The 57291-nt window shown below is 68.1% G+C and carries 51 protein-coding genes, 2 tRNA genes and 1 pseudogene (1 of these 54 only partly in view); 21 read left to right on the top strand and 33 right to left on the bottom strand.

All coding sequences use genetic code 11. The annotated features are described in order from the left end of the window. The first annotated feature begins 5 nt into the window (after positions 1-5). Positions 6-152, top strand: a complete 147-nt coding sequence (locus BIU99_RS19865) for a hypothetical protein (protein WP_175484334.1) — start codon at positions 6-8, stop codon at positions 150-152. A 123-nt stretch (positions 153-275) separates the two neighbouring features. On the opposite strand, the gene BIU99_RS19640 is transcribed toward BIU99_RS19865, so the two are convergent. The 4 genes from BIU99_RS19640 to BIU99_RS19625 all read right to left on the bottom strand — a co-directional run bounded on the left by BIU99_RS19640 (position 276) and on the right by BIU99_RS19625 (position 4885). Then, on the bottom strand, positions 276-1223 hold the full coding sequence (locus BIU99_RS19640; protein ID WP_139205309.1) for a hypothetical protein: 948 nt from the start codon (positions 1221-1223) through the stop codon (positions 276-278). A gap of 212 nt (positions 1224-1435) precedes the next feature. Beyond that, positions 1436-3022 (bottom strand): helix-turn-helix domain-containing protein, encoded by a 1587-nt coding sequence (locus tag BIU99_RS19635; RefSeq protein WP_139205308.1) that lies wholly within the window; start codon positions 3020-3022, stop codon positions 1436-1438. A 114-nt stretch (positions 3023-3136) separates the two neighbouring features. Next, positions 3137-3856: a hypothetical protein gene (locus BIU99_RS19630; RefSeq protein ID WP_139205307.1), complete on the bottom strand. Its 720-nt coding sequence runs from the start codon at positions 3854-3856 to the stop codon at positions 3137-3139. Positions 3857-3862: 6 nt separating this feature from the next. Beyond that, positions 3863-4885, bottom strand: coding sequence for a ComEC/Rec2 family competence protein (locus tag BIU99_RS19625; RefSeq protein ID WP_175484333.1), 1023 nt, complete (start codon positions 4883-4885; stop codon positions 3863-3865). 429 nt (positions 4886-5314) lie between these two features. Here BIU99_RS19625 and BIU99_RS02300 point away from each other — a divergent pair, with 429 nt between their 5' ends. From BIU99_RS02300 to BIU99_RS19275, 7 genes and pseudogenes are all read left to right on the top strand, one after another. Next, positions 5315-6118: an ATP-grasp domain-containing protein gene (locus BIU99_RS02300; protein WP_071259058.1), complete on the top strand. Its 804-nt coding sequence runs from the start codon at positions 5315-5317 to the stop codon at positions 6116-6118. Between the two features lie 505 nt (positions 6119-6623). Next, positions 6624-7022 carry a hypothetical protein gene (locus tag BIU99_RS02295; protein ID WP_139205305.1) on the top strand — a complete coding sequence of 133 codons (399 nt, stop codon included), beginning with the start codon at positions 6624-6626 and terminating at the stop codon, positions 7020-7022. Positions 7023-7433: 411 nt separating this feature from the next. Continuing rightward, a complete protein-coding gene (locus BIU99_RS02290) occupies positions 7434-8393 on the top strand; it encodes an ABC transporter substrate-binding protein (protein WP_071259354.1) in 960 nt (319 codons plus the stop codon). A gap of 7 nt (positions 8394-8400) precedes the next feature. After that, positions 8401-9480, top strand: coding sequence for an iron chelate uptake ABC transporter family permease subunit (locus tag BIU99_RS02285; RefSeq protein WP_083397146.1), 1080 nt, complete (start codon positions 8401-8403; stop codon positions 9478-9480). 4 nt (positions 9481-9484) lie between these two features. Next, complete coding sequence (locus BIU99_RS02280) at positions 9485-10537, top strand: iron chelate uptake ABC transporter family permease subunit (protein ID WP_071259051.1); 1053 nt, start codon at positions 9485-9487, stop codon at positions 10535-10537. Beyond that, positions 10534-11322, top strand: a complete 789-nt coding sequence (locus BIU99_RS02275) for an ABC transporter ATP-binding protein (RefSeq protein ID WP_071259048.1) — start codon at positions 10534-10536, stop codon at positions 11320-11322. The genes BIU99_RS02280 and BIU99_RS02275 overlap by 4 nt, the downstream gene beginning before the upstream one ends. A 233-nt stretch (positions 11323-11555) precedes the next feature. Continuing rightward, positions 11556-11867: pseudogene (locus BIU99_RS19275) on the top strand (tyrosine-type recombinase/integrase); the annotation flags it as partial. Between the two features lie 91 nt (positions 11868-11958). On the opposite strand, the gene BIU99_RS02270 reads toward BIU99_RS19275, so the two are convergent. The 6 genes from BIU99_RS02270 to topA form a co-directional block, all read right to left on the bottom strand. Further along, a tRNA-Thr gene (locus tag BIU99_RS02270) sits at positions 11959-12034 on the bottom strand. Between the two features lie 35 nt (positions 12035-12069). Next, positions 12070-12705, bottom strand: coding sequence for a TetR/AcrR family transcriptional regulator (locus BIU99_RS02265; protein WP_175117477.1), 636 nt, complete (start codon positions 12703-12705; stop codon positions 12070-12072). 19 nt (positions 12706-12724) lie between these two features. Then, entirely contained in the window at positions 12725-14350 is a 1626-nt protein-coding gene (locus BIU99_RS02260; RefSeq protein ID WP_083397144.1) for an alpha/beta hydrolase, read from the bottom strand. Positions 14351-14359: 9 nt separating this feature from the next. Further along, on the bottom strand, positions 14360-15493 hold the full coding sequence (locus BIU99_RS02255) for a DNA polymerase III subunit delta' (protein ID WP_064294662.1): 1134 nt from the start codon (positions 15491-15493) through the stop codon (positions 14360-14362). Between the two features lie 253 nt (positions 15494-15746). Continuing rightward, the gene (gene tmk / locus BIU99_RS02250; RefSeq protein ID WP_071259045.1) at positions 15747-16382 is read right to left on the bottom strand and encodes a dTMP kinase; all 636 of its coding nucleotides are present in this window, start codon (positions 16380-16382) and stop codon (positions 15747-15749) included. After that, positions 16379-19276 (bottom strand): type I DNA topoisomerase, encoded by a 2898-nt coding sequence (gene topA / locus BIU99_RS02245; RefSeq protein WP_256374736.1) that lies wholly within the window; start codon positions 19274-19276, stop codon positions 16379-16381. Before topA ends, tmk begins: the two co-directional genes overlap by 4 nt. A gap of 119 nt (positions 19277-19395) precedes the next feature. Here topA and BIU99_RS02240 point away from each other — a divergent pair, with 119 nt between their 5' ends. Then, the gene (locus BIU99_RS02240; protein ID WP_071259042.1) at positions 19396-19641 is read left to right on the top strand and encodes a hypothetical protein; all 246 of its coding nucleotides are present in this window, start codon (positions 19396-19398) and stop codon (positions 19639-19641) included. A gap of 19 nt (positions 19642-19660) precedes the next feature. Here the strand turns inward: BIU99_RS02240 and BIU99_RS19620 are convergent, their stop codons facing one another. From BIU99_RS19620 to BIU99_RS02225, 3 genes are read right to left on the bottom strand one after another with little or no spacing between them, the layout of a single operon-like run. Next, entirely contained in the window at positions 19661-20083 is a 423-nt protein-coding gene (locus BIU99_RS19620) for an Rv3654c family TadE-like protein (protein ID WP_071259040.1), read from the bottom strand. Next, positions 20080-20391, bottom strand: coding sequence for a TadE family type IV pilus minor pilin (locus BIU99_RS19615; protein ID WP_175484332.1), 312 nt, complete (start codon positions 20389-20391; stop codon positions 20080-20082). The genes BIU99_RS19620 and BIU99_RS19615 overlap by 4 nt, the downstream gene beginning before the upstream one ends. Positions 20392-20436: 45 nt before the next feature. Beyond that, a complete protein-coding gene (locus tag BIU99_RS02225; protein WP_083397141.1) occupies positions 20437-20649 on the bottom strand; it encodes a DUF4244 domain-containing protein in 213 nt (70 codons plus the stop codon). A gap of 175 nt (positions 20650-20824) precedes the next feature. Between BIU99_RS02225 and BIU99_RS02220 the strand changes: the two genes are divergently transcribed. Both BIU99_RS02220 and BIU99_RS02215 read left to right on the top strand, forming a co-directional pair. Continuing rightward, a complete protein-coding gene (locus BIU99_RS02220; RefSeq protein WP_071259035.1) occupies positions 20825-21175 on the top strand; it encodes a PadR family transcriptional regulator in 351 nt (116 codons plus the stop codon). Continuing rightward, positions 21172-21735 (top strand): hypothetical protein, encoded by a 564-nt coding sequence (locus BIU99_RS02215; protein ID WP_254773549.1) that lies wholly within the window; start codon positions 21172-21174, stop codon positions 21733-21735. Before BIU99_RS02220 ends, BIU99_RS02215 begins: the two co-directional genes overlap by 4 nt. A 46-nt stretch (positions 21736-21781) precedes the next feature. On the opposite strand, the gene BIU99_RS02210 is transcribed toward BIU99_RS02215, so the two are convergent. From BIU99_RS02210 to BIU99_RS02200, 3 genes are all read right to left on the bottom strand, one after another. Then, positions 21782-22846 carry a type II secretion system F family protein gene (locus BIU99_RS02210; RefSeq protein ID WP_139205303.1) on the bottom strand — a complete coding sequence of 355 codons (1065 nt, stop codon included), beginning with the start codon at positions 22844-22846 and terminating at the stop codon, positions 21782-21784. After that, a complete protein-coding gene (locus BIU99_RS02205) occupies positions 22843-23877 on the bottom strand; it encodes a TadA family conjugal transfer-associated ATPase (protein WP_083397140.1) in 1035 nt (344 codons plus the stop codon). The genes BIU99_RS02210 and BIU99_RS02205 overlap by 4 nt, the downstream gene beginning before the upstream one ends. A gap of 111 nt (positions 23878-23988) precedes the next feature. Continuing rightward, the gene (locus tag BIU99_RS02200) at positions 23989-25068 is read right to left on the bottom strand and encodes a LacI family DNA-binding transcriptional regulator (RefSeq protein WP_371263738.1); all 1080 of its coding nucleotides are present in this window, start codon (positions 25066-25068) and stop codon (positions 23989-23991) included. Positions 25069-25218: 150 nt separating this feature from the next. On the opposite strand from BIU99_RS02200, the gene BIU99_RS02195 reads away from it, so the two are divergent. The 3 genes from BIU99_RS02195 to BIU99_RS02185 are packed head-to-tail and all read left to right on the top strand — an operon-like array spanning position 25219 to position 28533. Continuing rightward, positions 25219-26166: a nucleoside hydrolase gene (locus BIU99_RS02195; RefSeq protein WP_064294656.1), complete on the top strand. Its 948-nt coding sequence runs from the start codon at positions 25219-25221 to the stop codon at positions 26164-26166. Further along, entirely contained in the window at positions 26163-27599 is a 1437-nt protein-coding gene (locus tag BIU99_RS02190; RefSeq protein WP_071259031.1) for an MFS transporter, read from the top strand. Before BIU99_RS02195 ends, BIU99_RS02190 begins: the two co-directional genes overlap by 4 nt. 10 nt (positions 27600-27609) lie before the next feature. Beyond that, positions 27610-28533: a ribokinase gene (locus BIU99_RS02185; RefSeq protein ID WP_071259029.1), complete on the top strand. Its 924-nt coding sequence runs from the start codon at positions 27610-27612 to the stop codon at positions 28531-28533. 43 nt (positions 28534-28576) lie between these two features. Here the strand turns inward: BIU99_RS02185 and BIU99_RS02180 are convergent, their stop codons facing one another. Together BIU99_RS02180 and BIU99_RS02175 are read right to left on the bottom strand one after the other, a co-directional pair. Then, positions 28577-29374, bottom strand: a complete 798-nt coding sequence (locus tag BIU99_RS02180; protein WP_071259027.1) for a hypothetical protein — start codon at positions 29372-29374, stop codon at positions 28577-28579. Continuing rightward, entirely contained in the window at positions 29371-30015 is a 645-nt protein-coding gene (locus tag BIU99_RS02175; protein ID WP_071259025.1) for a SatD family protein, read from the bottom strand. Before BIU99_RS02175 ends, BIU99_RS02180 begins: the two co-directional genes overlap by 4 nt. Positions 30016-30426: 411 nt before the next feature. On the opposite strand from BIU99_RS02175, the gene acs reads away from it, so the two are divergent. Both acs and BIU99_RS02165 read left to right on the top strand, forming a co-directional pair. Then, positions 30427-32418 (top strand): acetate--CoA ligase, encoded by a 1992-nt coding sequence (acs, locus tag BIU99_RS02170; RefSeq protein ID WP_071259023.1) that lies wholly within the window; start codon positions 30427-30429, stop codon positions 32416-32418. Positions 32419-32780: 362 nt separating this feature from the next. Then, complete coding sequence (locus tag BIU99_RS02165; protein ID WP_217634962.1) at positions 32781-33419, top strand: endonuclease domain-containing protein; 639 nt, start codon at positions 32781-32783, stop codon at positions 33417-33419. Between the two features lie 83 nt (positions 33420-33502). Here the strand turns inward: BIU99_RS02165 and BIU99_RS02160 are convergent, their stop codons facing one another. Both BIU99_RS02160 and BIU99_RS19860 read right to left on the bottom strand, forming a co-directional pair. Next, positions 33503-33973 (bottom strand): RidA family protein, encoded by a 471-nt coding sequence (locus BIU99_RS02160; protein WP_071259018.1) that lies wholly within the window; start codon positions 33971-33973, stop codon positions 33503-33505. 23 nt (positions 33974-33996) lie between these two features. Beyond that, complete coding sequence (locus tag BIU99_RS19860; protein WP_162852301.1) at positions 33997-34152, bottom strand: hypothetical protein; 156 nt, start codon at positions 34150-34152, stop codon at positions 33997-33999. 108 nt (positions 34153-34260) lie between these two features. On the opposite strand from BIU99_RS19860, the gene BIU99_RS02155 reads away from it, so the two are divergent. The 3 genes from BIU99_RS02155 to BIU99_RS02145 all read left to right on the top strand — a co-directional run bounded on the left by BIU99_RS02155 (position 34261) and on the right by BIU99_RS02145 (position 40398). Continuing rightward, positions 34261-36600, top strand: a complete 2340-nt coding sequence (locus BIU99_RS02155; RefSeq protein ID WP_071259016.1) for a transglycosylase domain-containing protein — start codon at positions 34261-34263, stop codon at positions 36598-36600. 121 nt (positions 36601-36721) lie between these two features. Then, positions 36722-39274 (top strand): transglycosylase domain-containing protein, encoded by a 2553-nt coding sequence (locus BIU99_RS02150; protein WP_121293944.1) that lies wholly within the window; start codon positions 36722-36724, stop codon positions 39272-39274. A gap of 149 nt (positions 39275-39423) precedes the next feature. After that, the gene (locus tag BIU99_RS02145; RefSeq protein WP_254773548.1) at positions 39424-40398 is read left to right on the top strand and encodes a metallophosphoesterase; all 975 of its coding nucleotides are present in this window, start codon (positions 39424-39426) and stop codon (positions 40396-40398) included. 239 nt (positions 40399-40637) lie between these two features. On the opposite strand, the gene BIU99_RS02140 is transcribed toward BIU99_RS02145, so the two are convergent. The 4 genes from BIU99_RS02140 to BIU99_RS02125 form a co-directional block, all read right to left on the bottom strand. Then, positions 40638-40711 (bottom strand) — tRNA-Pro (locus tag BIU99_RS02140). 123 nt (positions 40712-40834) lie between these two features. Next, a complete protein-coding gene (locus BIU99_RS02135; protein ID WP_071259010.1) occupies positions 40835-41374 on the bottom strand; it encodes a hypothetical protein in 540 nt (179 codons plus the stop codon). A 308-nt stretch (positions 41375-41682) separates the two neighbouring features. Further along, positions 41683-42228, bottom strand: a complete 546-nt coding sequence (locus BIU99_RS02130) for a hypothetical protein (RefSeq protein WP_064296099.1) — start codon at positions 42226-42228, stop codon at positions 41683-41685. Positions 42229-42351: 123 nt separating this feature from the next. Then, positions 42352-44151 (bottom strand): DUF4012 domain-containing protein, encoded by a 1800-nt coding sequence (locus BIU99_RS02125; RefSeq protein ID WP_071259008.1) that lies wholly within the window; start codon positions 44149-44151, stop codon positions 42352-42354. A gap of 179 nt (positions 44152-44330) precedes the next feature. Between BIU99_RS02125 and BIU99_RS02120 the strand changes: the two genes are divergently transcribed. Then, positions 44331-44768: a VanZ family protein gene (locus BIU99_RS02120; RefSeq protein ID WP_064296097.1), complete on the top strand. Its 438-nt coding sequence runs from the start codon at positions 44331-44333 to the stop codon at positions 44766-44768. Here BIU99_RS02120 and BIU99_RS02115 read toward each other — a convergent pair. From BIU99_RS02115 to BIU99_RS02090, 6 genes are all read right to left on the bottom strand, one after another. Then, a complete protein-coding gene (locus tag BIU99_RS02115) occupies positions 44744-46054 on the bottom strand; it encodes a UDP-glucose/GDP-mannose dehydrogenase family protein (RefSeq protein WP_064296096.1) in 1311 nt (436 codons plus the stop codon). The genes BIU99_RS02120 and BIU99_RS02115 overlap by 25 nt on opposite strands. Further along, complete coding sequence (locus tag BIU99_RS02110) at positions 46051-46698, bottom strand: thymidine kinase (protein ID WP_071259006.1); 648 nt, start codon at positions 46696-46698, stop codon at positions 46051-46053. The genes BIU99_RS02115 and BIU99_RS02110 overlap by 4 nt, the downstream gene beginning before the upstream one ends. 72 nt (positions 46699-46770) lie before the next feature. Further along, complete coding sequence (locus BIU99_RS02105; RefSeq protein WP_071259004.1) at positions 46771-48237, bottom strand: malate:quinone oxidoreductase; 1467 nt, start codon at positions 48235-48237, stop codon at positions 46771-46773. 115 nt (positions 48238-48352) lie between these two features. Further along, positions 48353-49084, bottom strand: a complete 732-nt coding sequence (locus BIU99_RS02100) for an SGNH/GDSL hydrolase family protein (RefSeq protein WP_082916156.1) — start codon at positions 49082-49084, stop codon at positions 48353-48355. A gap of 34 nt (positions 49085-49118) precedes the next feature. Then, positions 49119-50186 (bottom strand): aspartate-semialdehyde dehydrogenase, encoded by a 1068-nt coding sequence (locus tag BIU99_RS02095; protein WP_071259000.1) that lies wholly within the window; start codon positions 50184-50186, stop codon positions 49119-49121. Between the two features lie 113 nt (positions 50187-50299). Then, positions 50300-51586 carry an aspartate kinase gene (locus tag BIU99_RS02090; RefSeq protein WP_064296092.1) on the bottom strand — a complete coding sequence of 429 codons (1287 nt, stop codon included), beginning with the start codon at positions 51584-51586 and terminating at the stop codon, positions 50300-50302. 212 nt (positions 51587-51798) lie between these two features. Here BIU99_RS02090 and BIU99_RS02085 point away from each other — a divergent pair, with 212 nt between their 5' ends. After that, positions 51799-52551 carry a GNAT family N-acetyltransferase gene (locus BIU99_RS02085; RefSeq protein WP_064296091.1) on the top strand — a complete coding sequence of 251 codons (753 nt, stop codon included), beginning with the start codon at positions 51799-51801 and terminating at the stop codon, positions 52549-52551. 132 nt (positions 52552-52683) lie between these two features. Here BIU99_RS02085 and recR read toward each other — a convergent pair whose 3' ends face one another. The 3 genes from recR to BIU99_RS02070 form a co-directional block, all read right to left on the bottom strand. Next, positions 52684-53283 carry a recombination mediator RecR gene (gene recR / locus BIU99_RS02080; RefSeq protein ID WP_056014479.1) on the bottom strand — a complete coding sequence of 200 codons (600 nt, stop codon included), beginning with the start codon at positions 53281-53283 and terminating at the stop codon, positions 52684-52686. Positions 53284-53286: 3 nt separating this feature from the next. Continuing rightward, positions 53287-55875, bottom strand: a complete 2589-nt coding sequence (locus BIU99_RS02075; RefSeq protein WP_071258997.1) for a DNA polymerase III subunit gamma and tau — start codon at positions 55873-55875, stop codon at positions 53287-53289. A 260-nt stretch (positions 55876-56135) separates the two neighbouring features. Further along, positions 56136-57291, bottom strand: the 3' portion of a protein-coding gene (locus BIU99_RS02070; protein ID WP_064296053.1) for a glycoside hydrolase family 35 protein. It continues 602 nt past the right edge of the window; only the last 1156 of its 1758 coding nucleotides appear in the window; its start codon lies beyond the right edge, outside the window — the gene reads right to left on this strand; the stop codon is at positions 56136-56138.

Genomic DNA, 57291 nt, shown 5'->3' with positions numbered 1-57291 from the left:
AGTGCGTGATCGCCGACAATGGCCGCGTACCCGCGACGGCGATCTACGATGCCCAGCTGGGCTTCAAGTTCACGCATCTCAGCTATCAGTGCTCCAGGAAGCCCTTCGGCACCTGGCACGGCGTCCACCTGCTCTTCTGCGGCCATGAATGAGCTGACCACGACGAAGAATCGAATGACTGGTCTGAGCGGGAGTTTGAAGCTAGTCGTGTGGTCGCGCCTGACAAAGGGGAACCCTCCGCTGATGATCCACCGACAGTGCCTTGATTGGGGCTGTCAGCGGTAAGGCGTCGAGCTCCGTAAGATCTTCACCCCACCGTATCCGTACGCGTCTAGCAAGGCGCGGAGAGTTACCTCTGCATCGTCTTCGCCTCGAGTTGGGCCAATTCGAATAGAGCGAATCGGTAGCAACCCTGTTTCGTCTCGCGCGATGCCACGCCAGTGTTGGCGGTCCGGGTTCCCTCTACTCGCTGCGACCTCCACATAAGGAGTGATCCCAAATCGCCCAACGCGGTGAAGTACAAATCGCCACCATGGATCCACTCGCCAGGTTGAACGCACTTCAACCTCATCGCTGAACCCGGGCTGTTTGAAGAAGACCGTGGGATCGAGTCCTCCCTGATAGTCCGAAAACATGATGTAAAAAGATCCCTCCGCGGACTTCTTGAGACCGCCGATGATCTCCTCGAGTTCAACTTCAACAACACGGCTGGTGTCTCGCAGATACTCCACCTTCCCCCAGCCGCTTACGAGTACTGACGCCGCGTCGGGATCGTACATCTGGGCGAAGTGCCCGGGTTCGACTTCTTCTTGAGCGTTCTCGTAGTAGCCGGGTGGTGGTTCGGGGTGTTGTTCGGCGTCGTTCTGAATCACTGGCCACAAAGAGACGCTCGGGTCGAGGTCGATGGCGTATTCAGCTTCGGCGCCGGCTCCGTAGCTTCTCCACAGTGTGAGCGAGTCACCGTCGAGGGCAGCGGAGAGCAGGAAGACGGAGATCGGCGTCGGGTCCCTGTCGATCCCCATTTTGGCAAGCAGCTTTAGCTGCCATTCTTCGAGTTGCGGCCTTCGTCGGTCCAGGGCGCGACGTATGGCATCCCGCCCCTCTCGAATCTCGTTTCGATCGTTCATGTACGCCGCGGAAGTCGCCCAGATGCGATGGCGCCTGACGATTTCTAGGAGCCCATGTGCGGTTGTGTAGTGCCATGCATGCTCAGGAGTTTCCACGACGACAGCCTATGTTGCGAGCCTCGATCGACCGGGATGCCGGTGGAAACATCGTCGGCACCTACGGCGCGAGCCTTGGGAACCCAACCGACTAGCTCTAGATCAGCGCGGCCTGATGTAGTTGAGCCGGGACGTCACCAGACCCTCGCGCTGTTTCGACGTCGAAGGCACAGGCGCCGGAGTTGCGATCACAAGCGACATGGCTCGAAGTCTCAACGGCTAGGCGCAACGCGCTCCGCCCACAGCTGGAACACGCCGGGGAGCTCGCCCCAGAAGCCGTTGAAGTTCCAGGACTGCTGTTCCGCTCGTTCATAGACGAAGGTCACAAGCTCTACGATTTGAGAATCGCTCAAGTTCGGAAAGAGTATGTGTCGCGCAGTCTCATTGGTTGCGATCAGTTCAAACGCAGGATCGGCTCGATATTGGTTGAGTTCGGAGCTGCTGGGGTAGAAGTCCATTGTGCCGGGACGCGTCGTAGCAGATTGCGCAATGATGCACCACAAAATATCGAACTGACAAAGGCTGTCGAGCACGATATCACTTACCTCCATGCCATCAGGTAAATCGGGGCGGAGCTGTGGAACGTCGAGTGCGACTAGCCGTGCGCGCGAGATGACTGCCGCTCCCGCAAGGTCTTCTGCGCGTTCGTCATCCGGCGGTGTGAGCACGTCAGCCCGCGCGGCTTGTGTGATTGCATGACGCAGCCAGGAAGCATACCCATAGCTTGCCGTCACTTGGTAGCGATGAAGCACAAGCGCGCGAAGCTGGGACCACTTCTCGCGGCGGACGGCGAGGCTCCCGAGAGTATATAGACGAACTAGAACATCAAGCCAGGCTGTTGCGCGCCTTATTTCGGATGGATTGGTGGCGTCTGCAATTCGAGGTATCCCGCTGTAATACCGGGCTAGCGCATCCATCACATGGTTGAACTGAGCTTCCGTGCCGTAGAGCATGGCTGCTGCAGCGAGAACGAAAACGCGATCGAGAACAAGACGAGCATCTTCATATTCGGATCCCGACACTCGAACCTGCAGATCCCCGAGAGTCGGTATCAGGAATTGATCCATTCGTGCAATGCTGCCTGACTCGATGAGTATCGTCGCCGCTGCTACGAATGTCGTCAGCTCCATTCCTGCATCGATGGGAGCGGTAGGTTCTCCGCCGCGTTCTGCCTGTTCCAGCAGGCCCACAACTCGTCCCATGAGTGCGTCGGCCCCTCGACGAGCGTCAGCCTCAATTTTGGCTCGGTAGCGCCCCAGGATTCGCTCCCAATAAAGTGCGCCAAGGACGTCGGTTGTCGTCCCGTTGCGTATGACTACCTGACCAATGCGGAGGACTGATTTAGGGCGTGATGCGCCCGCGGGGGTGTACTCGCCGTGCTTCGTGACGACCAGCGGGAACAGTCCCGGCGGTGGTCCGGCGTAGATGAGCGCCACCTTACGGGTACTGCCAGTTGCCACGGGGAAATCGTGGACAGCACTTCGTATATCTACCCGGCCGTCAACGTACGCTGAGACTTTCTGCGTCAGTGCTGCTGAATCGAAGTGCTTCGGAGTGATTTCGGGCTGGTCAGCGGCCACTGCACCATCGTCATTGACACCGACGATGACGTACCCGCCATTTTCGAGCGACATCATTGCTATCAGGTCCTTGACATGCTCGACCTGATGCTTAGGATTCGAGAAGTCGATGGTCGCCTTGAAGTCCAGAGCTTCCTGCTCGGCACCAAGCTCAAGAAGCTCACGAAGCTTCTCCATGTCGACTCGGCCGTCGACGAACGCATCCCCTGAAATTGGCATAAGCGAACGATATCGATCCTGAGACCTGGCGTCGACCGGTCTGGCTGCTGAGAGACCTGGCAGCTGTAATGGCATCACGCCTGCCTGCGACGCCAGCTAGCGTGGCAGCAGCAGCTAGGGAACAGGCCCAGGCGCGTTTGGGACGGACAGCAGCGCATCGCTGTACCGTCTAGAGGCAGTCAAGACGTACTCACGGTTGATCACAGTCACCCATCCGCCAGCGATGCCCAGAGCTGCGATGCCTGCTGCTGTAGGCAGCCACCAGTTGATCTCCCACACGCCGTAAACCCCGGCCAGAGCCACCAGCACGCTTGCAGTGAAGGTAGCGCCGGCTACAGCGATGCCCGCGGGCTTGGCGCCGTAGAGATTTCGGGCTGTGCCATATTGAACTAACTCCGAATAGACGCGGGGATACCGAACGTGGTCCCGTGTCATCTCCCGGAGTCGCGCCGCCGCGTCCTTGTAGATCTCATCCGCCGCATGTGGATCCTGCTGCTCTTCAGATCGCGTGGGGAGCTGAAGGCCGCACATCGACTGAATTCTGCGGTGCAAGCGCTCCACGGAGGGGTCAGATTGTCCCTCCCATCGCAGACCTTGAATGGTGGTGCTACCACCCCAGGACGACCACAAGGAGGCTTGGATCTTGTTGCCACGATCGCGAACGAGTCGCATCGCGACGACATGAAAACCGGCAGCAGCCGCGATGGTGATCACCGAGCGAACGAGGTCACCGATGTCCTGGGCTTGGAAGGTGAGCAGAGCGAAGATGGTCAGCGGTGCCAGAACGGCACCCGAGGGGCCAAGTTGTGTTGCCCGCTCGTACGAATGATCCACAGAGCTCTACTGATCCGGATCGAGCCAGGTCAACGGGGTGAGTGGTGTCCAACTGGGTCGCGGGTTCGCGTTTCGTTGCCACCTGATGACCTGGCCTCTAGTGGCACATACGGAGTAACCGCGTCGGGTGAAGGCGTTCGCGACTTCGGGGCGCGGAAAATCGTCTGCTTCCTTGCCGACGCTCACGAACACAGTTCGCTGACCTGTAGCACCAACCACCGGACCGGCAATCCGGTTCATGATTTCGGTTGTGAGGTTGTGGCGAGAACCGTGATGCGGAACGTCGATGAACGCCGGAACCCCGATAGCGCTCCGTCCGGACGCCTCCAGGAAATTCGCTGCACGCTCCAGCGCCGGCGCTCCAGCGTCTCCGGTCAGGAGCACTCGATAACCCTCAACTTGAATGTCGAGGACGACACTTGAGTTGTTGCGCGCTGTTGTTCCGCCGTTGTCGGTAAGGGTTCCTTCACCCGGATCGTTGCCCACGGACGCGAGAGCGCCTCGCAGAGCCGCAGCAGACGCTTTCAGGACCGACCAAGCTTTCCTTGCTAGAGAGTCCTCGGTGACCTGGTCTCCTAGAAGAGACTTGTAGTAGTCCTGCGTTGGTCCTGCGACTCTGATGGCATCCGAGAAGAACGCCGCGCCCGCGAACGCGCTGGTCGTGATGCTCGTCCCCTTGCTCTGAGCGAGCTTGATGAGATCGTTGACCTTCGCGGATTTAACATCGTCGGAAGTGTATCCGTGGGCCGAGGGCTGGTGGATAAGCAGCTCTCCGACCGTGAGCTCGTCCAGCACTCCGAACAAACCGTTGATGTGGTCATCATCGGGGTGGGTGCACACCATGAGATCGATGTGCGATTTGCCGTAGTACTTTCGGACATGCGCAGCGATCTGTGTCGCCGTTTCGTTAAATCCGCCGTCGACCAGAACTACCCGATCGATCATAGTACCCGGTTCGGTAAAATGACACAAGATTGCATCTCCCGTGTTTGTTTTGTCCCCAATCGGGATGAATTCAACTTCGATCACTATCCAGCTCCATCCGTTAGTTTGTTTTTTCAAGGCTAGACCGCGCCGATGACGAGACGGTCTCTTAATGGAGGCAGGATCGAAATACTGCGAGATGCAAACCGGGTGCGAATACTGAGTCGTTCCCGCAGGCGCGGCTCGGTGGCGTGATGCATGGCCCTTCAGTGTCTCCGGACGAGTCAGCAGATCTTCAAGGCTCGGTGTGTAGGAGATTCGCGCGAAAGCGCGCCAGCTGATCGAGGTATTGGGCCGGTGACGCCGCGCCGCTTTGGATTTGCTCAGCCCACTCTGCGAGCTGCGACGCCCAGCGGTTGTAACGCGCGATGAGTTCGCCCCGCGATACCGCGTTGAAAGCAATTCCTTTGCCAGTGGGCGCCCCGGCGCTCCGAGCATCCGGGGGAGGGTTCGATCGTGATTCATACTGGTGCGATGACGGCAGGTACAGCTCCGACGTGGGCCTTGGAGCGCGGGGTCTTCAGCAGCGGCAACGAAACGCTTCGAGCAGCGATCATCCGAGCGGGCGGGACGATCCTCGACTGGAGCGACGCCTGGCTCGCGGACGGTCGACTTCCGGACGTTCCGGGACCAGTGGTGTTCCACGGGTCCCTGGCGAACGCGGACTGGATCGCCCGCGAGGCGCAGTGGCTACCTGGCGCGTTCTGCGCGACCGACCGGTTCGCATGTTCGAGCTGGCACCCGGCGGTGAGAGACCTGCTCCTGACACCGACATCGGTGTTCACGACCGTCTCGGAACTCGTTGCAACCGGCGCACCCGAAGCATTCGGCGACCGCGTCTTCGTTCGCCCCGACAGCCCATTGAAGCCGTTCAGTGGTCGCGTACTCGAGCGTGCATCCATCACGTTGGAGTCTCTCGACTACGGCTTCTACTACGACGACGCAGATCTGCCCGTCATCGTTTCTCCAGTGGTCGACGTGTACGCAGAATGGCGCCTGGTGGTCGTCGGCGGCACCGTCGTCGCCGGCAGCGGATACGCCGCCGACGGGCGCACCGCCGGCGCGTCAATCGAGGCGGACCACCCTGCGCGCCGGTGCGGAGCGAGTGTCCTCGATTCCCTGCCTCTCCCTGAGTCGGCGTTCATCATGGACGTCGGGGACGGGCCGGACGGGCTCCGTCTGATCGAACTCAACCCCTTCAGCGGTGCCGACTTCTACGGGTGCGACTCGGACACCATCGTCGACGCCGTCCACCGCCTCCGGAGCGCAGCCGAGTGAGCCGGAACCAGCGGATCTGAGAAGTGTCACAGCGAAGTCGAAGTCGACCCTGGTGACGGAGATCCCACCTTTCGGAGGCTGATCTTCGTCAGTGAGGTCATCGCCCGTCCCCGCCGCCGCGCTTCGCGCCTACCGCGAAGATCGCCTCACGGGAGATCTGGTTGCGTCGGCTCCACTTGCAGAAGAGATGGGTGCTGCGCAGTGGCACCGGCCGATCGAGGGTGTAGCCCTCACGGCGAAGATCGTCAGCGATTCGTGCGCCGAACCTCGCCTGCCCCACAGGCCACATCCGAATGACACGATCGCGAAAAGACCCAGGAGAATTGCGCCGGGGATCTGCCCGTCCGAGCCTTCGGTCTCTAGCCGTCCCAGCAGCTCCTGAGGACGCAGAAACGGTCCGATGACCTCATACTCTGAGAATCGCACGACTATCGCGCATTGCGGATAGAACGGCTCCACGACAGGGATTCGGCGGTAGGTTTGAGCTCCGGAATTGAGAGGCGCGATGTATCAGAAGATCTTCCAGTCGGGCGGTAGTGCGTTGCCACCAATTCCGATGTTGATCATCGTCGAGCGGGTGCAGTCGGACATCGTCGTCGGACTCCGCGGCCTTGGCTGGTCTCGCTTCGGCGAGGTCGTCAGCAACGCGCCTGGTGCCGTCGACGTCACGCCTACCGAGCTGCGGGTCACGGTCAACGGTGTCTGCCTGCTCAAGCAACGCGATAGCCTGGCGCCGACACCGACTGGCTGGTACGAAGCGGTCGCCTCATTGTCGCAGCGATGCTTGGTCGTCGTCGTTCGATCTGGACAGCTCGGCGCCGCCGATTGCGAGGCAGAACTCGCCCGCCTCATCGGTACCGATCAGGCAGCGTGTGCCCTGATCCCGTTCAGCGCGCACGACTGAACAGTCCCGTCACTCGATTCGACCGGCCGCAGGGGTACCGCCCTGGTGGATGACGCTTTGGGTGATTCAGCAGTCTGAACGCCCTCAACGTCGAGGACGGTGCCATGCATCCCATACGCGTTCAGAACGCGTTCCTCGTCGAGCTTGCGCGCGTCGAGGTGCCTTACATACTCCGCGTGGACGTTCGTGGCCTGAAACGCCGGGTCCGCGTCGATGCCATCCCCACGCGGCGAGGCAACTGCTACGTCTGTGCTCTTTCCGACGCATGAGGCGGTGCCTGATTCGGACTTCAGGTCATCGTCTAGCAGCACGCCCAGGGTTTCAGGGCCGGCCACTAGCTAGTTAGGATTACCTACCCTAACTTTGCTACAGTCGAGACGATCCCCTTCCGCCGAAAGATTGGTCTTCGCTGTGCTCCGCCGGTCCTCCCTCGCTGTCCTCGTCGCCACGTCCGCCCTGCTGCTCGCCTCCTGTGCTTCGACGGGAGCCGCCCCCGAACAGTCCGCCGGCAGCGGCGGCGGCGTCACCCTCGAGCACCCCTCGATTAACGGCTTTGCGATCGACTTCGACACGCAACCGAAGAACATCGTCATGGACTGCTACGCATACAGCTCGCTGCACGAGTATGGCGTCGAGCCCGTCGCTCTTTTCGGATACGAATGCGACAACCCCTTCGTGATGGGCGATGCCGACATCTCCAACATCGAGGTCGTCGGCACCGACGGAGAGATCGATGTCGAGAAGCTCGCCAAACTGCGACCCGACGCCATCATCGGCCAGGGCACGGCCGACGGCTGGAATTGGTTCGACGAAGACGTCAATGCGCAGATCACCCGCGTCGCGCCGTTCGTGCCGCTGCCGAGTAGCGAGACGATCGAAGGGCGCATCGCCGACACCCGCGAGATCGCCGACTTCTTCGGCGGCGACGTGGCCTCCGAGGCGATCGTCCAGTCCGACGAAGACCTGGAGCAGGCAAGGCAAGCATTCAGCGATGCCATCACCGATAAGAAACTGAACCTGATGCTCACGAGCCCCGCCAAGGAGATGCTCTACACCGGCGTCGGCTTCGCGCAAGCTGAACTGCTCGAGGAGCTCGGCGCCACCATCGTCGGCGCCGACGCTCCCAAGACCGGCAACCCGTGGGGCCAGGTCGCGTGGGAGGATGCCTCGACCTACCCCGCCGACATCCTGCTCGTCGAGGGCTACAGCGAAGAATTCTCGTTCAGCTCCGAACTGTGGGACGCGCTTCCCGCCGTGCAGGCCGACCAGTTGGGCGCCTGGAGCTCGAAAGGCGCAATGACCGCCTCGACCTACGCGGCGTGGCTGAACGACGTCGCCGCGCTCGTCTCCTCGTCGACCAAGGTCTCCTGACCTTCCGATGCCCTCGCAGCCCACGGCATCCGTGTCCGCCCCGAACACTTCCCTGTCCGGGGCGGACCCGCGTGCGTCCGCCGCGAGCAATTCGAGCCTACGGCGGTGGATCGGCCTGATCCCGCTGGCGCTCCTATGTCTGGCGGCGCTCGCAGCCAGCATGCTCGTCGGTTCGCGCAGCCTTCCGCCGGCCGATGTGGTGCACGTGCTCTTCCACCCCGACCCCGCCGACGCCATCTCCCAGACGGTCTGGCTCTCTCGCGTGCCGCGCACGGTCCTCGTGCTCGTCGCGGGCGCAGCCCTCGGCGTCGCCGGGGCCCTGATGCAGGCTGTCACCCGCAACCCGATGACCGACCCCGGCATCCTCGGAGTGAACGCAGGCGCATCGCTAGCGGTCGTTGTGGGACTGGCATTCTTCGGGATGACGGACATCTCCCAATACATGTGGTGGTCGTTCGCGGGCGCGATGATCACCTCAGTGCTGGTCTTCATGATCGGCAACACCGGCTCGGCCCGCGGCAACCCGGTGCGCATGACGCTGTCGGGTGTCGCCCTTGGGGCCGTGCTGTCGGGGTTCTCGTCGGCCGTGTTGCTGTCGAACTCCGAGGTCCTGCAGAAGATGCGCGGATGGTCGGCCGGGACCACGGCCTCGCAACCGCTCGACGCGACGCTCGCGATCGTGCCGTTCATCGTCGCAGGATTGATCCTTGCGATGCTCAGCTCACGATCACTCAACCTGCTCTCGCTCGGCGAAGCATCCGCCGTCGCGATGGGAGCCCACCCGAACCGCATCCGGATCGTCGCGCTCGTCGCGATCGCCCTTCTCGCCGGCGGAGCGACCGCGGCGGCCGGACCCATCGGCTTCCTCGGCCTGCTCGCCCCACACATCGCGCGCATGATCGTGGGCCCTCACCAGGGATGGATCCTCGCGTACTCGGTGCTGATCGCGCCCACCGTGATGGGGTTCGCCGATGTGCTGGGCCGTGTCATCACGGCGGGCGAGGTACCGGTTGGCGTCGTCACGGCGTTCATCGGTGCCCCGGTGCTGATCTACATGGTGCGCCGATTCCGGGTCTCGGAGGTATGACGGCGTGACCGAACTCGACTTCGGCCGACGCGTACACCGCATCGGCCCGCACTCGCGGCCATTCCTGCTGGTGGATGGGCTGTCAGCTCGCCTCTGTACCGCCCTCTGGGTCGGCATCGTGCTGCTGGCTGTGTTCGCAGTGTTTTCGGGATCGGCGCAGATATCACCGGTCGAGGCGCTCAGCGCCCTCGTCGGTCAGGGTGACGACTACACCAACATGGTCGTACTCGAATGGCGTGCGCCCCGCATCCTCATGGCCGTGCTGCTCGGTGCGTGCCTGGCGATGAGCGGCGCGATCTTCCAAAACCTCACTGGTAACCCGCTCGGTTCCCCCGACGTAATCGGGTTCCAGACCGGTTCGTACACCGGCGCCCTGATCGTCATGCTGCTCATCGGTGGCGGCTCGGTCGAGACGATGATCGCGGCACTCATAGGCGGCATCGTCACCGCGTTCCTCGTGTTCCTCCTGTCGTCGAAGCAAGGTTCCGTGCGCGGGGTGCGGCTGATCATCGTGGGCATCGGCGTGAGCGCCATGCTCGCGTCGGTGAACGTCTGGATCCTGCTGACGGCAACGGTGGAGGATGCGATCATGGCGAGCCTCTGGGGTGCCGGCAATCTTTCCGGTGTTTCGTGGCCCACATTCGCTGCCGCCTTCGTCGGCTCGGCAGTGTTCATCGTGGCGGCCATCGCGTTGAGCCGGCCGATGCGACTCCTGCAAATCGGGACGCCGTTCGCAACGGCGCTGGGACAGAATGTGCGCGCGGTGCAGGTGTCGGCGATCGTCGTCGGCATCGGCCTCACCGCACTCGCGACGGCGACGGTCGGCCCGATCTCGTTCATCGCACTGGCGGCACCGCAGATCGCCCGGCGCCTCGTGCGCTCCGACGGACTCGCACTAGGGCCCACGGCCGCAGTAGGAGCGTTGCTGCTGTTGCTCGCGGATGTCGTCGCCCAACGCATCCACCCCGATTCGCCCCTGCCCGTCGGCATCGTCACGGTGTCGATCGGCGGACTGTACTTCCTATGGCTACTCCTGCGAGAGGGAAAGAAGAGATGACCCGACTGATCGTCGACGGTGCCGCGCTCGGCTACTCCGACAAGCTGGTCTGCGAAGACGTATCGGTGGATATCCCCGACGGAGCATTCACCGTGATCGTCGGGCCCAACGCCTGCGGCAAGTCCACTCTCCTCAAGAGCCTCACCCGACTCTTACCGCCGACGCGCGGTAGCGTGCTGCTCGACGGCCGCAGCCTGCACAAGATGCCGACCAAACAAGTGGCGCGCGAGGTGGGCCTGCTCCCACAGGGTCCCGTCGCGCCCGACGGCATCCGCGTCGTCGATCTGGTGACGCGGGGACGCTACCCACATCAGCGTCTGTTCGCACCCTGGTCGCCCGACGACGAGACCGCAGTCGCCTCAGCGATGGACTCCACCGGAATCCGGGCGCTTTCCGGCCGCCTCGTCGACGAGCTTTCAGGCGGGCAGCGCCAGCGAGTGTGGATGGCGGTCGCACTGGCCCAGCAGACACCGATCCTGCTGCTCGACGAGCCAACCACCTATCTCGATGTCAGCCACCAGATCGAACTGCTCGAGTTGTGCCGCACACTCAACCGTGTGCAAGGCCATACGCTCGTCGCTGTCCTGCACGATCTCAACCAAGCCGCACGCTACGCCGACCACATCATCGCGATGAAAGACGGTGAGGTCGTCGACACCGGAACCCCGGCCGAGGTCATCACCGAGTCGCTTGTGTCCGAAGTATTCGGACTCGACGCGCGTGTCATCCAGGACCCGGAATCGGGCAGTCCCCTCGTCCTGCCGCGTTGGCCGCACCCCATATAGAGGCGTACTTCCGTTGCCGTTGCCGTTGCCGTTGCCGTTGCCGTTGCCGTTGCCGTTGCCGTGACTATCGATCATGCGCCTGCGTCGGAGCGAGACGAGAACCCAGGAGAGTGTTCCGCCCAACGTCACGCAAGGAAGGGACCCCACACGCGATCAATGACTCACGGTTCCCATAAGTCGTCGTCGACGCACTGCCGCCCGGACTGGCGGTGTAGCTACTCAGGCGATCAAATTCTGAGCCGCACTCGGCGCTCCGCGACATGCGCCACACCTGCGCATCCTTGCTCCTCTCGCAGGGTGTGCAGATGCGTGTCGTCATGGAAATCCTTGGACACTCGAACATGGCGATCACCTCCGACATCTACTCGCACGTCGCTACAGCGACGCTGAAGAGCGCTTCTGCGGCGATGAACTCCGCGCTCGACGCTCGAGGCCCAAGCCTCAACCGACCGCTGTCGTGCGCCGGCGATCGTCGTCGTGCGTGGGCGTTGCTGTCAGCCGTTGCTGTCAGCGTTGCTGTCAATCGGGCCGAAAACCACACCTGACGGCCAAAGCCAGGAGACGTGTGCGGCCGGGTCGGGGCAAGAAAATAGCCGCTGACCTGGGGTGTCCAGGGCAACGGCCGGGTGAAGCTGGTGGAGCCGCCCAAGGGAATCGAACCCTTGACCTTCTCATTACGAGTGAGATGCTCTGCCGACTGAGCTAGGGCGGCGCGTGCGCTGGTCGCCCGGCGCACGAGTATCCATGTTAGCGCAGCTTTTGGACCGTCGTGTACAGCTCGGCGAAAGAACGACGGATCCGCTCGGCGAGGGACCCTGGCGTCGGCGCATCGGCCCAGCAACGCCACGCGTGGCGCAGGCCGGCGAAGCCCACCATCGTCACCATCCAGCAGCGGTCGAACAGCGCCTCGGCGTCCTCCGCGAGCGTCGGGTCGTCGTTCAACACCCGGCGCTCGACGACCTTGTAGAGGCCCTCCTCGAAGCCGCGCATGCTCGCGATCCGCGCACCCAGCAGGTGCGGGTGGTCGCGCAGCACGTCCTTGCGGAGATGGTGGATCTCGACGTCCTCGTCGGCGTCACCGACAGTCCTGGCCAGGAGCTCCCCCAGATCGGTGAGCACGTCGGTGGCAGGCCCCGCGGTCAGGAAGGCGTGCAGGGCGTCGCCGTCAGGGATCAGCGGGATGTCGCCGATCAGCGCTTCCTCCTTCGTCCCGAAGTAGTTGAAGAAGGTCCGCGGCGAGACCTCCGCCCGACGACTCACCTCCTCGACCGTCACGTTCTCGAGCCCCTGCTCACTCGCAAGCGTCAGCACCGCGTGCTGGATCGCCCGACGCGTCGCGAGCCGCTTCCGCTCGCGGAGCCCGAGTTCAGCCGGCGCCGTCATGGTCATCAGGATCCCACCGTCAACTGCACATCGGGTCCTTCGACGGCACCGTGCCGTCGATGAGGTACTGGTCGACTGCCTGGTTCACGCAGTCGCTGCCCTTGTTGTAGCCGGTGTGACCCTCACCCTTGTAGGTGATCAGCTGACCCTTGTCGAGCTGCTCCGCGAGGTTCTGCGCCCAGACGTACGGCGTGGCCGGGTCGTTCGTCGTCCCGACGACGAGGATCGGCGCAGCACCCTTCGCGTGGATCTCCCCACGCTCGGTCCGCGTCTGGTACGGCCAGTTGGCGCAGAACGTGTCGCCGTAGGCCATGTACTCGCCGATCACGGGAGCCGCCTCCTCCAGCTGCTTCGCCTCGTCGGCCATCTTCGTCTTGTCGTCGTCGTAGCTGTAGTCGAGGCAGTTGATCGCGTTGAAGGCCTCGGTCTGGTTGTCGGCGTACTTGCCGGACTCGTTGCGACCGTTGTAGCCGTCGGCGAACTGGAAGGCGATGTCGGTCCCGCCCTGCATGACCTCGTCGAACATCTGGCTGAGGTACGGCCAGGCATCGGCCTGGTACAGCGGGTAGATGATCGCCGTGAGCAGCGTGTTGCCGCCCAGCTCACGTCCGTCGTCGCCGGGGATCGGGTTCGCGTCGACCTCGTCGAGGAGCGTCTTGATCTCGGTCATCGCGCTGTCGACCGAGCCACTGAACGGGCAGTCCTTGCCCGTCATGCAGTCCTCGAGGTAGGCGCGCAGAGCACTCTCGAAGCCCTTGGCCTGCTCCTTGACGACCTCGAAGTTCGACGTCGACGGGTCGATCGCGCCGTCGAGCACGAGGCGCCCGACGTTCTTCGGGAAGAGCTCCGCGTAGGTCGCTCCGAGGAACGTGCCGTACGAGTACCCGAGGTAGTAGAGCTGCTTGTCGCCGACGGCGGCGCGCAGCATGTCGAGGTCCTTCGCGGCGCTCTGCGTGTCGACGAACTCGAGCATCTTGCCCGTCTCCTCCGCACACGCGTCGCCGAAGTCCTTCGCGGCCTTCTCGTTCGCGGCGATCCACTCGTCGGAACCGCGCTTCCCCGGCGTGACGTCGTACAGGTAGGCGTCCATCTCCGAGTCGGTCAGACATTTCACCGGCGTCGACTTCCCGACACCGCGGGGGTCGAAGCCGACGACGTCGAAGTTCTCCTGGAGGTCCTTGTCGACCGCGAAATCGAGGCTGTCGGCGACGAGGCTGTAACCGGAACCACCCGGGCCGCCGGGGTTCATGAAGAGCGAGCCGATCGGCTTGCCGTTCGTGGCCTGGTGCCGCACGAGCGCCAGGGAGAGTTCGCCGTCGGAGGGGTTGTCCCAGTCGATGGGCGCCTTCGCCGTGGCGCACTCGAAGCCGTCGGCACAGCCGCTGGTCTTCCAGTCGAGTTTCTGCTCGTAGAAGGGCTTCAGCTCGGCGTCGACGTCGCTCGTCGCCGGCGAGGAGGACGACGTCGTCGGCTCGGCGGCCTTCGGCGGCAGGAAGGCGGTTACGCACCCGCTCAGGGTGAGCGCCGCGACCGCGAGACCGGCCACCAGGGCGACCCGCGCCGTACGGCGCGCACCGGGACCCCTGCGACGGGGCGCACCGGTCGATCCCGTCGAGTCCGACGGCTGCTGCCTGGGCGAAGTCACAGAGGCTCCCTACCGGACCGCCGACACGAGCATGGCCTCCAAGGCCAGCGCCGGGGCGACGTTCCCTTCGATTCGTGTGCGGGCGACGGAGATCGCCTCCAAGGTTTCGATCGTAACCGCAGGCGTCGTCCGGCGAGCGGCTTCCTCGAGTTCCGGACGCAATTCACGGTTGATGATCGTGGCGTCGTGCCCCAGCTGCAGGAGCACGATGTCGCGGTACAGCGAGAGCAGGTCGACCATGATCCGGTCGAGGCCATCGCGCAGGCTGCGGGTGGCGCGCCGCTTCTGGTCCTCCTCCATCGCCCGCACCTGCGAGCGGAGGGCCGGCGGGACCGATTGACCGGGCTCGACGCCGAGCGAGCGCAGGGTGCTCTCCCGCTCGGCCTCGTCGCGCAGCGAGGTGTACGCCTTCGCATCGTCGCCCGCCAGCTCGAGGAGGCGGCCAGCGGTGACGACCGCCTGGCCGGCGCTACGGATGTCGAGCACGGCACGGAGCGTGGACTCACGGCGCTGCCGCGCGCCGGGGTCGGTCGCGAGGCGGTGGGCCATGCCGACGTGGCTCTGCGCCTCGCGGGCGGCGCGTTCGGCGAGCTCGGGCGCCACGCCGTCCCGCCGTTCCAGCAGCTCGGCGACGTCGTCGATGGTGGGGACGCCGAGGCGGACCGAGCGGACGCGCGACCGGATGGTGGGCAACAGGTCGGCCTCGCTCGGCGCGCACAGCACCCAGATCGTGCTGCTCGGCGGTTCCTCGAGCGACTTCAGCAGCAGGTTGGAGGTGCGCTCGGTCATGCGGTCGGCGTCCTCGACGACCATGACGCGGAAGCGACCGACGGACGGCGCGCGGTAGGCGTTCCGGACGAGGTCGCGGACCTCGTCGATCGTGATGATCACGCGATCGGTGCTCAGCGCGGAGAGGTCGGGGTGGGTGCGCGCCTCCACCTGACGACGGGTGACGTCGTCGCCCCCGGGCTCGCGGCTGAGGAGCGCGGCGGCGAAGGCGTAGGCGAGGGTCGAGCGACCGGAACCGGGCGGCCCGGTGATGAGCCAGGCGTGGGTGAGGCCCTTGGGCGTGATCGGGTCCGACGCCGACTGGAGGAGCTCGATCGCGTCGCGTTGACCCGTCAAGTCGGTCCAGGAAGCCATGCGACTACGATACCGGGCGGTACCGACGTGAGCCGGCGGGGTCAGTGCCGGTCACCGAGCCGACCCACCGGTCACTGAGCTGCTCCACCGGTCACTGAGCTGCTCCACCGGTCATTGAGCTTGTCGAAGTGCCGACCCCTCACGCTCGCCCTTCGACAGGCTCAGGAACCGGAAGGGCATGCGCACGAAGACCGGAAGGGCGCGCGCTCCGGGACCGGAAGGGCGCGGGCTCAGGGACCGGGACGGTGTGCGCTCAGAGGAGCGGCGCGATGCGGGCCTGGATGTCGGCGGCCAGTCGCTCGGGTGGGAGCGCGGCGTCGACGACGAGGAACCGCTCGGGCTCCGCGGCCGCGAGGGCGAGGAACGACTCCCGCACCCGGGTGTGGAAGTCCTGCGCCTCGGCCTCGAGCCGGTCGAAGCGCTTGTTGGCGTTGTCGAGACGGCCGCGGGCGACGGCGACGTCCAAGTCGAGCAGGACGGTCACGTCGGGCAGGAGGTCCTCGGCGGCCCAGAGCGAGATGTCGCGGATCTGCTGGGCGTCGAGCACGCGTCCGCTGCCCTGATAGGCGACGGACGAGTCCAGGTACCGGTCCTGCAGGACGACCTCGCCCCTCGCGAGAGCCGGGCGCACGACGGTGGCGATGTGGTGTGCGCGGTCCGCCGCGTAGAGCAGGGCCTCGGCACGCGGGCTGATGTCGCCTCGGTGATGCAACACGATCTCGCGGATCTCGACACCGAGCTCACTGCCGCCCGGCTCGCGGGTCCGGACGACCGTCCGCCCCTGCTGCTCGAACCAGTCGCTCAACAGCCGCGCCTGCGTCGATTTCCCGACGCCGTCGCCGCCCTCGAGGGTGATGAACAGGCCCCGAGGGCGTCCTCCCGCGCTCACGTGACGGCGTCGGCCTTCGCCGCAGCCGCCTTGTTCGCGGCGCGCGTCGCGGCAGCCTTCTTCGCCGCTTCCGAACGGGCGGTCGACGTGGCCGTCGCGGACTTCGTGGCCGTCGCCTTGGCGGTCCCCGTCTTCGCGGCGGCGGTCTTCTTGGCCGGAGCCTTCTTCGCGGGTGCCTTCTTCGCGGGAGCCTTGCGACCGGCCTTCGGCTTCGCCGGGCCCTTCGCACGCTTGTCCGCCAGGAGCTGGACCGCTCGCTCGAAGTCGACGTCCTCGACCTGCTCGCCGCGAGGGATCGTCGCGTTGGTCACGCCGTCCGTCACGTACGCGCCGAACCGGCCGTCCTTGATCTTGATCGGCTTCCCGCTCTCGGGGTCGGCCTCGAACTCCTTGAGGGCGCTCGACGCCTTCCTGGCTCCGTACTTGGGCTGGGCGAACAGCTCGACGGCACCGGCGAGGTCGACCGCGAAGATGTCGTCCTCGGAGGTGAGCGACCGGGTGTCGGTGCCCTTCTTCAGGTACGGACCGTAGCGGCCGTTCTGCGCGAGGATCTCCTCGCCCGACTCGGGGTCGGCGCCGACGACCCGCGGCAGGTCGAGGAGCTTGAGCGCGGTCTCGAGGTCGATGGTCGCGAGGTCCATCGACTTGAAGAGCGACGCGGTGCGGGGCTTCTCGACTGCCGCCTTCTTCTTGGCGGGGGCCTTCTTCTTGGCGCCCACAGCAGGTTCGGTCACCTCGCCGGTCGCCGTGTCGACGGAGAGCTCCGCCTCGGGCTCCGGGTCGACCTCGGTGATGTACGGGCCGAAGCGTCCGTCCTTCGCGACGATCTCCTTACCGGTCGTCGGGTTCACGCCGATGACGCGGTCGCCGACGACGGGTGCGTCGATGAGCTCGTGCGCCTTCGCGGGCGTCAGCTCATCGGGTGCGAGGTCCTCGGGCAGGTTGACCCGACGCGGCGTCGGGGCTTCCTCCCCCTCGGCCGGCGGCGGACCGTCGGGTGTGACCTCGAGGTACGGGCCGTACTTGCCGATCCGGAGCGTGACGCCGTCGTCGATGACGATCGAGTTGATGCGGCGGGCGTCGATGTCGCCGAGGTTGTCGATGACCTGACGCAGGCCGCGGCCTGAGTCGTCACCGAAGTAGAAGCCCTTGAGCCAGTCGACGCGGTCGACCGAGCCGCCGGCGATCCGGTCGAGGTCGTTCTCCATCTCTGCGGTGAAGTCGTACTCGACGAGCTCCTCGAAGTACTCCTCCAGGAGACGGACGACGCTGAACGCCACCCAGCTGGGGATGAGCGCCTGACCGCGCTGCGTCACGTAGCCGCGGTCGATGATCGTGGAGATGATCGATGCGAACGTGGACGGTCGGCCGATGCCGAGCTCCTCGAGCCGCTTCACCAGGCTGGCCTCCGTGTAGCGCGGGGGCGGCGAGGTCTCGTGCCCCTTCGCCTCCGGGTCCTCGATGCCGAGCTGCTGGCCTTCGGTGAGGGGCGGCAACTTCGCCTCGGACGCGTCGTCCTGGGAGTTGCGGTCCTCGTCCTGGCCTTCTTCGTAGGCGGCGAGGAAGCCACGGAAGGTGATGACGGTGCCGGAGGCGGTGAACTCGGCGCGGCCGACGTCGGTCTTCGACTCGAGCGTGATCGTCGCCGTGGAGCCCTTCGCGTCGGCCATCTGGCTTGCGACCGTGCGCTTCCAGATCAGGTCGTACAGCTTGAAGTCGTTGCCGCGGAGCGTCGAGGCGAGCGAGGACGGCGTGCGGAACGTGTCGCCCGAGGGACGGATCGCCTCGTGCGCCTCCTGAGCGTTCTTGCTCTTGCCGCTGTAGAGGCGCGGCTTGTCGGGCACCGTCTCGGCGCCGTAGAGGGCAGCAGCCTGCTTCCGGGCCGCGTCGATCGCCTGCTTGCTCAGCGACGGCGAGTCGGTACGCATGTAGGTGATGTAGCCGTTCTCGTACAGCGACTGCGCGACGCTCATCGTCTGGCGAGCGGAGAACCGGAGCTTGCGACCGGCCTCCTGCTGGAGCGTGGAGGTCGTGAAGGGAGCCGCCGGACGGCGGGAGTACGGCTTGGACTCGACGGAGAGGACGGTCGCCTTCGACTGCTCGAGTGCGCCGGCGAGCGCCGTGGCCCGCTGTTCGTCGAGCGGGACGGCACTGCCCTTGAGCTGTCCGAGGTCGTCGAAGTCGCGGCCGGTGGCGACGCGGTCGCCGTCGAGCCGGACGAGACGTGCGGTGAAGGGTGCTCCGGTGGCGTCTGCTTCGGGGAGGAAGCGGGCGATGACGTCCCAGTAGGAGGCGGCGCGGAAGGCGAGGCGCTCGCGCTCCCGGTCGACGACGAGTCGGGTGGCGGCGGACTGCACGCGTCCGGCGCTCAGTCCGGGGCCGACCTTGCGCCAGAGCACGGGCGAGATCTCGTACCCGTAGAGACGGTCGAGGATCCGGCGGGTCTCCTGGGCGTCGACGAGGTCGGTGTCGAGGGGCCGCGTCTTGTCCTTCGCGGCGAGGATGGCATCCTTGGTGATCTCGTGGAAGACCATGCGACTGACGGGGACCTTGGGCTGCAGGACCTGCAGGAGGTGCCACGCGATGGCTTCGCCTTCGCGGTCCTCATCAGTCGCGAGGAGGAGTTCGTCAGCGTTCTTGAGTGCGCGCTTGAGGTCCGCGACGGTCTTCTTCTTCGCGTCGGAGACGACGTAGTACGGCTCGAAGCCGTTGTCGACGTCGACCGAGAACTTGCCGAGCGAGCCCTTCTTGAGCTCGGCGGGAAGGTTCTTCGGCTCGATGAGGTCGCGGATGTGACCGACCGAGGACAGCACCTCGTAGTCGTCACCGAGATATCCGGCGATCGACTTCATCTTGGTCGGTGACTCTACGATCACGAGTTTCTTGCCTGCCACGAGGCTCCTTCCATCAGGCACACCATACACACGTGCACAGCAGGCTTGTCCAATCGTGGGGCGGCCACGCGCGTGTCCAACCCCTTGCGTTCTGCGGCGTTCGGAGCAGAATGTCTGCCATGAGTACCCAGACGAGTTACACCGTGAAGTTGACCGACGGTCCACTGGAGGGCAAGACGATCAGCGCCCGACTCAGCGACCACGGATCACCGACGCCCACCGTCGACGTGCCGAGCGGCAACGCCGGCAAGGTCTACCGGTACGCCCGGACGACCGGCGAGGAGTACGACGACTCCGGAGCCCCGAGCGCCGTCGACTACCGCTTCCTGGAGGCGGTCTTCACGACCGACTCCGGTCAGGGCTGACCGATCGCACCGCTACCTCTTAATAGGTGGCGGCCACGGGCACCCCGACGACGGCGCCGGACGCCTCAGGAGGAGGTCCGGCTCTTGCAGCGACCGTGATGGCGCCGAAGGCCGTGTCGACCGTGGCGTCGACGAGGACCGTGAGGCCCTTGACACTGCAGGTGCCGAGCGACGCATCGTTGCGCGCCGCGATCATGCGAGCAGTTTCGCAGGGGAAGCCTGGGAGACGGCCGGACGCAGTGTCGGCTGCCGCCAACGCGGCTGCGTCGGCGGCGTTGGCCGCTCGTTGATGAGCGGCGAACAGCGTCACGATGGGCAGTGTCGCCATGAGGACGGCGACCAGGGCTCCGAGGATGCCGGCAGCGAGGACCGACCCGGCTCCGGTCTCGTCGCGCAGGGCACGCGCCGCGCGGAGGGTGATCCGACGCGGCTGCACGCTCATCGGCCGCCACCCATGGCGCATGAGGATGCCCACACCGGGACGACGCCGGCGAGGCCGGATCCGCCCACCGCGTCGACGCGCACGCAGATGAGGTCGCCCTCCACACCGCTCGTCATGGTCGCCCCCGGCAGGACGCGCGCGACCCGACCCGCCGCGGTCCCGGCGTCGTCGCCTCGCCCCAGACTCCGGGCGGCGTCCGCAGCCGCGTCGGTCGCGCGGAGCTGGGTCAGCCCCACCTGCACCGCCGAGAGCCCCATCGCCAGCACGAGGACGACGGCCGGGACGACGACCGCGAACTCCGCCGTCACCGCGCCATCCTCCGAACGGCATGTCGGCACACTCAGCCGCACGGCTCAGCCGTTCGCCGTCAGGGCTCGTCGGATGAGGTCGGTGAGGATGCCCCGCACCTCGTCTCCGCGGAGGATGGCGACCAGGAGACCTGCGAACCCGACGGCCGCCATCGTGGCCACCGCGTACTCCGCCGTGGCGGACCCCCGTTCGTCCTGCAGGACGCGCCGCACCTCGCGCGTGACACGCTGCTCGATTCGACGACCGATCGTGATCATGATGTTCCTTCCCCGCACCGGAGTGCTGCGCTCGTGGCACGAACACCTCCATGTTCGGCGAACGCGTCCAGCGACGCGCGAGCGGAGCCGACGTCGGTGACGGGCCGCGTCGACCGGCCGGTTGTGGAGCGATCTCGCCTTGCACCCGACCGCTATTCATGCTTGAGTAATAGTCATGGATGAACAGTTGGCGGCGCGCGACTCGCAACTCCTCCGCGGCGTGTTGCCGATGCTCATCCTGTCCACCGTGCACCTCGGTGAGACCTACGGGTACGAGCTGGTCGAACGTCTCCGAGCCCTCGGTCTTGCCGATCTGGCGACCGGCGTCGTGTATCCGGTCCTCAGCCGGTTCGAACGCGACGGACTGGTGACCGCGCGTCGGGTCGCCTCCTCGGGCGGCCCAGCACGGAAGTACTACGCGATCACCGAACGAGGAGACGCGGCGAGGCTCGACGCCATCGCCCGCTGGAGGGCGATGACCGACATCGCCGAACGAGGAATTCACCCTGAAGGAGCATCAGCATGATCGACCAGAAGCACCCGACGGCGGATGACCTGCTCGCCGAGCGCGCTGCCCGTGGATTGAGCCTCGCGGACCGCTGGCGACGCGACTCATACCTCCAGCGCCTCGACTGGCACCTGGAGGCCGTAGTCACGGGGCGGGAACGCCGCTCGATCATCCGTTCACTCCGAGACGAACTCTCGGTCGATCGGCGACCGATGACGATCGCTCTGGCCGACCTCGGCTCACCACGCGCCCTGGCCGCCCGCTACGCCGACGACCCGGCCCGGTTGCGACCGACCTGGTCGATCGGGGTCATCTGGGGCGGCGTCGCGATCCTCGCCTACTGGTTCTCGTTCGCCCTGTTCACCTTCGGGATGCTCGCGGTGGTCGAGCAGTCGACACTCGATGAAGCGCACGCACGGTTCTTCTTCGTCAACGTGCTCGCCTTCGCCGACGAGGACGGCATCGGCGTTGGATGGTCCGGCGACGTCGCGTGGATCCTCGTGCCGATCGTGATCATCACCGTCACCGTGCTCATCGGAGCACGCTGCTGGCGCGCACTGCCACGCTCCCGCGGCTGACGCGGCAACGCCGCTGCAGCAAGGCGGGTCGGCGTCGAACCGTTGGTCAGAAGCCGAGCGTCGTCGACGTGACGACGCTGAGCAGGAGCGGAGCAACACCGACGAGGAGGAAGGCCGGCAGCACACAGACCCCGAGCGGGATCATGAGGCGGGTCGCGAGGATCGCTGCAGCCCGCTCGCCATCGGACCGCGCCTGATCACGCTGCTGCTCCGCCTCGCTGCGGAGCAGCTCGCCGGCGGGGATCCCGGCCCTGGCAGAGAGCGCGAGGACGCTCGTGATCGTGGCACCGTCGTAGGGGACGGCGAACCGCTCGCACGCCTCCTCGACGATCGACCGGGCCGCCGTCGCCGCTCCTCCACCCGCCATCGCCACCGCGACGAGGTCGAGCGACAACCCCGGCGCCGGGTCGCGCCTGGCCGCCCGTGCACTGAGCGCCGAACTCCAGCGCGCACCGACGATGAGGAACACCACGCCGGCCGCGAGACAGCAGAGTCCCGGAGGCGTCGCGAAGAGCGTCCGCAGCGTGTCGAAGCCGAGGGCCATCCCGAGGAGGACGGCGACGAGCGGCAACCAGAGCACCAGCCTCGCCGTCGCGGACGGTCCGGCGAGCGCCGTGCCGACGTCGCGACCGATGCGGTCCAACTCGCGCAGCGACCCGGCGAGGTCGCGCAGACAGACGCCGAGCGGCGCGCCGCTGATGGCAGCGACCTGCCAAGCGGCGGCCAGGCCCGCCCAGGCCGTGCGCGCGCCGGCACCCGTCTCCTGATCAGCGATGGCGGCGATCGCCGCCGGCAGGTCGCCGCCGTGCGCGGCAGCATCGGCCACCGCTGACAACACCGCCGTGTCGGCCCGATGATCGCTCGCCGGGCCGGCTTCGTCGTCCGGTTCATCCGCCGTGAGGCCAACGGACACCGCTGCTGATCGCGTTCGCGCATCGGCGTCCGCTTCCACGGCGAGATGCCTCCAGGCACTGCCGGGTGCGACGCCGGCACCCAGCAGCACGGCCAGATGACGGGTGGTGCGCGCAACACGGGCGGGACCGTCGTCCTCGGGCGGAGTCGCGCCGGGAAGCGCCGCGAGCACCCGTTGGAGTACCCAGGGCCGGGTCACGGCAACTCCTCGACGGCGAGGCGGTCGTGTTCGTCGATCAGGAGGCGGCCGACGGCGACCACCTGCCGACCGATCGGGAGCCTCGCCAGATGCACGATGAGTCCGATCGCGCTCGTCGCCTGACGGGCGACGGCCTCCTGACTCATCCCGGCGAGCGCACCGAGCGCTTCCAAACGGGCGGGCACGTCGGTCACGGAGTTCGCGTGGAGGGTGCCTGCACCGCCGTCGTGCCCGGTGTTGAGCGCCGACAGCAGCTCACGCACCTCGGGCCCCCGGCACTCGCCGAGGACGAGCCGGTCGGGACGCATGCGGAGCGCCTCGCGCAGGAGGCGTTCGAGGTCGATACCGCCGGCCCCCTCCAGGTTGGCCTGGCGCGACTGGAGTGCGACGACATGCGGGTGGAGGATCCGCAGCTCCGCGACGTCCTCGATCACGACGAGCCGCTCGGCTGGCGAGGCGAGGCCGAGCAGGGCGCCGAGGAGCGTCGTCTTCCCGGAGCCGCCCGCACCGGTGATGAGGATGTTCGTCCGGGCCGCTACGGCGTCGCGCAGCAGCTCGGCGACCGTCGCCGGGAACATCCCGGAGGCCTGTAGCGCATCGAACCCCAGCGCTTCGTCCCGTGGCACCCGGATGGACAGGAGCGTCCCTCGCGTCGACACCGGCGGGAGGACCACGTGGACCCGCACCCCGTCCTGCAGACGCACGTCGACGCACGGCGTCGCCTCGTCGACGTGCCGCCCGCCCCTCGCCACCAGGCGCACCGCGAGCGCGCGGATGGTCGCCTCATCGGAGCGCCATCCCGCCTCCCGGACGAGCCCGGCACCGTGGTCGAGCCAGAGGCCGGACGAGCCGTTGACGAAGAGGTCGGTGACCCCCGGATCGGCGAGGTAGGGCGCGAGCGCGCCGAAGTCGGCGAGCGCCGTGACACCGCGCGACTCGCCTGCTCGCGCGGGTTCGGCGTCGGCCGACGCCCCCGGCGGATCAGGAGGGGTGACCTCGGGCGGGATGGAGACGACGAATCGATCGGACATGCGGCGAGAGTAGAAGCCCAGGCTCGAACCCCGAGGCGCGGAGGCACGGACCTCGCAAACTCACGAGACCGGCTTCGCTTGTGGAGCGTCGTCGGCGACCCTCAGTGCACCTCAGCGACCGATCGTCGAGGCGCGGATGACGAGGTCCGCGGCGATCACCGGGGCGGGTGCCACCGTCCGACCCTCGATCCGGGCGAGGAGTTGCTCGGCGCCTGCGCGACCGAGCGCCTCACCGGGCAACCGCACACTCGTCAACGGCGGGTCGCTCACGACCGACGACGCCAGGTCGTCGAACCCCACCACGGCGAGCTCAGCCGGCACCGGCATGCCCATCGCCCGCGCCGACTGCAGCACCCCGTACGCATGCGTGTCGGTCGCGCAGACCAACGCGGTCACCCCGGCGTCGCGCCACCGCGGCCAGCTGTCGACGAACGCCGCGGCCGCCGCTTCGAGGTCGATGATGCTCTCCGCGCGATCGTCCGCGTGCACGCGCATCCCGCGCACGGCGGCCTCGCGCTCGAGCAGCAGTCGACGCAGGAGGAACGTGTCCGTCGCGGTGCGCCCACCGAGGTACCCGAGTTGCCGGTGACCCAGGACGTGGAGGTGGTCGAGGAGTGCTCGGACACCGCCGAGGAGGTCGAAGTCGACGGACACGGCACGTCGGTCGGCGACGACGGCACCGGACGCGGCCTCCGCCGTCGTCGTCGGGAGGCGGGGTGCGTCGAGCAACACGAGCGCGGTGTCGAGCCTGAGCTCCTCGAGGAAGGCCTCGCTCGGCGCGTCGACCACGAGCCCGGCCGGTCGGAGGGCCGCCAATCGGCCGAGCGCCGCCGCCGTGGGCACGTCGCCCTCCCCGGTCACCGACACGAGCAGCTGGTACGCGTCGCCGAGGCCGGCCCTGAGTCCTCGGATCACCGCACCGAAGTAGGGGTTCGAGGCATCCGGCGTCACGAAGACGACCAGGTTGCTCGACCCACTCGCGAGCGCCCGCGCGGCGTGGTCGGCGACGTAGCCGAGCTCGGCGATCGCCTGACGCACCCGTTCGGCGTTCTGCGCCGACACGTGACCGGCGTCCTTGCCGTTGGCGACGAGCGACACGGTCGCGACCGACGTCCCGGCCCGCTCCGCCACCATCGCCGCCGTCACGCGACGGGCGGCGCGTGGCTGGGGATCGTTCGGTTCGAGGGGCACCCGTCGATCGTATCGGGGCCGCGGAACCCTGGGCCGAACGACCCGGTTTGGCGAACCTAAAGCGCTTGACGTAGGCTGCTCCCGGCGGACCTGAAGCGCTTTACGTGCCCTGCCGCCCGCTTCCCCAGCACCCCAACGATGTGGAGAACCATGCCCCGCAAGATCATCCTCGACTGCGACCCAGGCCACGACGACGCGATCGCCATCCTCCTGGCGCACGGCAACCCCGAGATCGAGCTGCTCGCCGTCACGACCGTCGTCGGCAACCAGACGCTCCCGAAGGTCACCCGGAACGCCCTCGCCGTCGCCCGCATCGCCGGGATCACCGACGTGCCGTTCGCCGCCGGCGCCGACCGCCCGCTCGTGCGCCCACTCGAGAACGCACCGGACATCCACGGCGAATCGGGCATGGACGGCCCCGTCCTCCCCGAACCGGCGATCGCCCTCGACGACCGGCACGCCATCGACCTCATCATCGACCTCGTCATGTCGCACGAACCGGGCGAGATCACCCTCGTCCCGACCGGCGGCCTGACGAACATCGCCCTCGCAGCCCGCAAGGAGCCGCGCATCGTGGAGCGCGTCAAGGAGGTCGTCCTCATGGGCGGCGGCTACCACGTCGGCAACTGGTCGGCGGTGGCCGAGTTCAACATCAAGATCGACCCTGAGGCCGCGCACATCGTCTTCAACGAGAGCTGGCCCGTCGTCATGGTCGGCCTCGACCTCACGCACCAGGCCCTCGCCACCCCGGAGGTCGTCGAGCGGATCGCCACGATCGGCACCGGCCCGGCACGCTTCGTCGAGGAGCTGCTCGAGTTCTTCGGCACCACCTACAAGGACGCGCAGGGCTTCGACAGCCCGCCCGTGCACGACCCGTGCGCCGTCGCCTACGTGATCGACCCGACGATCGTGCGGACCGTCAAGGTGCCGATCGACATCGAACTCACGGGCACGCTCACCCTCGGCATGACGGTCGCCGACTTCCGCAGCCCGGCTCCGGACGACTGCAGCACCTGGGCAGCGACCGAGCTCGACCACGCACGCTTCTGGGGCCTCGTCACCGACGCCCTCGAGAACATCGGGGAGATCGAACTGTGAGCGACCTCCTGAACTCCACGAGGCCCGCCGTGCGCATCGGCGCCCTCATGACGGCGTTGCTCGCCGCCTGCGTCGCGTTCCAGTTGAACGCCAGCATGCTGAGCCCCGCGCTCGTCAGCATGGCGCGCGAACTGCAGACCGACGACGCCACCATCGGCCTGTCGCAGACCATGTTCTTCACCACGGCGGCGCTGTTCTCGGTCTTCCTCCCCCGCCTCAGCGACATCGTCGGCCGGAAGCGCGTCCTGACGGGCATGCTCGTCATCATGCTCGTCGGCACCGTCGTCGCGGCCCTCGCCGCGAACGTCGAGATGCTGTTCGTCGGCCGCATCATCCAGGGCGTGTCCGGGCCGGTCGTGCCCATCACCCTGCTGATGCTGCGCGCCGAGGTCACCGACCCGAAGCGGTACGGCGCCATGATGGGCCTCATCACCGCGGTCAACGGCGGCATCGCCGGGATCGACGCCCTCGCCGGCGGATGGCTCGTCACGAACCACGGCTTCCGGTCCGTCTTCTGGACCATGGCCGTCGTCGCAGCCGTCGCGATCGTCTTCGTCGTCCTGTGGGCCGCGAACTCGCAGCCCTCGAAGGGCACGAGGATGGACTGGTGGGGCGTGCTCCCGCTCGTCGTGTCGATCGCCGCACTGCTCACCGCGTTCAACGAGGCCGGCAAGCTCGCGGCGGCGAACTGGTTGCTCGTCGGCGGGTTCATCGTCGTCGCCCTCGTCGCGTTCGCGATCTTCTGGACCGTCGAGAACCGCGTCGCCGAGCCACTGGTCGCCACGAAGTACCTCCGCCAGCGCAGCACCTGGGCACTCCTGCTCACGACGTTGCTCACGATGACCGGGGTCTTCGCCGTCGCCAACGGCCTCGTCACCTCGATCGCGCAGAACGCCGACGCGGGCTTCAGCATGGAGGCCGACCTCGCCTCGCTCGCGTTCCTGACGCCGTACGCCCTCGTCGGCTGGCTCGTCGGCCCGTTCGCCGGTCGTCTCGCGCCAACGCTCGGCTACCTGAACGTGCTCCGCATCGGTCTCATCGGCAGCATCGTCTCGATCGTCATCATGGCGCTCGTCGGCGTGCACTCGCTCCCCGTGCTCATCGCGACGACCGTCCTCATCGGTGCGACCTACGCGGGCATCGGCAACATCATGCTCAACGGGCTGGGCATCGTCCTGTCGCCGAAGGAGAACCCGGGCTTCCTGCCCGGCCTCAACGCGGGCGCCTTCAACCTGGGCGCCGGCCTCAGCTTCGTCGTCCTCCCCGCCGTCCAGATCGCCGTCGCACCCGCCGGAGGGACGTCGACGGCCGGGTACACGAGTGCCATGCTGGTCGGCGCGGGCATCACCGCGGTCGCCCTGCTGGTGTCGTTCCTCATCCCGAAGCCCGCCGGCGCCGAGGTCCGTCCGGCCGAGACCGCCTCGGCAGCCTAGGAGGGTCACCATGCAGAGTCCACGCATCGTCGTCGTCGGGTCCTTGAACGCGGACCTCGTCGTCCGCACTGCACGCTTCCCGCAGCCCGGGGAGACGCTCACGGGATCCGAACTCGCCGTCATCCCCGGCGGCAAGGGCGCCAACCAGGCGGTCGCCGCAGGCAGACTCGGCGGCGACGTCACCATGGTCGGCGCGGTCGGCGACGACGCGCACGGGTCGCTCCTGCTCGAGTCGCTCTCGAGCTCGGGAGTGGACGTCACCCGGATCGCCCGACGTGACGACGTCGCGACCGGTACCGCGGTCATCACCGTCGACGACGCCGGGGAGAACACGATCATCGTGTCGCCTGGGGCGAACGGCACCCTCACGCCCGACCGGATGGGCGAGGCGTGGACGGCGCTCGACGGTGCCGGCGTCGTCTGCCTGTGCCTCGAGGTACCCATCGACACCGTGCTCGAGACGGCCCGGCGGGGCGCCGCGGCCGGCGCGCTCGTGCTCCTCAACCTCTCCCCCTACGGTCCGGTGCCGGAGGAGCTCCTCCACGCGACCGGCGTCCTCCTCGTGAACGAGCACGAGGCCGCCGATCTCGCCGGGGTCGACCCGGAGGAGGCCGGGTGGGAGGCGACCGCAACGGCGCTGCGCAGCCACGGCATCCGACGAGCCGTCGTCACGACCGGGGCCGCAGGCAGTGTCGTGATCGACGGCGAGGCCGCCCCGACACCGGTTCCGTCGCCGACGGTGGACGCCGTCGACACCACCGGCTGCGGCGACGCGTTCATGGGTGCCCTCGCGCTGCGACTCGCTGCCGGCGACGAGCTCGTCGACGCGGCGCGATTCGCCTCGACCGTCGGCAGCTACGCGGCGACCGGCGCCGGCGCCCAGGCGTCGTACCCCGATCAGGAACAGCTCGCGGCGTTCCTCGAGCAGCGATGAGACACGGGGTCCCGCGTGAACCGACGCGGGACCCCGTGTCGCCTCAGCCGGCGGCGATCACCCAGAGGTAGAGCACCGCAGCAGCAGCGATCGCCCAGCTCGTGAAGCTGCCGACGAGGAACTCCTCCGCCTTGCCGCCGACCCCGCGATCCTCGGAGATCTCCGGGAAGCGCACGATGCCTTTCGCCGCGACGAGGGCGGCGATCACCATGCCGGTGCCGCTCAGCGCGAGGACGACGATGAAGACGCGTTCGAGCGGGCCGATGAGTCGGCCGCCGAGCAGCTGCGTCGTCGGACGCCGCGGCGTGGCGCTCTGCTCGACGGTCCCCAACTCGCGTCCGCGGATCATGACCGTCCAGGCGGAGGCGGGTGCCGCGGTCGGTTGCGGCTCGTCGTCCTCACGCGCGCGGCGCAGCGACGCCCGCACGATGAGGTTGCTGCTCCGCGTGAGGAAGACGAGCGTCGACCCGGCTGCGACGGCGAGAACCAGGGGCACCTCCTGCAGCACGCCGAGGTCGAAGCCCGCGTAGAGCCGTGCAGCGGGGCTGTCGGCGGTCCCGCCCGCCCCGAACACGAGCGTGGAGACGACGACGAGGAGACCGAGCAGGAGCACGGGCCAGAACCCGCGCGGTCGTGACGCGTCCGAGGACGGCATGGCCACGATCCATCCGAGGGCGACGAGGCCGGTCAGCGTCGGCCACCACCAGTCGAGCCCGAGGCCCAGCACGGCGAACAGCCAGACCACCACCAGCCCGATCACCGGGGACCAGCGCGGGCCGCGGACCACACCCCGACAGAGGTCGGCGACCCCGATCATGAGCAGCAGGACGGCCGTGATCATCGGGCCGGCGATCCGGCGAGCAGGTCGAGGGCCGAGACGAGCGCGGCACCGCCCGATCGTTGCAGGTTCTGCGACACCGCGGACTGCGAGATGCCGGCTTCGGCAGCCATCGACTCCTGCGATCGGCCGAGGAGCGCGCCCGCGGCGAGCTGTCGCTGTCGGGGGTTCCGCATCTGATCGATCGTGTGGTCGCGCAGGGTGAGGAGTGCGTTCACGATGGCGTCTCCGTCCTGGGGCGCTTCGCCCTCGAACCACGATCGCAGGTACGGCTGACGTTTGTCCTCTCGCCGATGCGCCTCGTCGATGGCGGCTCGGGCCCGCCACCAGGCGGAACCGTCCTGAATGCGGGCCTCCTGCCCGGCGTCGATGTCCGTGACCTCGCCCCAGCCGAGGCCGAACCGGCAATCGACCTCCGCGGGGAACAGCAGTCGCGCGAGGGTGGTGGCTCGCAGTGCGGTCGCGACGTCCGCGTACACGACCTGGAACTCGTCGCCGACCGTCGGACGCAGCGGCTGCTCGGCGGGCCAGGTGGCCTCCACCTGGAGGAAGACGTCCTGGATCGCGCGCTGAGCTCGGGGGCGGTCGTCGAGACGGCGGGAACCGACGATGTCGACGACGACGGCCAGGAGGAGATCGGTCATCTCAGAAGCATAGAGCTGATAGTGGCAGAACTATAAGCAATAATCGAATACTCACCGGCAGCCACCTGCAGCCAGCGCCGGAGACAGAAGAAGGCGGCACCCATTGGGGGGAATGGGTGCCGCCTCTACAGTGCCGGATTGGGGGGAATCGCTGGCACTGCATGCACGAATGTATATTCGGCCGGGTCCAAGTGTACGCCAGCGGACGGGGAATACAAGCATTCAGACGACCCCAGATCGAGTGGTTTCCCTACCATGCCCAGATCATTCACAGACTGGGCCGGTGGATTTGTTCGGATGAGTGACAAATCCGCAACCGAGAACGCGCTACGCTCGTGCATGGCACGGACTCGACCCGCCTGGGCAGGTCGGGTCAGGAACGCGGATTCGCAAGGGAGCGAGACACACACGATGAGCACTCAGATCGACAGCCTGCTGCACGAAGACCGACGATTCCCACCGTCGGAGGAGTTCGCCGCGCAGGCGATCGCCAGCGCCGAGCTCTACGAGCGGGCGTCGAGTGACCGGCTCGCCTTCTGGGCCGAGCAGTCCCGCGAGCTGCTCACATGGAGCAAGCCGTTCACGGAGACCCTCGACTGGTCGAACCCTCCCTTCGCGACCTGGTTCGACGACGGCGAGCTGAACGTCGCCTACAACTGCCTCGACCGGCACGTCGAGGCCGGCAACGGCGACCGCGTCGCCCTCCACTGGGAGGGCGAGCCCGGCGACACCCGCACCATCACCTACGCCGAACTCACGGCAGAGGTCAAGCGCGCGGCCAACCTGTTCACCAGCCTCGGCGTCGAAGCCGGCGACCGGGTCGCCATCTACCTGCCGATGATCCCGGAGGCGATCGTCTCGATGCTCGCCGTCGCGCGCATCGGCGCGGTCCACTCGGTCGTCTTCGGCGGGTTCAGCGCGGACAGCCTGCGCTCCCGCATCGACGACGCGGAGGCCAAGCTCGTCATCACCGCCGACGGCGGCTACCGCAAGGGCAAGGTCTCCGCGCTCAAGCCCGCCGTCGACGCGGCGCTCGCGAGCCGCGGCGAGCTGCCCGAGCAGGCGACCGTGGATCACGTGCTCGTCGTCCGTCGCGGCGAGAACGAGGTCGACTGGACGGCCGGACGCGACCTCTGGTGGCACGAGGCCATCGCCGACGCCGAACCCGAGCACGACGCGCAGCCGTTCCCCGCCGAGCAGCCGCTCTTCATCCTGTACACCTCCGGCACCACCGGGAAGCCGAAGGGCATCCTGCACACCTCGGGTGGCTACCTGACGCAGACGGCGTTCACCCACAAGAACGTCTTCGACCTGCACCCCGAGACCGATGTGTACTGGTGCACGGCCGACATCGGTTGGATCACGGGCCACAGCTACGTCACCTACGGACCCCTCGCGAACGGCGCGACGCAGGTGCTCTACGAGGGCACACCGGACGCCCCGCACCCGGGACGCTGGTGGGAGATCATCGAGAAGTACGGCGTGAGCATCTTCTACACGGCTCCGACGGCGATCCGCTCCTTCATGAAGCTCGGCCGGAAGATCCCGAAGCAGTTCGACCTGTCGTCACTCCGCCTGCTCGGCTCGGTGGGCGAGCCCATCAACCCCGAGGCATGGATGTGGTACCGCAAGATCATCGGCAACAAGGTCGCGCCGATCGTCGACACCTGGTGGCAGACGGAGACCGGGGCGATCATGGTGTCGGCCCTTCCCGGTGTCACGTCGACGAAGCCCGGTAGCGCGCAGGTCCCGATCCCGGGCATCGCCATCGACGTCGTCGACGACGCCGGTGACGCGGTCGGTGCCGGCGGCGGCGGACTGCTCGTCGTGACCGAGCCCTGGCCGTCGATGCTCCGCGGCATCTGGGGCGACCCCGAGCGGTTCAAGGAGACCTACTGGGAGAAGTTCTGGGACGTCGAGGGCGGCCCCTTCTACTTCGCCGGCGACGGCGCCCGGCTCGACTCGGACCGCGACGTCTGGCTGCTCGGCCGTGTCGACGACGTCATGAACGTCTCCGGGCACCGACTCTCGACCGCTGAGATCGAGTCGGCGCTCGTCGCAAACGAGATGGTGGCCGAGTCGGCCGTGGTCGGTGCGGCCGACGAGACCACCGGGCAGGCGGTCGTCGCCTTCGTCATCATCAAGGAGTCCCACCTCGAGCAGGCGTCCGGACTCGCGGACATCACCGGCGCGCTCCGCAGCTGGGTCGGCGAACAGATCGGTCCGATCGCACGCCCCCGCGAGGTCTACCTCGTCAACGAATTGCCGAAGACGCGCTCGGGCAAGATCATGCGCCGTCTCCTGCGCGACGTGGCCGAGGGCCGCGAGGTGGGCGACACGACGACGCTCGCCGACACCACGGTCATGCAGATCATCACCGACAAGATGGTGAAGAACACCTAGGTCCGCGCAGCCCCGAAGCAGGAGATCCGCTCCGCAGCAGGAGGAACGTGGCTACGTTCTCCTGCTCCGGAGCGGATCTCCTGTGCTCCACAGGGCAGGCTCTCGGGCAGCTCATCCCCGTATCCCCGGGGCGGCGGCCGTGGCCCTGCCCAGCCCGCGAAGCTGAGGTGATGGACCTCATCCCGTGGATAGACCGGCACGACGGGATCGTGCATCGTCTCGACGCGCTTGATGCCGGAGCGACCAGGCACGGCATCGAATGCGCGAAGCGATCAGGCTCGGTCCGAGTCGTCAGACGCAACTGGCTGGTGACCGAGGCGTGTGATCCCCAACTGCTCTTCGCGGCGACGCGCGGAGGACGATTGACGTGTCTGACGATCGCCGGTCGTCGCGGTTGGTGGAACCTCTCCGACGGACTCGTCCACCTCTCCGTCCCGTCGACGTCTGCCGCGACGATCGAATCAGGGCTACGGCTCCATTGGAGCGCGACCCCGGCACCAGTGTCCGCCCGCACGCTGGTGCAGCCACCGGTCAATGCACTCTTCCACATCGCCGAGTGCCAACCGTTCGAACGCGCACTCGTGGTCTTCGAATCGGCTGTCCGCATCGGCGATGCCGACCTCGACCGGCTCAGACTCATGCCCACCCGTTCCCGCCGGTTCCGGAGGGTGATCGACCGCACCAGCCACCTCTCCGACTCCGGCATCGAGTCGATACCTCGCATCCGTCTCGCGCGGATCGGGATTCACATGCGTCAGCAGGTCGTGGTCGACGGTCACCGTGTCGACGGTCTCGTCGGCGAGCGCCTTATCCTGCAATTCGATGGACACGCCCCGCACCAGGATGCATCACAGCGGAGCCGCGACCTCGCGCAGGATCGCCGCCTCGCGCTGTCCGGTCACACCGTCCTGCGGTTCAGTTACCAGCAGGTCATGCATGATTGGACACTCGTCGAGCGCGAGGTCTCAGACGCGATCGCGCAAGGCAGGCATCAGTGGTGAACGCAGGAGATCCGCTCCGCAGCAGGAGGAACGTAGCTACGTTCTCCTGCTCCGGAGCGGATCTCCTGTTGTGACGTCGCGCGCTACGCGAACTCGACGATGAGCTCCACCTCGACGGGCGAGTCGAGCGGGAGCACGGCGACGCCGACGGCGGAGCGGGCGTGCACGCCGAGGTCGCCGAAGATCTCGCCGAGGACCTCTGACGCACCGTTGATGACGCCGGGCTGGCCGGTGAACGCCGGGTCGGAGGCGACGAAGCCGACGACCTTCACGATGCGGGTGACGCGGTCGAGCGAACCGATCTGGCTCTCCACCGCGGCGAGCGCGTTGAGGGCGCACGTCCGGGCGTAGGTCTTGGCGTCGGCGGGCGAGACGAGTCCGTCGCCCTCGCCGACCTTGCCGGTGGCGGGGAGCTTGCCGTCGGTCATGGGCAGCTGGCCCGAGGTGAAGACGTGCTCACCGGAGACCACCGCGGGGATGTAGGCCGCGACGGGCGGGACGACGGTGGGCAGGGTGATACCGAGCTCGGCGAGTCGGGCGGCGATCTGGGACATGGGGGTTCCTCCGGGGCGTCGGGTCAGTCGGCGATGGGGCGCTTCAGGTAGGCGACGAGCCCACCTTCCGGACCGGTGACGACCTGGACGAGCTCCCAACCCTCCCCGCCCCAGTTGTTCAGGATGGCTGCCGTGTTGTGGATCATCAACGGCGTGGTGAGGTACTCCCAGCGGGTCATGTCTCTCCTCGATCGGGCGCTCCGCACGGAGAGGCGGAGGCGCAGGGGATGCTCATGGCGGGCCCCAAGTGAAGCTCGCTCACAGTTTCCCCGCTTACCTTCGATCCTATGCCTGAACCACGTACCCCCGCGAAGACGGTCGCGCAGAGCGTCCTCGGCTTCGTCGGCTTGAGCGTCGCCGCCGGTGTGCTCGCCACCGCCGCGGTCACCCCTGCCATCGCGATGACCGGTCTCGCCACCTCCACGGGCATCTCCGTCTTCGACGGTCTCCCCGACTACCTCCAGCTCGACTCGCTCGCCCAGAAGTCGAGCATCTACGCCAAGGACTCCGCCGGCAACCCGGTGCTCCTCGCCTCCTTCTACGACCAGAACCGGATCGAGGACAGCTGGGACCAGATCTCCCAGTTCGCGAAGGACGCCGCGGTCTCGGCCGAGGACCCCCGCTTCTTCGAACACGGTGGCATCGACCTCGCGGGCACCGTCCGGGCGGTCGTCAACAACGCCGCCGGCGGGTCGACGCAAGGTGGCTCCTCCATCACGCAGCAGTACGTGAAGAACGTCCTGGTGCAGAAGGCCGAGGCGATCCCCGACAAGAAGGAGAGCGACGCGGCCTACGAGGAGGCGACCGCGACGACCCCGGAGCGCAAGCTCAAGGAGATGCGACTCGCGATCGGTCTCGAGAAGACGTACGGCAAGGAGGACATCCTCCGCGGGTACCTCAACATCTCCGGTTTCGGCGGACGCGTCTACGGGATCGAGGCGGCGTCCAACTACTACTTCAACACCACGGCGGCCAACCTCACGCTGGAGCAGGCGGCGACACTGCTGGCGATCGTCAACAATCCCGAGAACCTCAGGATCGACAAGCCCGACAGCGCCGACAACGGCGCGGCCAACGGCTACGCCCTGACGAAGACGCGTCGGGACTACGTCCTCGACCAGATGCTCAAGGAGCAGAAGATCTCCAAGGAGCAGCACGACACCGCCGTGGCGATCCCGATCACCCCGACGATCGTGCCTCCCATCACCGGTTGTTCCGCAGCCGGGTCATCCGCCTACTTCTGTGACTACGTGACGAACGTGCTGCAGAACAACGAGATCTTCGGCGCCACACAGGACGAACGGTGGACGAACTTCAAGCGCGGCGGGTACAGCGTGTTCACGACGCTCGACCTCGACCTCCAGGCCGCGTCGCAGGCCGCGATCGACGAGTACGTGCCGAAGACGACCACCGAGCTCGACCTCGGTGCCGTCTCGGTGAGTGTCCAGCCGGGCAGTGGCCGGATCCTCGCCATGGCCCAGAACAAGGACTACTCGCAGGATCCCGACGTGCTCGCGACGGGTTCCAACTACAGCGCCATCAACTACAACACCGATCAGGCCTACGGCGGATCGGCGGGCTTCCAGCCCGGGTCGACGTACAAGATCTTCACCCTGACGGACTGGCTGAAGTCGGGCAAGGGCGTCAACGAGTCGATCAACGCGAACCGTCGATCCGACTGGGGCACCTTCACCAACAGTTGCGTCCCGGGTGGGACGGAGCAGGCCGAGGCCGGGTGGAGTCCGCGGAACGACGAGGGCGAATCCGGGTCCTACACCGTCAGGCGCGCGACGCAGCAGTCGATCAACACCGCGTTCATCGCGATGGCGCAGGAGCTCGACCTCTGCGACATCAGCAAGACCGCCGAGTCGATGGGCGTGCACCGTGCCGACGGCGCACCGTTGAACAACTCCCCCGCGACCGTGCTCGGCACGAACGAGGTCGCTCCGCTGAGCATGGCGACCGCCTTCGCGACGCTCGCCGCCGGCGGCAAGACGTGCGACCCGATCGCGATCGACTCGATCACGAAGCCCGACGGTTCCACCGCCGAGGTCCCCTCGGCGAATTGCCGTCAATCCGTCGATGCGAAAGTGGCGGCGGCGGCCGACGACGTCCTCCAAGGCGTCGTCTCCAACGGCACCGCGTCCGCTTCGGGCGCCCGCACCGACGGCGTCGGTGAGCTGATCGGCAAGACCGGCACCACCGACAACGCCGAGGCGACCTGGATGAGCGGCGCGAGCACGACGGTCGCGACGGTCGTCGGCACCTTCAACGTCAGCGGACACGTCAACCTCCGCGACACCTACATCGGCGGAACCCAGGTCGCGTCCATGCGGCACTACATCTGGCCGGCGGTCATGTCCGCCGCGCTCGCCAAGTATCCGGGTGGCGACTTCCCCGAGGCGGACCGCGCGACGCTGCAGGGCGACGGTTCCGGCAGTAGCGAGGAGGACTCGACGCCCGCTCCGACACCCACCGCCGACCCGACGCAGGCCCCGAGCGAGGCGCCGACACCGGCACCGGGCGACGGCGCGGACACCGATGGGACCGGCGAGGACGGCGGGCCCGCAGCCCCTGGGAACGGCGGCGGAGCCGGGAACGGGAACGGGAACGGCTCGCCCGGATGATCGGATGCGGCTGCCGGTCGCACGCCGACCGACAGCCGCGTCGCGTCGCCCGGCGGCAACGATCGGGTTTCAACGCAGCCCTGAGCGGGCCTTTTTCAGGATTGTCGCTTAGCATCGATCCATGCCTCAACAACATCGCACGGCCACCGGTGTGCTCGGCGGCTTCCTCGGCTTCCTCGGCCTGAGTGTCGCCGCGGGCGTCCTCGTCACCGCCACGGTCACCCCGGCGCTCGCCGTCACGGGGATCGCGACCAACAGCACGATCAACGTGTTCGACGGTCTGCCCGACTACCTGGCCCTCGACGAGCTGGCGCAGAAGTCCAACATCTACGCGACTGACAGCGCCGGTACGCCGCAGCTGCTCGCGTCGTTCTACACGCAGAACCGCATCGAGGTCGGTTGGGACCAGATCAACCAGTTCGTGAAGGACGCGGCGGTCTCGGCCGAGGACCCGCGCTTCTACGAGCACGGCGGTGTCGACCTCACGGGTACGATCCGTGCGGCCGCGATCAGCCTGTCCGGCAACGACCTCCAGGGTGGTTCGTCGATCACGCAGCAGTACGTGAAGAACGTGCTCGTGCAGAAGGCCGAGGCGATCACCGACAAGGAGAAGATGGAGGCCGCGTACGACGAGGCCACCAAGACCACTCCGGAGCGCAAGCTCAAGGAGATGCGCATGGCCATCGGCCTCGAGAAGCGCTATGGCAAGCAGGACATCCTCCGGGGCTACCTGAACATCGCCGGGTTCGGTGGTCGCACCTACGGCATCGAAGCCGCAGCGAACTATTACTTCAACACGACCGCGGCGAACCTCAACCTCGAGCAGGCCGCGACGCTGATGGCGATCGTGAACAACCCCGAGACGCTGCGTCTCGACCGCCCGGAGAGTGAGACCAACGGCGCGGCCAACGGCTACGCGCTGACGAAGGACCGCCGCGATTACGTCCTCAAGCAGATGATCAAGGAGGGCAAGATCACGCAGGAGCAGTTCGACGTGGCCATCGCCACCGTGATCACGCCCACGATCACGCCGGCCAGCACGGGTTGCCAGACCGCCGTGAACATCAGCCCCGGCTCCGGGTTCTTCTGCGACTACGTCACCCGCGTGTTCCAGAACAACCCGATCTTCGGTGAGACCGAGGACGAGCGGTGGGCGGCGTTCAACCGCGGCGGCTACAGCGTGTTCACCACGCTCGACCTCGACCTCCAGTGGGCAGCACAGAGCGCGCTCGACGCGTACATCCCGCACGCGAGCGACCAGCTCGACATCGGCGCGGTCGCCGTCACGGTCCAGCCGAAGACCGGCCGGATCCTCGCGATGGCGCAGAACAAGGACTACACGAACGACCCGGAGATCGCTGCGACCGGAGCGAACTTCAGCGGCGTCAACTACAACACCGACTACGACTACGGCGGATCGAGCGGTTTCCAGCCCGGCTCCACGTACAAGACCTTCACCCTGGCCGAGTGGCTCAAGGAGGGCCACGGCCTGAACGAGGGCGTCGACGGACGCAAGCGATCGCCGTGGGGTACGTTCAAGGACTCCTGCGCCGACGGCGGCACGGTCTACGCCGGCTCCGATTGGAACCCCGGTAACGACGAGGGCGGCAACGGCGGCTACTACACGGCGCTGCAGTCCACGAAGGCCTCCATCAACACCGGCTTCATCGCCATGTCCAAGCAGCTCGACCTCTGCGGCATCCGCAAGACGGCCGAGTCGATGGGCGTGCACCGCGCCGACGGTGGGCCGCTCCTGCAGTCCCCCGCCACCGTGCTCGGCACGAACGAGGTGGCTCCGCTCAGCATGGCGACGGCCTTCGCGACCTTCGCATCCGGCGGCGTGACCTGCGACCCGATCGCGATCGACCGCGTGGTGAAGCCCGACGGCACGGAGATCCCCGTTCCGGCGGCGAACTGCCGCCAGGGCCTCGAGCCCAACGTCGCGGCGACCGCGAACGTGGCTCTCCAGGCGACCTTCAACGGTGGTACGACGAGCGCGTCGCGCATCGGTGACGGCATCCCGCTCATCGGCAAGACCGGAACGACCGACAACAACGAGGCCACCTGGATGAGCGGTGCGAGCACCTCCGCGGCTACCGTCGTCGGGGTCTTCAATGCCACCGGCCACGTCAACCTCCGACGCACCTACTTCGATGCCGGGCAGGTCGCGGTCCTCCGTCACTCGATCTGGCCGCGCATCATGGAGGTCGCCAACGGCAAGTACGGCGGCACAGCGTTCGGCGACCCGGATCCATCCCTCATCAACGGCCAGTCCGTCCAGGTGCCGGACGTCGCCGGGAAGTCCATCGAGGAGGCACAGAAGATCCTCGAGGATGCCGGCTTCGGCTTCGCGAACGGCGGCGCCGCCGACTCCGCCCTCCCCGTGGGTCAGGCTGCCAGCACCAACCCTGCCGGCACGGTCCCGAAGGGCTCGATCATCACCGTCTACACGAGCAACGGCCTGGTCGGCGTCGTCCCCGATGTGAGTGCTGCCGCCAGCTTCGACGATGCGAAGGCGGCCATCCAGGGTGCCGGGTTCTCGAACGTGGGTCAGAAGTGCGTCGCGGACCCTGCGGCCACGGGCACGAAGGTGACCGGGGTGGATCCGCCAGCCGGATCCCAGGCGAAGAAGGACGCGAAGATCACGGTGTCGATCACGAAGGACAAGTGTTGACGCTCTGACGCGATGACGAAGGGCCCGGTCGGATGTCGACCGGGCCCTTCGTCGTACCCGCGGATGCGCTCCGGGCGTCTTCGGAGGGGCCAGCGGGTACGCTCGTGGGACGGTCGGAACCACTCGGCGACCGAAGGAGGAGACGATCGATGGCGGCACCCATGAGCACCGGCGGCAGACTCGGAACGGCAGCGGCCGTCGTGGCAGGCCTCGGGGCCCTCACCTTCGGGTACGCGTCGGTGATCGAGCGCAACGCCTTCACGCTGCGCAGGGTGACCGCTCCGGTCCTCCCGCCCGACGCCGAGCCGATCACCGTCCTGCACCTCTCCGACCTCCACATGGCGCCCTGGCAGCGTCGGAAGCAGGCCTGGCTGCGGTCACTGGCCGATCTCCGACCGGACGTCGTGATCAACACGGGCGACAACCTGGGGCATGAGCAGGGCATCGACGGGATCCGGGCTGCGCTCTCGGTGTTCGCGGGGGTTCCCGGGGCGTTCGTGCACGGCTCGAACGACTACTACGGCCCGACCGCGAAGAACCCGTTCAAGTACTTCACGCAGACCTCCTCGAAGCACGTCTCCCCGACGACGCTCGACACGGGTGCGCTCGAGCGGTTCTTCATGGACGAACTCGGTTGGATCGACCTCAACAACGCGGTCGGTGAGATCTCGGTCCGCGGGACCCGCCTCGACCTGTTCGGCGTCGACGACCCGCACAAGCACTTCGACCGTCTGGACACGTTGACGGCCCTCATCGACGAACGGCTGGACGCCGAGACGTTGGAGACCGACGACCCGTCGTTGGCGCACACGGTGACGGTGGGCGTGATGCACGCTCCGTATCGGCGGGTGCTCGACGCGTTCGTGACGCAGGGTGCGCAGTTCATCTTCGCCGGTCACACCCACGGTGGTCAGGTCTGTGTGCCGGGCTACGGGGCACTCGTGACGAACTGCGACATCCCTCGCAAGCAGGTGAAGGGGCTCAGCGTCTGGCGCCACGCCCTCCGCTCGGCGTACCTGAACGTGTCGGCGGGTGTCGGCACGTCCATCTATGCGCCCGTGCGCTTCGCCTGCCGGCCGGAAGCGTCGCTCGTGACGCTCCTCCCCCGTCGCACGGTGGTCTGACCGGGCCGGACTGCCCTTCGACAGGCTCAGGGACCGGGACCTTCCGGGCTGTGCTGTCGGGGTAGCGGGATGTGCAACCCGCCAGCCCGAGAAACAGAGAAGCCCGGCGGATACTTGCGTATCTGCCGGGCTTTGCTGTCGGGGTAGCGGGATGTGCAACCCGCCAGCCCAGCGGACCGCCAGCCCACGAAAACAGAGAAGCCCGGCCAGACGATTTCTTGTCTGACCGGGCTTTGCTGTCGGGGTAGCGGGATTTGAACCCACGACCTCTTCGTCCCGAACGAAGCGCGCTACCAAACTGCGCCACACCCCGATGGCCCGAAGGCCTTGTCTAGGATAGCCGATTTTTCAGCGGCTGTTCGCCACTTCCTGGAATCGGTGCATCCCGGACCGGATCAGCCGGACGCCGCCATCGCCGCCCGGCCGATCCGTGCTCTCACGCCTGCTGACGGCGACGCACGACCACGGTGCCGAGCGCGGCAGCACCGACGGCGAGGAGCCCACCGGCCACCCATGGGAGGGCGGTTCCGGCGAACCCGGTGTCGGCGAGGGCGTTGCCCCCGGCAGACGGGTCGGAGGCCGACGCGGCGGCAGCAGCGGCGTCCGCGGGGTCCAGCACGGTGAAGTCCGATGAATCGGTCACGGTGCCCTGGGTCGCGGTCAGCGTGTAGGTGCCCGCGGGGTCCGCAGCCGTGTCGATGGAGACCTGGATGTCTCCGGCGGCGTCAGCGACGGTCGACAGCGTGCGAGCGGAGACGCCGGCCACCGAGGAGTCGATGGTGATCGACACGGTCTGGTTCGCGGCCCAGAAGTCCGAGCACGAGTACGAGACCGCCGCGCCGCGCGCGACGCTCGCCGGCGTGATCGAGTTACAGCTGCCTGGACCGTAGCTGTCGCCCTCGACCGCGTTGGCTGCGGTGGGCAGCGCGACGACGGCGAGGAGGACGAGTGCGGCGGCGGAGAGAGTTCGTTTCATGTGCGGGCCCCTAGGTGTGCGGATGGCGCATGCGCTGCGTGATGCGACATGCGGACACGGCCTGGAGCCGAGCGCTGTTCACTCGTGGCCTCCATGGCCGTCATCATGCTAGGGCAGCCGCTCGCTCGCCTGGGCTGAAAAACCGCGGAATTCCGCGGATGTGACCACCTTTGGGGGTACGCCCTGTCCGCCTGACGCCACGCCGGGTGAGGACCGTGCCAGGCCGAAGCCCAGGAGGGTGAGGTGCCCTCCCGTCAGGCCGTGGTCCGAGCGGACGACCGCCCGGACCACGCATCCCGACCGACGGATCAGGCCGTCTTGCGGCGACGGATCGCCATCGCTCCGACGACGCCGGCACCGACGACGAGGAGGCCTCCGCCGATCCACGGCAGGGCTCCACCGTCGAAGCCGGTCGAGGCGAACTCGCGCTCCGAGACCTGGAACGAGGCACTCTCCGTGGTGGCGCCCTGGGTCGCCGTGACCATGCAGGTGCCGGAGGCGGTCTTGCTGGTCTCGATCGTCACCGCGAACGCGCGGGCGGCGTCGGCGCTGAACGTGCCGGACGTGGGTACGGCGCTCTGCTCGGCGGCCTGCTCGGTCGCTCCGGCGGTGTTCGGCTTCGCAGCGGGAATGCTGCAGCCGGGCCCGGCGACGGTGACCGTCACCGGAGTGCCGGGGTCGAAGGTGCCGTCGCAGCGGAAGACGGTCGACTCCCCCTGGGTCACCGACACCGGTGTGAGGGTCGCACAGCCGGCAGGGCCGTAGGTGGACGAGTCAGTCGCTGCGCTCGCGGCGGTCGGGGCCGCGAAGACTGCCAGGAGGCAGAGCGATGCTAGGGCAAGGGTGCGCTTCATGTTGATATCCCCAAGGAACGTCGAATACCCCCTGCGTCCGCCGATTTCGGGTGGGCGTCCGCGCGAGGTTCCCCAGGGTCACGAATTCGGGTGCGTGGCTTCCTGAGGTGTTGTCATGCTATGTCAGGAGCCGCACCGAGGGAAGGCTGAAATGGTCGTTTTGCCCGTGATTCCGGGGGTTGTGACCAGGTTTGGGGGTACATCGGAGGCCTTCGGAGCGAGCACCGTGAAGACGAGTTCCGTTGTCGCCCCCGGAGTGAGGGTCACGTCGGTCTGGGCGTAGAGACGACCGTTCGGGTCGGTCACGGCCTTCACCGGCAGGTCCTCGCCGTCGCTCGCACCGAGCAGGCTCGCACCCAGCGGGCCGTGGATCACGACGCGCGTCGCGATGTCTCCTGCGGGGGTGCCGAACCGCCCGCCCGCGGTCACGTAGTCCGGCAGGGAGGTCGCGGCGTCCGCCGGTGCGGTGGACGTCAGGGTGACGGCGACGACGTATTCGGCGCCCTGTTTCGTGCACCGGGCGTCGCTGATGTCGACCTTCGACTCCAGGTAGTAGTCCATCTTCGCGCGGGTCAGGTCTTCGAGGTAGATCCCGGTGTACACGGCTGCGTCGTCGGTCGCCGGTGGGATCCCGGCGAGGCTCGTCTCGGCGATCAACGCCTGTTCGGTGGGGACCGCACTCCACACGTGGAGACGGTTCTCCGCACCGGACGCGGACAGGGCCTGGACGAGCGCGCCGGGGTCGGGCGAGCGGGAGATCATGCCCTCGAACACCGCACCCGAGACCGCGGCGAAGAACGCGTCCTGCACGAGCCGGTCGGGGAACCGGGCGTAGACGTCGCTCAGCAGCGTCTTCGCCGCGTTGTCGGCGGTGAGCTCGGTGCCGTCCGGGAGGGCGACGGGGCCGGTCGCCTCCAGCAGGTGTGCGAGGACGTAGGGGTCGACGGCGACCACGGTGTCGATGGGAACGCCGAACACCTGGGTCCCCATGGCTGCGGCGAGCTCGCCGGTGCGACTGAAGTCGACCGTGAGGTTGGTGTCCTGGATGTACCGGCCGAGGTTGTCGGTGTAGACGTTCTGCTCGAACGGGGTGAGCGGGAGTACCGGGGCGGGGAATCCGGAGAAGTCGTCGCTCCCCCGGGTGCCGACGAAGGAGATGACGCCGTTCTCCGCGTGGATGAGGGCCACCGCCCCGGCGATGCCGCCACTCGAGCGCAGCTCCGCGTTGTTCTGGATCATCACCATGATGTTCCGAGGCCCGGCCCCTCCCGCCATGTCCGGCAGGAGCGCCGTGGCCCGCGCCGCGGTGTCGAGCATCGTGGATGCACCGGTGATCGTGCGGGTGAGCTTCTCGACGGCGTCCGCGACCACCGGCAGCGCACCGTCCGTGCCGATCGTGTCCACGCGCCCGGCGATGGCGTCAGCCGCTGCAGCCGCCTCGGCCACGGTCGGCGCGACGGCGCGGAGCGGCTCCGTCGCGATCGACCCGTCCCCGGGGAGCAGGGACGACAGGTTCACCTGATCGGCGATCTCGACGACCTTCGGCACGACGTCGACCGCGACGTCGTCGGTCGCAGCGGCGGCCTGTCGCACCGCGGAGAAGTTCACGCCGAGGAACGGGACCGCCTCGGCCGCCCGCCAGATGGGATCACTCGTCAGCGACACCGCCTCGCCGGTGTGCTTGGTGAGGGCACGCTGCGTGACCTCGGTGCCGCTCGCGTCACCCTTGAGCACGGCCGACTGGAGCGACTTCGCCTCCGACTGGGCGGCTTCGAGCGCGTTCTTCGCCAGGGACGCCCGGACGCCGAGCCAGGCTCCGAGCGCGAGGACGACGAGGAGGACGGCGAGTGCGATCCACCACAGACGCGAACGCCGGCGGCCGGGCAGGCGGATGCCGGCCGTCGCCGGGCGTGGGTCAGCCAAGAGTGCTCCTTGTTCGGGTAGGCACAGCCTAACCGCCGGATGACGGCCACCGAAGGACGGTGCACGCCCCCTTTCAGGGGTGGACGGCACACGCGGCAACCGGGCTCACGACCGCTCATGGCCTACGATTGCGAGGTGCTGTCAGCACCCTCGTCGACCGATCTGGAGCCGCACCGCAGATGACCCGCACGCCGCGCATCGTGATCGGGATCCTGCTGCTGCTCTGCCTGTGCGTCATGCTCGGCATCGCGTTCTGGCCGACGCCCGTCGACGCCGACGGCCGGACGACGCTGCTGGCGATCCTCGATCGCTTGCAGGCTGCGGGCGCGCCGACCTGGTTCGACTACCGCTTCGTCGAATCGGCCGCGAACGTCGTGCTGTTCATCCCGCTCGGCGCCCTGCTCGCCCTGGAGCTGCCCTTGCGGCTCTGGTGGGTCGCGCCACTGACGACGACCCTGTTCTCGATCGCGATCGAACTCGGACAGACCCTGCTCCCCGAGCGGGTCGCGACGATCGCCGACGTCTACGCCAATGGGGCCGGAGGCCTGCTCGGCGCGACGATCGTGCTCGTCGTCCGGCTACTCGTCACCGGTCACGGACGACCGAGACCGACGTAACGCCACCCGGCGCCCCGCCAGGCGTCCACGTCGAGGCAGTTGCGTCCGTCCACGATCGTCTTGCCCGCAGTCAGCTCGGCGACGGCCGAGGGGTCCAGGGCGCGGAACGCCTTCCACTCGGTCACGACCACAACGATGTCCGCGTCCGTCACGGCCTCTTCCGCCGAGTCCGCGAACGTCAGCTGCGGGTGGAGTCGACGCGCGTTGGGGACCGCTTCCGGATCGAAGGCGAGCACCTTCGCACCCAGTCCGTTGAGGCCGACGGCGACGTCGAGGGCCGGCGAGTCTCGGACGTCGTCGCTGTCGGGCTTGAACGCGAGCCCGAGCACCGCGACCCGCTTCTGGTAGGCGCTCCCGCCGAGCTCCTCGACGACGAGGTCGATGACGCGCTGACGACGACGCAGGTTGATCGCGTCGACCTCCTTGAGGAAGGCCACCGACTCCCCACGACCGAGCTCTTCGGCGCGAGCGGTGAAGGCGCGGATGTCCTTCGGCAGGCAGCCGCCGCCGAACCCGACACCGGCGTTGAGGAAGCGGCGACCGATCCGGGCGTCGTAGCCGATCGCGTCGGCGAGCTCCGTGACGTCGGCGTCGGTGACCTCGGCGATCTCCGCCATCGCGTTGATGAAGGAGATCTTCGTGGCGAGGAACGCGTTCGCGGCGACCTTCACGAGCTCCGCGGTCGAGTACCCGGTGGCGACGAGCGGCGTGCCGGTGGAGAGTGCCTGCGCGTAGACCTCGTCGAAGGCGGCTCGAGCGACGGCGGCGTCCTCGGGAGCCGGCGGCAGCCCGTACACGAGTCGGTCGGGCGCGATCGTGTCCTGCACGGCGAAGCCCTCCCGCAGGAACTCGGGGTTCCAGGCGAGCACGGCGCCGGTCGGGGCGACGAGTTCGGCCAGGCGCGCAGCGGTGCCGACGGGGACGGTCGACTTGCCGACGACGACGTCTCCTGCCGACAGATGCGGCAGGAGGGCCGTCACCGCGGCGTCCACGTACCGCAGGTCAGCCGCGTTGGAGCCGGCCTTCTGCGGTGTGCCGACCGCGACGAAGTGCATGGTGGCCCCGGCCGCGTCGGCCATGTCCGTGCTGAACCGCAGGCGGCCCGACTCGACGCCGGCCAGCAGCAGCTCCGGCAGGCCGGGCTCGAAGATCGGCGAGCGTCCGGCGGAGAGCGCCTCGATCTTGGCGGGGTCGACGTCGATGCCGACGACCTCGTGCCCGATCGACGCCATGGCGGCCGCGTGCACGGCCCCGAGGTAGCCGCAGCCGATGACGGAGAGCTTCATGCGTGTGATCCTTCGCTGGTGGGAGGTGCGGTGGGCGTGCTGGACAGGCGACCGCCGGACTCCTGCAGGTAGCAGACGCCGCAGAGCGATTCGTAGGTGACGGTGGTGCCGTCGATGGCGACCTGGTCGCCGTCGAACACGAAGGTGTCGCCGAACCGGCGGCCGTTGAAGATCGCCTTCCGACCGCACCGGCAGATCGTCTTGAGCTCCTCGAGGCTGTGGGCCACCTCGAGGAGGCGGCGGCTCCCGGGGAACGCGACGGTCTGGAAGTCGGTCCGGATGCCGTAGGCGAGGACCGGGATGCCCTCGAGCAGCGCGATGCGCAGCAGGTCGTCGACCTGTTCCCCGTGGAGGAACTGGGCTTCGTCGACGAGCAGGCAGCTGACGTCCTCGCCGGTCTCCTGCACGACGCGGCGACGGTGCTCCGCGAACACCAGGACGGCGTCGTCGTCAGGAGCGAGCAGGAAGTCGGCGTCGCGGGTCACGCCGAGGCGACTGACGATGGCGGCGTCGCCCTTCGTGTCGAGCGAGGGCTTCGCGAGGAGGACGCGGTGGCCGCGCTCCTCGTAGTTGAACGCCGCCTGGAGCAAAGCGGTGCTCTTGCCGGAGTTCATCGCCCCGTATCGGAAGTACAGTTTCGCCACCAGGCAAGCTTAGGGTTCCAGGGCTGCACCTGTCGCATCCGACGACGGGCCGGGCGAGCACCCGTGTCGGGGCTACAGCGAGATGTCGAGGGCCTCGGCGGTGCTCTCGAGGACCTTCGCCGCCGTCTCGGGGACGTCGTTCAGCGTCGAGCCGTAGGTCGGGATCATCTCGCGGATCCTCGGCTCCCACGCGGTCATCCGGTCGGGGAAGCACTTGCGTAGGACGTCGAGCATGATCGGCACGGCCGTCGATGCGCCGGGCGAAGCGCCCAGCAGTCCCGCGATCGTGCCGTCCGCACCCGTGATGACCTCGGTGCCGAACTGCAGGACGCCGCCCTTGGCCTTGTCCTTCTTCATGACCTGGGCTCGCTGCCCGGCCTCGATGAGGTACCAGTCCTCGTCCTTCGCCGTCGGCAGGAACTCGCGGAGGCTGTCCATCTTCTGCTTGCGGGACTGCAGGAGCTGCCCGATGAGGTAGGTGATGAGACTCGGGTTGTCCTTCGCGACCGCCAGCATCGGGAGGAGGTTGTGCGGGCGCACCTGGGTGACGAGGTCGAGCATCGATCCGCGCTTGAGGAACTTCGGGCTGAACGTCGCGTACGGGCCGAAGAGGAGGCTCGCCTGACCGTCGACGACGCGGGTGTCGAGGTGCGGGACCGACATCGGCGGGGCCCCCACCGAGGCCTGGCTGTAGACCTTGGCCTGGTGCTTCGAGACCACCGCGGGGTTGTCGGTGCGGAGGAACTGCCCACCGATGGGGAAGACGCCGTAGCCCTTGATCTCGGGGATCCCGGACTTCTGCAGCAGCTTGAGCGCCCATCCGCCGGCGCCGACGAAGACGAAGCGGGCGTTGATCTCCATCGGTGATCGTCCGAGCGTCTGACGGCCTCGGATGCGCCAGGTGCCGTCCTTCAGCCGCTTGAGCGACCGGACCTCGTGGTTGGTGCGGACGTGGGCGTTCGGCGCTGCGCCGAAGAGCTTGTGCGTGAGCGAACCGAAGTCGACGTCGGTGCCCGCGGTGATCCGGGTGGCCGCGATGCGTTCGCCGACGGCACGCCGGTTGATGAGCAGTGGAGCCCACTCGGCGATGACGGCCGGGTCCTCCGAGAACTCGATGCCCGCGAAGAGCGGCTGATCCTTCAGCGCCTCGTAGCGCTTCCGCAGGTATTCGACGTCCTTGTCGCCGCGCACGAACGTCATGTGCGGGGTCGGGTTGATGAAGGTGTCGGGTGCGCCGAGCAGGCCCTCCTCGACGAGGTGCGACCAGAACTGACGGCTGAGCTGGAACTGTTCGTTGATGCCGATGGCCTTCGCCGGGTCGACGTGGCCGTGGGCGTCCTGCGGCATGTAGTTGAGCTCGCACAGCGCGGCGTGGCCCGTCCCGGCGTTGTTCCAGGGGTTGGAGCTCTCGAGTGCGACGTCGCTCAGGCGCTCGTACACCTCGACCTTCCAGTCAGGCTGCACCTGGTGGATGAGGGCGGCGAGCGTGGCGCTCATGATGCCACCACCAATGAGGGCTACGTCGATGGTTTCGGTCACCAGAGCAGTCTAGTCGCGGCGAGGCCCGAGCTCTCCACCCGCGTGCTGTCGCTGATCGCATGCTGTGAGATCGCTCGATGTCGAGACACTTCGGCCCGTCTGCCCGACCGCCGGGTCAGCGTCCGGGGAGCGCGGGGGTGAGGGCGTCGAGCTCCTCGAGCATGCGCTGCGCGAGGTGCGCGTACCCGGCGTCGCTCGGGTGGAGGCCGTCGGCGGAGATCCACGTCGCCGGGTCCTCGTCCAGCCAGTGCGACGCCCCGGAGATGTAGTCGGCCCCGATGGTGTCGGCGGCGTCGTGCACCCATCCGATGATCTGTTCGACGGAGGCCGGTCGCTCGGCGGTGTACCACCAGGGCTCCACCACGATGATGCGGGTGCCGGGCAGCCCGTCGCGCAGCCGCTGGAACTCCGGCAGGATCGCCTCCCGGATCGCCTGCTCGTTGCCGGTCCACTCGAAGTTGTCGTTGATGCCGAGCGCGACGATGAGGACCTCGGGGTGCTGCGCGATGACGTCGGCCGTGACATCGCCGACCTTGTCGCGTTTGCGGACGAACCCGAGGCCCGGGTAGCCGGCGTTGTACTCCGTCCAGCCCTCGGCCTTCGCGACGAGCGAGGACCAACGGGCGGCCGGCGACGACGCTGCCGACCCCTTCGTGTACGAGTCGCCGTAGAACGCGACGAGCGGTCCGACGGCGACCTCGGACCCGGAGGTGTCGGCGCGGGCGACCGTCGTCTGCTGGACGTCGGCACGCAGGCCACTCACGGTGATCACCGCGGTGACGGCGATGGCTGCCGCGATGAACGCGGCCAGCCACCGTCGGCGCAGGCGTGGTCGCTGGCGGGCCATGTCGTCGTCCCCGATCGGGTGGAGGGAGGGCCGGTCAGACCGTTGCGGGCTGTGCGAGCAGCTCGGCGGCGACGATCTCGGCGATCTGCACCGCGTTGAGGGCCGCACCCTTGCGCAGGTTGTCGTTCGAGATGAACAGCGCGAGGCCCTTGCCGGCCGGCGCGCTCTGGTCGGGACGGATGCGCCCCACGAACGACGGGTCCGCACCGGCGGCCTCGAGCGGCGTCGGAACGTCCGACAGCTGGACGCCCGGAGCGTCACGGAGCAGCTCGATCGCACGTTCCGGCGACAGGTCGCGCGAGAACTCGGCGTTGATGGCGAGCGAGTGGCCGGTGAACACGGGCACGCGCACGCAGGTGCCCGACACGAGCAGTTCGGGGAGCTCGAGGATCTTCCGGCTCTCGTTACGGAGCTTCTTCTCCTCGTCGGTCTCGCCCAGGCCGTCGTCGACGATCGAACCGGCGAGCGGGATGACGTCGAAGGCGATCGGGGCGACGTACTTCTCGGGAGCCGGGAAGTCGATCGCCGAACCGTCGTGGACGAGTCGGGTGAGGTCGCCCTGGGCGACCGCGGCCTCGATCTGGCCGGCGAGTTCAGCTGCACCGGCGAGCCCGGAACCGGAGACGGCCTGGTAGGTGTTGACGATGAGGCGGGTGAGGCCGGCCTCGGCATCGAGGACCTTGAGGACCGGCATGGCCGCCATGGTCGTGCAGTTGGGGTTCGCGACGATGCCCTTCACCGCGTCCTTGATGGCGTGCGGGTTCACCTCGCTGACGACGAGCGGGACCTCGGGGTCCATCCGCCACGCGCTCGAGTTGTCGATGACGAGCGCACCGGCGGCGGCGAACCGCGGAGCCTGCGTGCGGGAGCCGGTCGCGCCAGCCGAGAACAGGGCGATGTCGATGCCGCTCGGGTCGGCCGTCTCGACGTCCTCGACCACGATGTCCTGGCCACGGAACGGGAGCGTCGTGCCCGCCGAACGAGCCGTCGCGAAGAAGCGGATCTCGCTGATCGGGAACTCGCGGTCCTCCAGCAGGCGGCGCATGACCTTGCCGACCTGACCGGTCGCTCCGACGACACCGACACGTACACCGTTGCTCATGGGGATTCCTCTGGTTTCAGGGGGTTGTTGTGAACCATCTTGCATCAGGATCGGCCAGGCTCCGGCCCCTGAGCCTGTCGAAGGGCGGTTCCGGAACCTGTGGACGAGCCGGCTCAGCGGCCGGTGCCACCGTGGACGACGGCTTCGTCCTCGCCGTCGAGACCGAACGCGGAGTGGACCACGTTCGCGGCCTTGTTGAGGGTGTCGGCACGCGTCACGACCGAGATGCGGATCTCGCTGGTGGAAATCATCTCGATGTTGATGCCCGCTGCGCTGAGCGCCTCGAAGAGCTTCGCCGAGACGCCGGTGTTCGTGCGCATGCCGGCACCGACGAGGGCGAGCTTGCCGATCTGGTCGTCGTGCTGGATGGCCGAGAAGCCCACCCGCTCCTGCTCCGCCGCGAGCGCGCGGAGGACCTGCTGCGCCTCGGGCTTCGGCAGGGTGAACGAGATGTCGGTGACGCCGGAGACGGCGGTCGACACGTTCTGGACGATCATGTCGACGTTGCCGCCCGACTTCGCGACGATGGTGAAGATCTCCGCCGCCTTGCCCGGCAGGTCGGGGACGCCGACGACGGTGATCTTGGCTTCGCTGAGGTCTGTCGCGACTCCGGCGACGATGGGCTGCTCCATGGGTGCCTCACCTGCTCCTGGGTTGTTGCGGCCCGCGTCGTTGAGGACGAGCGTGCCTTCGTTGTTGTTGAAGGACGACCGGACGTGGAGCGTCACGCCGTGGCGGCGTGCGTACTCGACGGCGCGGATGTAAAGGACCTTGGCGCCCGAGGCCGCGAGCTCCAGCATCTCCTCGCTGGAGATGCGGTCGATCTTCCGGGCTTTCGGGACGACGCGGGGGTCGGAGGTGAAGATGCCGTCGACGTCGGTGTAGATCTCGCAGACGTCGGCGTCGAGGGCGGCGGCGAGCGCGACGGCCGTGGTGTCGGAGCCGCCACGACCGAGCGTGGTGATGTCGCGGGTGTCACGGTTGAAGCCCTGGAAACCGGCGACGATGACGATGGCGCCGTCGTCGAGGGCCTCGCGCAGGCGCACTGGGGTGACGTCGACGATGCGCGCTGCACCGTGCTGGGCGTCGGTGATCATGCCGGCCTGGCTGCCGGTGAAGGAGCGTGCGACGTAGCCCATGCTGCTGATCGCCATGGCGAGGAGTGCCATCGAGATGCGCTCGCCGCTGGACAGCAGCATGTCGAGCTCGCGGGGCGCCGGGATGGGCGTCACTTCGTGGGCGAGGTCGAGCAGTTCGTCGGTCGTGTCGCCCATCGCCGAGACGGCGACGACGACCTCGTTGCCCGCTTTGCGGGTCTCCACGATGCGCTTCGCCACGCGCTTGATGCTCTCGGCGTCCGCGACGGAGGACCCGCCGAACTTCTGCACGATCAATGCCATCGGATCTCCTGGGGAAGTCGGTGCGGGCACGAGCGGCCCAGCGATCATCCTACCCATCCGGGCATTCCGCGCCGTTCATGTGACGAAGGGCACCCTCACCCGCTCCGGGGCAGGAGATCCGCCTCGCAGCAGGACGCTTCGGCCCGTCGGGTCCTGCTGTCGGGCCGATCTCCTGCGGCGGGGAGGCGGATGTGCCTCGGTAGGGTTGGCCTATGCAGCAGGAAGACGCGCGGGTGCTCGCGACGGTGCGACGCCTCTGGCAGGGACTCGCCTCGCCGACCGCGCGGTTCTCCGCCGGCCGCGTCGCCGTCGTCGTGAACGCCGGCTCGATGGCGTGCCCGCCCGGATGGATCGGCGTCGTCGAGATCGACGGCAGCGCCCTCGCGATCGTGCCCGACGAGGACACCGCCAGGCGGCTCGCCATCGAGGACGAATCGCCGAGGAGCGTCGGGACGGTCGAGTTCCTCCGCTCGCGCGTGCAGGTCGCGGAGGTCCTCGGGCCGGCGACGCTCGACTACCTGCTGCCCGGGCGGTTCCGACCGGCCGAGGAGATCGACGTGGTGGCGAGCAAGGCGAGCGACCCGGCCATCGAGTCGCTGCTGTCGAAGGTGGGCGATGACGAGGCCTCGGAGAGCGGGATCTTCGGCATCACCTCGCCGCTGTTCTCGGTGCGCGAGCACGGTCGGGTCCTCGCCGTCGCCGGCTACCGGTCGTGGCCCTTGGGCGTCGCGCACGTCACGGCGTTGACCGCACCGGAGGCTCGCGGGACCGGTCTCGCGACCCGGCTCGCCTCGACCGCGGTCGAGCACGCCCTCGCAGCCGGACTCCTCCCCCAGTGGCGGGCCGCCGACACGAACCCCGGCTCACGCGCCGTCGCCCGCAAGCTCGGCTTCTCCGCGATCGGACGACAGTTGTCGGCCCGGCCGGTGGTCGCTGAGTGGCCGGCGCCCTCCGCCGACGCCTGAGGCGCGCCCGGCTGCCCTGACTCAGGAGTCCCTCGGCACGGCGCAACCCACCAGCCCCGACACACCGGCCGACTCCTGAGAAAGGGCCGATGGCAAAAGGGGGTGGAGGGGCGGGCGAGGAGGCGGGGGGGGTCAGCCGCTGACGACGGTGCGACCCTCGAAGGCACGACCGAGGGTGACCTCGTCGGCGTACTCGAGGTCGCCGCCGACGGGGAGGCCGGAAGCGAGGCGCGTGATGCGGATGCCCATCGGGAGGAGCAGCCGGCTGAGGTAGGTGGCGGTCGCCTCCCCCTCGAGGTTCGGGTCGGTCGCGATGATGACCTCGGTGACGGTGCCGTCGGCGAGGCGCTGCATGAGACGACGGATGTTCAGGTCGTCGGGTCCGACGCCGTCGATCGGGCTGATGGCGCCGCCGAGCACGTGGTAGAAGCCGCGGAACTCACGCGTGCGCTCGATGGCGACGACGTCCTTCGGCTCCTCGACGACGCAGATCAGGGCCGGGTTACGGCGCGGGTCGCGGCACACGCTGCAGAGGTTCTGCTCGGAGATGTTGCCGCAGATCTCGCAGAACTTGACCTTCTCGCGGACGACGGTGAGCAGCTCGGCGAGCTTCGACACGTCGAACGACTCCGTCTGGAGGATGTGGAACGCGATGCGCTGCGCCGACTTCGGACCGATGCCGGGCAGCCGCCCGAACTCGTCGATCAGATCTTGGACGATTCCCTCGTACATGGCCTACCGCCCTCCGGAGCGCGGCTCGTGCGGCTGCTCCTCGATGAATGTGGCGCCGAGGAGCTCGCGGACGACGCTCTCGCCGTACCGGTTGTCACCCGCGGGGTGGGACGTCGGCACCGGGGGCGCCTGGCGCATCCGGACCGGGGGCTGCGGGCGCTGCTCGGCGACCGGCGCCGCAGGCGGTGCGGCCTGCGGGGAGCCGGCGGGCGCTGCGGACGGCGCGCCGGCCGACGAGGCTGGAGCAGGAGCCGACGACTCGAACGGGTCGGGGTAGGGCGGCTCGTCGTCGGGCGGCGGTGCGTCGTCGTCGGACGGGATCGAGACGACGTCCCAGGTGACGGTGCGAGAGCCGAGCGCGTCGCCGTTGGACGGGCCTCGGGCGGGTGCCTGCTGGCGCGGCGGGGCCGACGGCTGCCGCTGCGCGGGTGAGCCGGCCGGCGTCCCGGGGGCTCCGGATCCGGCGGGTCGCCCGGGCTGCCCTTCGACAGGCTCAGGGACCGGAGACGGCTGCGTCGACGAGGCAGGCGCGGGCCCTTCGACAGGCTCAGGGACCGGGGGCTGCCCGTCGACAGGCTCAGGGACCGAGGACGCCTCGGGCTCGTCGGCAGGCGGTGCGACCGTCGCCCACGAGGAGCCGGAGACGGAGGTCTGCTGCTCTGCCGGGGCAGGGGCCGCCGGGGCCGCGGGCGATGACGCAGCGGTCGACGACTCGGCGTCGACCGGCACAGCGGAGGTGGGCTCGCCACCGGCTGGTGCGACGGTGGGCCACGACGAGCGGGCTCCCGACCCGCCGCTGCCGTCGGACGACGACGGGGCAGCGGGGGCGGGGACGGTCTGCGGCAGGCTCGGGGTCGACCAGGCGGACGACTCCGACGACGGAGCGCCGACGGCGGGCGCAGTGGCCCGCGGTGCCGGCGGCTCGTCGGCACCGGCGACCTTGGCGAGGTACTTCACCCGCACGCCGAGGACGTCGAGGACCGCCGTGCGCAGGACCTCCGCGACACCGGTGCCGGGCGCATGACGTGCCTTGAAGTCGTTGAGGTCGCCGTTGTTCGCGAACACGAGCGTGAGGACGTCGTCGTCCGAGTACCCGCCGACCTGGGTGTTGACGACGATCATCCACGCCTTGCGGTCGGCCTTCTCGACCTGCGCCACGATCTCGGGCCAGGCGTCGCGGATGTGCTGCAGGGTGACCGGGCCGACGCGAGGGGCTGCGGGGGTCGGTGCGGCGGTCTGCGCGTGGTCGGGCTCCTGCGCCGGTCGACGGTCGGCGGCCGCGGATGCTGTCGAGGCGGCGGCCGGGGCGGGAGCCGGGGCGGAGCTCGCCGCCGTGCTCGCGGGGGCCGCGCCGGCAGGGGCCGGAGCGCGGTCGGCGACCACGGGCTGCGCCGAGACCGCGGCCTGACCGCCCTCGGCGGCAGCACCGTCGACACCGATGCGACGCTCGAGCCGCTCCACCCGGGCCAATGCACCACGAGCGGAGTCGTCGGCTGCGGGCACGAGGATGCGCGCCATCATGAGCTCGAGGTGAAGCCTGGGCGACGTCGCGCCCGTCATCTGGGTGAGCGCCTCGTTCACGACGTCGGCCGTGCGGGACAGCTCGGCGATGCCGAACGCCCGCGCCTGGGCGAGCATCTTGTCGAGCTCGTCCTGCGGGAGCCCGCGGAGGACCGCCGCCGCGTTCTCGCCCGTGGCGGCCACGACGATGAGGTCGCGGAGTCGCTCGAGCAGGTCGTCGACGAAGCGGCGTGGGTCTTGGCCGGTCTGGATGACGCGGTCGACGGTGCTGAAGGCGGCACCGGAGTCGCGGGCGGCCAGGGCGTCGACAACCTCGTCGAGCAGGGCCGTGTGGGTGTAGCCGAGCAGGGCGACCGCGCGTTCATAGTCGACGGAGTCACCCTCGGACCCGGCCATGAGCTGGTCGAGCAGGGACAGCGTGTCGCGGGCGGAACCGCCACCGGCCCGGACGACGAGCGGCAGCACCCCGGCCTCGACACCCACGTGCTCGCTCTCACACAGCTGCTGGACGTAGTCGAGCATCTGCGCCGGCGGGATGAGCCGGAAGGGGTAGTGGTGGGTGCGGGAGCGGATCGTGCCGATCACCTTGTCGGGCTCGGTCGTCGCGAAGATGAACTTCACGTGCTCCGGCGGCTCCTCGACGATCTTCAGCAGGGCGTTGAACCCCTGCGGGGTGACCATGTGCGCCTCGTCGAGGATGAAGATCTTGTAGCGGTCGCGTGCGGGTGCGAAGATCGCGCGCTCGCGGAGGTCGCGGGCGTCGTCGACACCGTTGTGGCTGGCCGCGTCGATCTCGACGACGTCGAGCGAGCCGGAGCCGTCGCGGGAGAGGTCGACGCAGCTCGCGCAGACACCGCACGGGGTGTCGGTCGGCCCCTCGGCGCAGTTGAGGCAGCGGGCGAGGATGCGCGCGGACGTCGTCTTGCCGCAACCACGTGGACCGCTGAACAGGTACGCGTGGTTGACGCGGTTGGTGCGCAGGGCCGTCATGAGGGGATCGGTCACCTGCGCCTGACCGATCAAGTCGGCGAACGTCTCGGGCCGATACCGGCGATACAGAGCTGTGACCACCCACCAATGGTAGCCGTCGCCCCTGACATCGGAGTCGGGGATCGGACTCCTCGATCGGGACCAGGGTTCGAGCCTGGCGCGACGCGGGGAACGGGCCATCCTGGTGCCCTTCGACAAGCTCAGGGACCGGGGTTCAGCTCAGGAACCGGGGTTGGAGTCAGGGACCGAGTTTGGGATCAGGGACCGGGACAGGGGTCAGGGACCGGGTGGTGCGGTCGGCGCCGCGTCTGTGCGGGCGACGCCGACCGGATCGTGGGCGGCTAGAACTCGGTCGGGCCGAGCGAAGGGCGGGCGAGGAAGGAGAGCGTCGGCGTCGTGAGCGCATGGAACTCGAACACCGTGAAGCGGTTCTCCCCAGCACGGAGCTGGCCGCCGGGGACGTAGAGCGTGTGCTGCGGCCCCCGCGACCAGTAGCGGCCGAGCAGGAAGCCGTTCACCCAGACGAGCCCCTTGCCCCAGGCCGCGGTGTCGAGGAACAGGTCGGTGGGCGCGTCGAGCGTGACGGTGGCGGTGAGCAGGACCGGCCCGGCACCGCTGATCGTGTCGTCGGACGTCCGCGTGGCTGCTGCGTCCACCACGGCGTCGAGTCGGTCGAGGGCCACGGGGGCGACGCCCCACGACGTGAGTTCCACGCCGTCGAGCGACACGGGCCCGATGATCCCCTTCGGCTCCCCCAGGCGCTTGCCGTAGTTCACTCGGCCCTGGTTCTCGAGGAGGAGTTCGAGCGCCTCACCCGCCGGGATCACGATCGACCGCTCCTGGAACTCGCGGGTGAGCGCGCCGACCGGCACGCCGTCGACGGAGACGACCACGCGGTCGCGCACCTCGGCGAACCGGAGCACGCCGCCACGTCCCCCGAGCGACGCCCGGTACCGCGCCAGACCGCTGAACGCTCCGAGTTCGTCCATCGTGGGGATCCGGTCGAACGCTTGGAGCGGTGCGATCTCGTCGGCCACGTCCGCGAACGGGACCTCCTGCTCGAAGGACGCGGTGAACGCCGGGGCATCCGTCGCAGCCGGCGGGATCTCCGTCGGCACCTCGGCGTACTTCGCGATCACGTCGCGGAAGGCGAAGAACTTCTCCGTCGGGTGGCCCGCCTCGTCGAGGGGCGCGTCGTAGTCGTAGGAGGTGACGTGCGAGCGGTACTGCCCCTTGTCGTTCGCGCCACCGGTGAACCCGAAATTCGTGCCGCCGTGGAACATGTAGATGTTTACCGACGCGCCGGCCGCGAGGAGCGCGTCGAGGTCCGCCGCCGTCTCCGCGACGGGCGTCGTGTGGTGGTGCTCGCCCCAGTGGTCGAACCAACCGTCCCAGAACTCGGAGCACATGAGCGGCCCGGTCGGCTGGTGCTCGCGCAGGGTCGCGAGGCGTTCGAGCGAGCGGCTGCCGAAGGAGGCGGTCTTGTGGAGTTCGGGG

Source organism: Plantibacter sp. MMLR14_011, from assembly GCF_001865025.1.
GTDB classification, from domain to species: Bacteria; Actinomycetota; Actinomycetes; order Actinomycetales; family Microbacteriaceae; genus Plantibacter; species Plantibacter flavus_A.
Note: the sequence above shows the minus strand (reverse complement) of the source record. Positions and strands in the feature narration are given on the sequence as shown.

Bases quoted from the DNA above. Each gene is read 5' to 3' on its own strand.
- BIU99_RS19635 (WP_139205308.1), bottom strand. From the start codon at position 3,022: ATGCCAATTTCAGGGGATGCGTTCGTCGACGGCCGAGTCGACATGGAG.
- BIU99_RS02300 (WP_071259058.1), top strand. From the start codon at position 5,315: ATGACGGCAGGTACAGCTCCGACGTGGGCCTTGGAGCGCGGGGTCTTC.
- BIU99_RS02295 (WP_139205305.1), top strand. From the start codon at position 6,624: ATGTATCAGAAGATCTTCCAGTCGGGCGGTAGTGCGTTGCCACCAATT.
- BIU99_RS02285 (WP_083397146.1), top strand. From the start codon at position 8,401: ATGCCCTCGCAGCCCACGGCATCCGTGTCCGCCCCGAACACTTCCCTG.
- BIU99_RS02275 (WP_071259048.1), top strand. From the start codon at position 10,534: ATGACCCGACTGATCGTCGACGGTGCCGCGCTCGGCTACTCCGACAAG.
- BIU99_RS02265 (WP_175117477.1), bottom strand. From the start codon at position 12,705: ATGACGGCGCCGGCTGAACTCGGGCTCCGCGAGCGGAAGCGGCTCGCG.
- BIU99_RS02255 (WP_064294662.1), bottom strand. From the start codon at position 15,493: ATGGCTTCCTGGACCGACTTGACGGGTCAACGCGACGCGATCGAGCTC.
- BIU99_RS02240 (WP_071259042.1), top strand. From the start codon at position 19,396: ATGAGTACCCAGACGAGTTACACCGTGAAGTTGACCGACGGTCCACTG.
- BIU99_RS19620 (WP_071259040.1), bottom strand. From the start codon at position 20,083: ATGAGCGTGCAGCCGCGTCGGATCACCCTCCGCGCGGCGCGTGCCCTG.
- BIU99_RS02225 (WP_083397141.1), bottom strand. From the start codon at position 20,649: ATGATCACGATCGGTCGTCGAATCGAGCAGCGTGTCACGCGCGAGGTG.
- BIU99_RS02220 (WP_071259035.1), top strand. From the start codon at position 20,825: ATGGATGAACAGTTGGCGGCGCGCGACTCGCAACTCCTCCGCGGCGTG.
- BIU99_RS02215 (WP_254773549.1), top strand. From the start codon at position 21,172: ATGATCGACCAGAAGCACCCGACGGCGGATGACCTGCTCGCCGAGCGC.
- BIU99_RS02205 (WP_083397140.1), bottom strand. From the start codon at position 23,877: ATGTCCGATCGATTCGTCGTCTCCATCCCGCCCGAGGTCACCCCTCCT.
- BIU99_RS02195 (WP_064294656.1), top strand. From the start codon at position 25,219: ATGCCCCGCAAGATCATCCTCGACTGCGACCCAGGCCACGACGACGCG.
- BIU99_RS02185 (WP_071259029.1), top strand. From the start codon at position 27,610: ATGCAGAGTCCACGCATCGTCGTCGTCGGGTCCTTGAACGCGGACCTC.
- BIU99_RS02180 (WP_071259027.1), bottom strand. From the start codon at position 29,374: ATGATCACGGCCGTCCTGCTGCTCATGATCGGGGTCGCCGACCTCTGT.
- BIU99_RS02175 (WP_071259025.1), bottom strand. From the start codon at position 30,015: ATGACCGATCTCCTCCTGGCCGTCGTCGTCGACATCGTCGGTTCCCGC.
- acs (WP_071259023.1), top strand. From the start codon at position 30,427: ATGAGCACTCAGATCGACAGCCTGCTGCACGAAGACCGACGATTCCCA.
- BIU99_RS02160 (WP_071259018.1), bottom strand. From the start codon at position 33,973: ATGTCCCAGATCGCCGCCCGACTCGCCGAGCTCGGTATCACCCTGCCC.
- BIU99_RS19860 (WP_162852301.1), bottom strand. From the start codon at position 34,152: ATGACCCGCTGGGAGTACCTCACCACGCCGTTGATGATCCACAACACG.
- BIU99_RS02155 (WP_071259016.1), top strand. From the start codon at position 34,261: ATGCCTGAACCACGTACCCCCGCGAAGACGGTCGCGCAGAGCGTCCTC.
- BIU99_RS02150 (WP_121293944.1), top strand. From the start codon at position 36,722: ATGCCTCAACAACATCGCACGGCCACCGGTGTGCTCGGCGGCTTCCTC.
- BIU99_RS02145 (WP_254773548.1), top strand. From the start codon at position 39,424: ATGGCGGCACCCATGAGCACCGGCGGCAGACTCGGAACGGCAGCGGCC.
- BIU99_RS02135 (WP_071259010.1), bottom strand. From the start codon at position 41,374: ATGAAACGAACTCTCTCCGCCGCCGCACTCGTCCTCCTCGCCGTCGTC.
- BIU99_RS02130 (WP_064296099.1), bottom strand. From the start codon at position 42,228: ATGAAGCGCACCCTTGCCCTAGCATCGCTCTGCCTCCTGGCAGTCTTC.
- BIU99_RS02120 (WP_064296097.1), top strand. From the start codon at position 44,331: ATGACCCGCACGCCGCGCATCGTGATCGGGATCCTGCTGCTGCTCTGC.
- BIU99_RS02115 (WP_064296096.1), bottom strand. From the start codon at position 46,054: ATGAAGCTCTCCGTCATCGGCTGCGGCTACCTCGGGGCCGTGCACGCG.
- BIU99_RS02100 (WP_082916156.1), bottom strand. From the start codon at position 49,084: ATGGCCCGCCAGCGACCACGCCTGCGCCGACGGTGGCTGGCCGCGTTC.
- BIU99_RS02095 (WP_071259000.1), bottom strand. From the start codon at position 50,186: ATGAGCAACGGTGTACGTGTCGGTGTCGTCGGAGCGACCGGTCAGGTC.
- BIU99_RS02090 (WP_064296092.1), bottom strand. From the start codon at position 51,586: ATGGCATTGATCGTGCAGAAGTTCGGCGGGTCCTCCGTCGCGGACGCC.
- BIU99_RS02085 (WP_064296091.1), top strand. From the start codon at position 51,799: ATGCAGCAGGAAGACGCGCGGGTGCTCGCGACGGTGCGACGCCTCTGG.
- recR (WP_056014479.1), bottom strand. From the start codon at position 53,283: ATGTACGAGGGAATCGTCCAAGATCTGATCGACGAGTTCGGGCGGCTG.